The organism is Tabrizicola oligotrophica (assembly GCF_011008935.1).
GTDB lineage: Bacteria > Pseudomonadota > Alphaproteobacteria > Rhodobacterales > Rhodobacteraceae > Tabrizicola_A > Tabrizicola_A oligotrophica.
In genome coordinates, this window is the sequence record NZ_JAAIVJ010000001.1 from 111340 (window position 1) to 165672 (window position 54333).

Consider the following 54333-nt stretch of genomic DNA (forward strand, 5'->3'; position numbering starts at 1 on the left):
AAAATGACCAAAATCCGCCGATCCGCGAAGAAAGAGGTTCTCAACCCCGCATTCGCCCGATAGGCTTTCCGCACTGACAACGGCCCCGGTTCACGGGGCCATGAGCGGAGGAAAAGCTACTAATGGATCGTCGTTCCTTTCTGACCAAGGCCACCGTTGGCGGTGTCGCCGCTGCCGGCGCAGCAGCGCTTGCGGCCCCGGCCATCGCCCAGGCCGCGCCCAAGATCACCTGGCGCGTGACCTCGTCCTTCCCCAAGGCCCTGGACACCATCTTCGGCGCCGCCGAGACCATGTCGAAACATGTCTCGGAAGCCACCGACGGCAATTTCACCCTGCAGGTCTTCCCGGCGGGCGAACTGGTTCCCGGCCTTGAAGCCGCCGATGCGGTTTCGGCCGGCACGGTCGAGGCCTGCCATACCGCTTCTTACTATTTCTGGGGCAAAGACCCGACCTATGCCTTGGGTTGCGCCACGCCCTTTGGCCTGAACGTGCGCCAGATGAACGCCTGGCTGTATTACGGCGGCGGCATCGACCTGCTGAACGAATTCTTCCACACCCAGAACCTGCATTACCTGCCCTGCGGCAATACCGGGGTGCAGATGGGCGGCTGGTATCGCAAGGAGATCAACTCTCTGGCTGACCTGCAGGGCCTGAAGATGCGCATCGGCGGCTTTGCCGGCAAGGTGGCCGAAAAGATCGGCATCGTGCCGCAGCAGATCGCGGGCGGCGACATCTATCCCAGCCTGGAAAAAGGCACCATCGACGCCGCCGAATGGGTCGGTCCCTATGACGACGAGAAGCTCGGCTTCTACAAGGTCGCGCCCTATTACTATTACCCCGGCTGGTGGGAAGGTGGCCCGACGCTGGCCACGATGGTCAACCTTGACAAGTGGAACGAATTGCCGCCCGCCTATCAGGCCGTGATCCGCGCCGCGACCGAGGCCGCCAATGGCAACATGATGGCCTCTTATGACCAGAAGAACCCGACCGCGCTGAAAACGCTGGTGGCTGGTGGCGCGCAGCTGCGTCCCTTCCCGCAGGACGTGCTGTCGGCGGCGTTTGACGCGGCACAGGCGACCTATGCCGAGATTTCGGCCGCCAACCCGGCGTTCAAGAAGATCAAGGACAGCCAGGACGCCTTCAAGCGCGACGCCTATCTCTGGGCGCAGATTGCCGAATACAACTATGACACCTTCATGATGGTGCAACAGCAGGCTGCCAAGCTGTAAGGCTTTCAAGGTAAAAGGAAAAGGCTCCGGGGGAAACCTCGGGGCCTTTTGCGTTTGCCGGCTGGCGCGGGTTGCCCCCCACCCCCCGACCCCTCCCCACGAGGGGGAGGGGAGGTGTCGGCGCGTCCGGCGAGGTGACGCGCGCCATGCGGGGGGGGCGAAGCCTCGGGACTTTCTGGGTGCGGCGCGGGTTGGCCCCCACCCCCGACCCCTCCCCACGAGGGGGAGGGGAGGTGTCGGCGCGTCCGGCGAGGTGACGCGCGCCATGCGGGGGGGGGCGGGGAAGCCTGGGAGCTTTCGGGGGGCGGCGCGGGTAGCCCCCCACCCCCGGCCCCTCCCCACGAGGGGGAGGGGAGGCGCCGGCGCGTCCGGCGAGGTGACGCGCGCCATGCAAAAGGCCCCGGGGGGAACCTCGGGGCCTTTCGTGATTGCGAGCTTCCCTCCCCCCTGTGGCGGAGGGAGAGGGGGGGGCTTACGGGTTGACCTCCGGTGCCCCCAGTTGCGGCGCCCCCAGCTTGGGCGCCCCCGGAATTGCCGGGGCCCCCAGTTGCGGTGCCCCGAGTTGCGGTGCCCCCAGTTGCGGCACTCCCAATTGCGGTGCGCCAAGGATCGGGGCGCCGCCCGGGTTCAACGTGTTCAGCGTCGGCACGGTGATTTCCACTGCCGAAGCATCCACCACCGGTCCCTTGTAATGCATCACCAGCTGCGGGAAGGCGATCACCACGCCGATCATCACCACTTGAATGACGACAAAGGGAATGGCGCCATAGTAGATCTGCCCGGTCGTCACCCCGGCGATCTGCCTGCCCGTCACCTTGTCGGTATAGGCCCCTTTCGGCGCCACGGAGCGCAGGTAGAACAGCGAGAAGCCGAAGGGCGGGTGCATGAACGAGGTCTGCATGTTGACCCCAAGGATCACCCCGAACCAGATCAGGTCGATCCCCAGCGCCATCGCCGGCGCCACCAGCAAGGGCACGATGATGAAGGCCAGCTCGAAGAAGTCGAGGAAGAAGGCCAAGAGGAACACCAGGATCGAGACGAAGATCAGGAAGCCCGTCGCGCCCCCCGGCAGGCCCACCAGCAGGTGTTCCACCCAGACATGGCCGTTCACCCCGTAGAAGGTCAGCGAGAACACTCGCGCGCCGATCAGGATGAACATGACGAAGGCCGACAGCCGGGTGGTCGATTCCAGCGCCTGCCGGATCACGCCCAGATTGAGCCGCCCCTTCAGCCCTGCCAGCAGAAGCGAGCCGACCGCCCCCATCGCGCCGCCCTCGGTGGGCGTGGCGATGCCAAGGAAGATGGTGCCAAGCACCAGAAAGATCAGCGCCAGCGGCGGGATCAGCACCATGATGACCTGTTGCGCCAGACGGCTCATCAGGTTCATCCCGGTGGATTTGTCAACGATCGCATAGAGATAGATAGCGCTGATGCCCGCCGTCACCCCCATCATGTCGGCATTTTCACCGAAATGCGCAGTCAGGTAGGGGTGCAGCCCATAGGCGAGGGCGACCACGACCAGGATTGCCACCAGCAGCGACAAGACCCCATTGCCCAGCGTGCGCGCCTCCTTGGGCAGGGCCGGAACCCAGGACGGGCGGACTACCGAGACGATGAAGACATAGATCATGTAAAAGCCGGTCAGCACCAGACCGGGCAGCATCGCGCCCTTGTACATGTCGCCGACCGACCGGCCGAGCTGGTCGGCCAGCACGATCAGCACAAGGCTCGGCGGGATGATCTGCGCCAGTGTGCCAGAGGCCGCGATCACCCCCGTCGCCACCCGCCGGTCATAGCCATAGCGCAGCATGATCGGCAGCGAGATCAGCCCCATGGCGATGACCGAGGCTGCCACCACCCCCGTCGTCGCCGCCAGCAGTGCGCCGACGATGATGACGGCATAGGCCAGCCCGCCCCGGATCGGGCCGAACAGCTGGCCCACGGTGTCCAGCAGATCCTCGGCCATGCCCGAGCGTTCCAGCACGATCCCCATGAAGGTGAAGAAGGGAATGGCAAGAAGCGTCTCGTTCGACATCACCCCCCACAATCGCTGGGGCATGGTAAAGAGAAGCGGCCAGTCAAGCGTGATGGAGTTTTCCGAATAGGGCGCCAGCCAGACGCCGATGGCGAAGAACACCAGACCGTTGGCCGCCAGCGAAAAGGCGACCGGATATCCCAGCAGCAGAAACAGCACCAGGCTCGCGAACATGATCGGAGCCATGTTGATGGCGATGAACTCGATCATTTGCGCTCCTCCGCGCCGGTGTCTTCCTCGGCCAGTCGCGCCACTTCGGCTGCCAGCGCTGCGCCCTCCTGCTCGGCCGCCGCATGGGCCGAGACGAAGGGATGCGGGTCTTCGATCAGCCCGCGCATCACGGCGACTTTCTTGATGATCTCGGATATCGCCTGCGCCACCAGAAGGATGAAACCCGCCGCCAGCAGCGCGCGGGCCGGCCAGATGATGAGCCCGCCGGCATTGGTGGAAATCTGCCCGATCTGCCAGGCCTGCCAGGCATAGGGCACCAGCATCCAGGCCATCAGCACGGCAAAGGGCAACAGAAAGACCACATGGCCGAACAGGTCGATCCAGTGCTGCCTGCGGCGCGAGAACATGCCATAGACGATGTCGATGCGGATATGTTCGTTCTGCTTCAGCGTCATGGCCGAGGCCAGCAGGAAGGCTGCGCCGAAGAGATACCATTGCGCCTCAAGCCAGGCGTTCGACGAGGTGTTGAACAGTTTGCGCACCACGGCATTGATGGCGCTGATGATGATAGCCAGCAGAATGAGCCACATCACCGATTTGCCTATGGCTTCGCTCAGCCGGTCAATGGCGCGCGACAGCCCGAGGGCTCCTTGCATGCGTATCTCCTCCCCTGTGGTGTTCTTGTGTTCTTGATTTTGGCACTTTGTGGAAAGTGGTAAGAAAACTTATCCAATTATGGCGGAAAGGGCCGACCGGTCAATTGCTAAATTTTGCACCGCGCCAGCCCGGCGCAATGGCGGATCAGCGGTGCTGGATCAGGTCCCAGCGATTTCCCCACGGGTCGCGCCAGACGGCGACGCGGCCATAGGGCTCGTCGCGCGGTGGTTCTTCGAAGTGACCCCCGGCGGCGGTGATGCGCGCGGCATCGCGGGCGAAATCGTCGGTTGCGAGGAACAGCCAGACCCGGCCTGCGCCCTGCGCGCCGATGGCGGCGCGTTGGCCGGCCGCCTCGGCGCGGGCCAGCACCAGCCTTGCGCCAGAGCCGGCAGGGGCCACTGTGACCCAGCGTTTGTGACCCTGCGGGATGTCCTCGCACAGCGTCCAGCCAAGGCCGGTGCAGAAAAATCCGATGGCCTCGTCATAGTCGGGAACGATCAGCGACAGGGCGTAAAGGCCGCGTGGCTCAGTCACGGATCAGCCGCGCTTCGGGCAGGGCGATGCGGGCAACCTGCTCGGCGATCGGGTCGACGGAGAGCGGGTGCAGCTCGGCGCGATGATCGGCCGGATCGCGCATCGGCTGCCACTCGCCACCCTTGTAGATTTCCAGCGCGGCGAACCCGGCCTTGTAGCCCATCTTGCGGCTGCCCGGCACCCAGTAGCCAAGATAGACATAGGGCAGACCGGCCTCGCGGGCGATCTCGATATGGTCGAGGATGGCGAAGGTGCCAAGGCTGAGATCGGCAAGGTCGGGGTCGTAAAAGCTGTAGACCATGCTCAGCCCGTCGTCGAACACGTCGGTCAGCGAGACGGCGGCCAGCGGCCGGCCCTTTTCGCCGGGGCCGGCGGGACGGGTATATTCGATCACCCGGGTCTTGATCGGAGTTTCCTCGATCATGGCGGCAAACTCGAACACATCCATGTCGGCCATGCCACCGTCGGCATGGCGGGCATCGAGGTAGCGGCGAAACAGCGTGAACTGGTCCTCTGTCGCCCAGGGGCTGGTGGCATTGCGGCGCAGGTGGGCCGTGGCCTTCTGGACCCGGCGCTGGGTGCGGCTTGGCACGAAATCGGCCACCCGGATGCGGGCCGAAAGGCAGCCTGAACATTCTGCGCAGGTGGGGCGGTACAGCACGTTCTGGCTGCGGCGAAAGCCCTGTTTCGACAGCGCGTCATTCAGGCGCTGCGCCTGATCGCCCTGCAGGGCGGTAAACAGTTTCCTTTCCATCCGCCCCTCGAGGTAGGGGCAGGGCTGCGGAGCCGTCACATAGAACTGCGGCGCGATGGGAAGGGTATGACGCATGGGAGAAAGGCCTTGATCGGCCCAAAGGTTAGCAAGGCGCAGGCCCCACGCCAAGGGAAAGTTTCCAAAATGGAAAACCCCCGCCGGCAAGGGCGGGGGCGGGCCGTGCGGCGCGCTCAGTATTCGCCGGCGCGGGGCAGGTCGGCCTTCGGGGCCTCGGGCGCCGTTTCGTCGCGGGCGGCATCGGTGGCGCGGTTTTCCCGGGCGCGATCTTCCATGAAGGCGTCGAACTCCGATTTGTCCTTGGCGGCGCGCAGGCGCTGCAGGAAGGCCTCGAAGGCGGTCTGCTCCGTCTCCAGACGCTTCAGCATTTCCGACTTGTAGCTGTCGAAGGCCGAATTGCCCGAAGGCTGGGCCGCGCGGAAGGCGGCGTAGCGGTCATGGTGAGAGCCGTGGCGGTGGCGGCGGGCGGCACATCCGAACATGGTGTCAGAACTCCAGCGATTGGTTGCGGTGATGTAGATGACGAAGGCAAGGCCCAGCGGCCAGAACAAGACAAAGCTCACCACCATGGCGGCGATCCAGGCCTTGCGGCCCTTGCTGTCAAGCCAGGCCTCGGCACGGCGCAGGATATTGGGCCGTCCGCCAAACGCGGCGGCAGGGGCGGCGGAAGGGGAAGCGGAGGTCATGGGCAGGGGCCTTTTCGGGTTCGGGTTGCATGTGAAGGCGCTTCACATCGCCAAGATGGACCTGGAGGCGCCCGCAATCAAGAGGGTATGTTAATGTTTTTTACATAATCCTCGCGTCGCACCCGCAAGACGCTGAAAAGACGCAAGAGATTGCAGTGTGTCAGGCGGTGAAATCGGCGGTTCCGGCCCCGGACAGCCGCTGCAGCGCCTCGGGCGTGATGGCAAAGATATGGCGGGGGGTGCCGGCGGCGGCCCAGATCTGCGCGAACTCCAGAAGCTTGGGGTCCATCCAGACCGGCAAGGGCGTCAGATGGCCGACGGGCGCCACGCCGCCTATGGCAAAGCCGGTGATCTCGCGCACGGTGCGGCCATCGGCGCGGCCAAGGGTCTCGCCTGCCAGATCGCCGGCGCGGACCGGGTCCACCTGATTGCCGCCGGCGGTCAGGAACAGATACAGCCGCCCGCTCGCGCCCTGAAACAGGATCGACTTGACGATCTGATCCAGCGCGCAGCCCGCGGCGGCCGCCGCCTGCTCGGCGGTGCGGGTCTCGCCCGGCATTTCCAGCGGCACGGCATCAACGCCGCCCGCACGCAGGGCAAGCGTGACACGGGCAAGTGATTTCGACATGGGGCCTCGGCCTTCCGCGAGTTGGCTTTTGCGCGAGTGTGCCGATCGGCGGCCGGGGCGCAAGCCCGACGAGGCGCGGGCCCCGCGCCCGAGGAGGTTGACCCCGCCGCGCTTGCGGGCAAAATGACCGCATGCAGCCCTTCGCCTCGCGCCTGACCCGTCAGCCCCTTGCCTTCGATCCCGTCCCTGCGGGAGAGATTGCCGGACTGTTCGCCGACCTTGCCCCCGAGCTGCGCGGCCTGCTCGCGGCCAGCGCCGGTTGCAGCCCCTACCTGAAAGACCTGATGAGCCGCGAGGCCGACTGGCTGCGGCCCACCCTGCACGCGGCGCCCGAAACGGCCTTTGCCGCGCTGTTGGCGGGGCTGGACGCCATCCCGACCGACGATCTTGGCCGCGCCCTGCGCGAGGCCAAGCGCCGGGCGGCGCTTCTCACGGCGCTGGCTGATCTCGGCGGCGTCTGGAGCACGATGCAGGTGACGCAGGCGCTGACCGATCTGGCCGACCGGGCGGTGCAGCTCTGCCTGACGCGGCTGGTCGCCGAAGAAATCCGCCGCGGCAAGCTGCCCGGCGCCACGCCGGACGATGCGATGACCGCCGGTGGCATGTTCGCGCTGGCCATGGGCAAGATGGGGGCGGGCGAGCTGAACTATTCCTCCGACATCGACCTGATCTGCCTGTTCGATCAGGACCGCTACGGCGCGGACTGGCAAGACGCCCGCGCCGCCTTCATCCGCGTCACCCGCAAGATGACCGCGCTTCTCAGCGACACCATGGCCGGCGGCTATGTCTTTCGCACCGACCTGCGGCTGCGCCCCGATGCCTCGGTCACGCCGGTCTGCCTGTCGATGGCCGCCGCCTACGGCTATTACGAGGCCGAGGGCCGGACATGGGAGCGCGCCGCCTATATCAAGGCCCGGCCCTGCGGCGGCGATCTGGAGGCGGGCAACCGGTTCCTGAAATCGCTCACCCCCTTCGTCTGGCGCAAGCACCTTGATTTCGCGGCGATCCAGGACGCCCATGACATGCGCCTGCGCATTCGCGAACACCGCGGCCTGAACGGGCGGCTGATGGTCGAGGACCATAACATGAAGCTCGGTCAGGGCGGCATCCGCGAGATCGAATTCTTCACCCAGACCCGCCAGCTCATTGCCGGGGGCCGCGACCCTTCGTTGCGCGACCGCACTACGCTGGGCGGGCTTCAGGCGCTGGCGGCAAAGGACTGGGTGTCGCAATTGGCCGCCGACGAGTTGACGGCGCTGTACCTCGCCCACCGCGAGGTGGAGCATCGGCTGCAAATGGTGCGCGACGAGCAGACCCACACCATGCCGGCAACCGCCGAGGGCGTCGCCCGCATCGCCGCCTTCTGCGGCCAGCCTGAGGCCGAGTTCCGCCGCGATCTTCTCGACCGGCTCCTGGCCACCGACCGGCTGACCGAAGGCTTCTTCGCGCCCGCCGAGGTGGAGGACGGCCCCGACCTTTCCGACCATGCCCGCACCATCGTCGACGGCTGGTCGATCTATCCCTGCCTGCGCTCGGACCGGGCGCAGGCCATCTTCCGCCGCCTGCGCCCGGTGCTGCTGAAACGTCTGGCCCGTGCCGCCAATCCCGACGAGGCGCTGGTGGCGCTGGACGGCTTTCTGGCCGGCCTGCCCTCGGGGGTGCAGATCTTCTCGCTGTTCGAGGCCAATCCCTCGCTGGTCGATCTCATCATCGACATCGCCGCCACGGCCCCGGCGCTGGCGCGCTATCTGGCGCGCAACGCCCGGGTTCTGGACGGGGTGATCGGCGGGTCGTTCTTCGCCCCCTGGCCGGGACTGGCGAGCCTGACCGGCGATCTGGCCGCCAGGCTGGCCGAGACGCCGGATTACGAACGCAAGCTCGACGCCGCCCGCGCCTGGATGAAGGAATGGCATTTCCGGGTGGGCGTGCATCACCTGCGCGGGCTGATCGACGGCTTCGAGGCGGGGAAAAGCTATGCCGATCTGGCCGAAGCGGTGATTGCCGCGCTGTGGCCGGTGGTCGCGGCCGAATTCGCGGTGCGGCACGGGGCCATGCCCGGACGCGGCGCGGTGGTGCTGGGCATGGGCAGCCTCGGGGCGGGGCGGCTGAATTCCGGCTCCGACCTTGATCTCATCCTGATCTATGACGCCGCCGGGGTGGAAATGTCCGAGGGCGCCCGGCCACTCGCGGCCCGCGCCTATTATTCGCGGCTGACGCAGGCCATGGTGACGGCGCTGTCGGCGCAAACCGCCGAGGGCCGGCTTTACGAGGTGGACGTGCGGCTACGCCCCTCGGGGCGGCAGGGGCCGGTGGCGACCTCGATCGAAAGCTTTCACAGCTATCAGCAGACCGAGGCCTGGACCTGGGAACACCTGGCGCTGACCCGCGCCCGGGTGCTGGCCGGAGACAGCGGCCTTGCCGCCGAGGTGGACGATTTCCGTCGCGCAGTGCTGGCCGAGAAAGGGCAGGGGGCGCACGTGCTGGCCGATGTGGCCGACATGCGCCGCCGCCTGGCCGAGGCGAAACCGGGCAGCGGCGGCTGGGACGCCAAGTTCGGACCCGGCCGGCTGATGGACATCGAGCTTCTGGCCCAGACGCTCGCCCTGCAGGCCGCCGTACCGGCCCGTCAGGTCGAACGCCAGATCAGCCTTGGCGCGAAACGACCCAATATGTCGCAAGCGGACCAAGCGGCGCTGATGGATGCCTATAGGCTGTGCTGGCGGCTGCACTCGGCGGCACGGCTTCTGACCGACCGGACCGTCTCGCCCGATGCCTTGGGCGAAGGCGGTCGGGCCTTTGTCCTGCGCGAATGCGGGGCAGAGGGGGCAGAGGCGCTGACGGTGCGGCTGGAACAGGCGGCGGCCCGGGCCGAACGGGTCATCGCGGCCCATTTGCAGGGGTAAGGGAATGGGGAGGCGCGCGTTGGACCTGAAAGAGGCCGATCCGAAAGGGCTGGTGCGGGAAAGCTACCGGATCGACGGCATCACGCTTGGCGAATGCCGGTCGATCTTCATGGACTGGGCGCTGTCGGTGCCCTTGAGCATCGACACGCCGGATGCCCTGCGCAGCCTGATCGCGCATTACGGGCCGGAGAATGCAGGCCATCCGATGACCTCGGTGCTGACTGAAGCTCTGGTCGCGCCGCAGGCGCCGCGCCGCCGGGGCGGGCGCATCGGTCGGGTGGGGGTGTAGGCAAGGTGGGGTAGACCCCCGCCCTACGGGCGCAAACCTGCCGCTTCGCGGGCCAGCGCCTCGATGCCGGCCCAGTCGCCGGCCGCCATCTTGTCCTTGGGGCAGACCCAGGACCCGCCGACGCACAGGATGTTGGAAAGCCCGAGATAATCGCGGGCGTTCTTCAGGCTGATGCCGCCAGTCGGGCAGAATTTCACCTGCGGAATGGGCGAGCCGATGGATTTCAGATAGGCCGCACCGCCCGCCTGTTCGGCCGGAAAGAACTTCTGTACCGTATAGCCCTGTTCCAGAAGCGCCATGATCTCGCTTGCCGTTGCCGCCCCCGGCAGGAGCGGCAGGTCATGCTCGGCACAGGCGTCCAGCAGCCGCTCGGTCGCGCCGGGAGACACCCCGAACTTCGCGCCCGCCGCCTTGGCCGCCCGGACATCGGCTGGCGTCAGCAGCGTGCCGGCGCCGACCATGCCGCCCGGCACCTCGGCCATGGCCCGGATCGCCTCCAGCGCGCAGGGCGTGCGCAGCGTCACCTCCAGCGCCGGCAGCCCGCCCGCCACCAGCGCGCGGGCAAGCGGCGCGGCATGGGCCAGATCCTCTACCACGATCACGGGCACGACCGGGGCCATCCGGCAGATCTCGGCGGCTTTCAGCGATTGCTCGGCGGGGGTCATCGGCAGGCTCCTGTGTCTGCGCCCGGATCGCGGGCGGAATCGGTCGGAGCCTCCGGCGGGGATATTTGCGCCAGTATGAAAGGGCCAGTCGGGACACCCCTGCCTCGGGCCGGAACACCGGGGGAGGCAGGGGGCCTTTCACACTGGACGGTCATCGGCGTCCCCGCCTGTACCGTGAGGTGATCCTGACCGGAAAACCCTTTCATACTGGTTAAAATATCCCCGCCGGAGGCGAGAAAGGTTTCGGGCCGGGGCAGGGCGCGCGGCGGGGCATCAGACCACCACGGCCGCGCCGGTCTCGGCCGGGCCGACCGTGCGGCGGAAGGCTTCGAACAGCTCGCGCCCGATGCCATGGCCATTGGCCGACAGGTCGGGGCGGACGGTGGGGCGGGCGGCGAGGTCGGCCTTGACGGTCAGCGTGCCGGCCACGGCGTCAAGCCGGATCACGTCGCCATCCTGCACCCGGGCGAGCGGCCCGCCGCAGGCGGCCTCGGGCGAGACGTGGATGGCGGCGGGCACCTTGCCGCTTGCCCCCGACATCCGGCCATCGGTGACGAGCGCCACCTTCAGCCCGCGGTCCTGCAGCACCGTCAGCATCGGGGTCAGAGAATGCAGTTCCGGCATGCCATTGGCCTGCGGTCCCTGGAAGCGCAGCACGACCACTGTGTCAGAGGTGAACTCGCCTGCCTTGAACGCCGCCTTCACGGCGTCCTGATCGTGAAAGACCCGCGCCGGGGCCTCGATCACATGGCGCTCGGGCGCGACGGAGGAGACCTTGATGACGCCGCGGCCCAGGTTGCCTGAAAGCTGGCGCAGGCCGCCGGTGGGCTGGAACGGCTCTGCCGCCGGCCGCAGGATCTTGTTGTTCTGGCTTTGGCGCGGGCCATCGACCCAAGCCAGGCGACCGGCCTGCAGCCGGGGTTCCTGGCGATAGGCCTCCAGCCCGTCGCCCGCCACGGTCTTGGCGTCGGGGTGCAGAAGGCCGGCATCGAGCAGCTGGCCGATCAGGAACTGCATGCCGCCCGCGGCGTGGAAATGGTTCACGTCCGCCAGACCGTTCGGATAGACCTTGGCCATCAGCGGCACGACGCCCGACAGCTCGTCAAAGTCCTCGAGATCCAGCAGCACGCCGGCCGCCCGCGCCATGGCCGGCAGGTGCAGCACGAGGTTGGTCGAGCCGCCCGTGGCCATCAGCCCGACGATGCCGTTCACGAAGGCGCGTTCGTCGAGAATCTCGCCGGCCGGACGATAGTCATTGCCAAGGGCGGTGATCTCGGCGGCGCGGCGCAGCGCCTGCACGGTCAGCGCCTCGCGCAGCGGGGTGCCGGGGTTGATGAAGGAGGCGCCGGGCAGGTGCAGGCCCATGATCTCCATCAGCATCTGGTTGGTGTTGGCTGTGCCGTAGAAGGTGCAGGTGCCCGGGCCGTGGTAGCTGGCCATTTCCGCCGCCATCAGCTCGGCCCGCCCCACCTTGCCCTCGGCGTAAAGGTTGCGCACCCGGGCCTTTTCGTCGTTCGGAATGCCCGAGACCATCGGGCCGGCGGGAACGAACACCGCCGGGACATGGCCGAAGGTCGCGGCGGCCATGATGAGGCCGGGCACGATCTTGTCGCAGACGCCAAGGAACAGCGCGGCGTCGAAGGTGTTGTGGCAAAGCGCCACCCCCGCCGCCAGCGCGATGACATCGCGCGAGAACAGCGACAGCTCCATCCCCGGCTGGCCCTGCGTCACGCCATCGCACATGGCCGGAACGCCGCCCGCGACCTGCACCGTGGCGCCGGCCTCGGCGGCATGGGCGCGGATCAGGCGCGGGTAGTCCTCATAGGGCTGGTGGGCCGAGAGCATGTCATTGTAGGCGGTGACGATGCCGATGTTCGGCAGCCGCGCTTCGGCCAGCGCCGCCTTTTGCGCGCCCATGGCGGCATAGGCATGGGCCTGATTGCCGCAGGTCAGATGCCCGCGCGCAGGGCCGGCTTTGCCTGCCGCGGCGATGCGCGCCAGATAGGCGCTGCGCGTCGCCGCAGAGCGGGTGCGGATGCGGTCGGTGACGCGCGCGATGGTCGGATGCAACGGCATGGCCCCTCACTTCTTCGGGAGCGCCCGGATAACCTGGGCGGAACGGCCGATGGATAGCACATCATGTTAGCGCTAACAAGTGGAACTCTGCGACAGGGCAGTTCAAGACGCTGCGCTTTGCCAGGCAGCTCCTTCAAGCGGTGTCCTGCCTGCAGGATGCGTGGTCCGGGCCTTGGCGCGATTTTGCGGCCAGTGGCCCGCGGAAACAAGCCAAATCGCCGCAAGACGAGCCGCCAGCGCCGCGGGATCTCCCCGAAAATGCACAAGGATCGGCGCAAAGCAGCCACATTTACCCGGCATTAACCGATCAAAGCGCCCGGCCTGTCTTGCAGGCGGGGCTGAAGAAAGGGTGCGAAAAATGATCTCGTTCCGTCATCTGACCATGATGCTTGCCGCGCTCGGCCTGTCGGCCTGCGTTTCCGCCAATGACCCGGCCACGCGGGGGGCGCCGATTGCGTCGAACCTTGGCGCGGCCAATTCGCAGTCGGCCGGCAGCGTCGCGGACCCTTCGGCCATCTATCTCGCGGCGCAATATGAGGTGGCGGCGATCCGGGTGTCGGTGCCGCGCGCGCTGAAGGTTTCCGAGGCCAATACCTTCAAGCCGCGCGCCGACATCGTCTGGCGCGGCGAGGCGCTTGGCGACCGCTATGCGCAGGTGGCCGCGATCTTTCAGGACGCGATGACGACGGGCACGGCCTCGATGCATGCCGGCCGCCAGGTGGATCTGGAGGTGGAGGTGACGCGCTTCCACGCCCTGACCGAAAAGACCCGCTATACCATCGGCGGCGTGCATGAGATGCGCTTCGTGCTGACGGTGCGCGACAGCGCCTCTGGCGTGGTGCTGGACGGCCCGCGTGAGGTGGTGGCCGATGTCAAGGCCGCGGGCGGCTCGGCGGCGATCGAGGAAGAACGCATGGGCCGCACCCAGCGCGTGGTGACGGTGGAGCGGCTGGCGCAGGTGATCCGGCGCGAACTCTCGGCACCGGCAAGCCAGGAGATGATCGTGGCGCGGTTGCAGACCCCGGTGGCGGGTGTCACCGAGTAAGGCGCTTTCCGGTGACTTCGAAACAGGGTAAGGGGAGGTCATGATGACCTCCCCTTCCTCGTTTGACGCCCCCGCCCAGACCGAAATCCCGCCCGCCGGCGCCCCGCTCACGGGCCGCCCCGTGGTGCGCCTGAAACCCAAGGCCGAGGCGCGGGCGATCCGCCACGGCTTTCCCTGGGTCTATGCCGATGAGCTGGTCACCGACCGGCGCACGCAGGGGCTGGCGCCCGGTGCGCTGGCAGTGCTGGAGGACGGCGACCGCCGGCCGCTGGGTCTGGTGACGGTCAACACCCGGTCCAAGATCATCGCCCGGATGCTTGACCGCGATCCCGAGGCGGTGATTGACGCGGCCTGGTTCGCCACCCGCCTGAGCCGCGCACTGGCGCTGCGCGAGCGGCTGTTCGACGCGCCGTTCTACCGGCTGATCCATGCCGAGGCCGACGGCTTGCCGGGCATCGTCATCGACCGTTTCGGCGACACGGCCGTCGTGCAGCCCAACGCCGCCTGGGCCGAAGCCCATTTGCCTGCTTTGGTGGCGGCGCTGGTTGAGATCACGGGCGTTGCCCATGTCGTCAAGAACGGCACCGGACGGGCGCGCGGGCTGGAAGGGCTGGCCGAGGAAACCACGCTGCTGGCCGGCGCAGTCTCGGCCCCGATTGCCGTGCCGATGAACGGCGCGACCTATCTGGCCGATGTCATGGGCGGGCAAAAGACCGGTCTCTTTTACGACCAGCGCCCGAACCATGCCTTTGCCGCACGGCTGGCCAAGGGCGCGCGCGTGCTGGACCTGTTCAGCCATGTCGGCGGCTTTGCCCTTGCCGCGCTTGCCGGCGGTGCGGCCAGTGCGCTGTCTGTCGATGCCTCTGCCGCCGCGCTGGCGCTGGCCGGGCAGGGCGCCGAGGCCTCGGGCTTTGCGCCGCGCTTTGCCACCCGGCAGGGTGACGCCTTCGAGGTGCTTGAGGCGCTTGGCGCCGAGGGCGCACGCTTTGATCTGGTGATCTGCGACCCGCCGGCCTTTGCGCCGGCCAAACCGGCGCTTGAGGCGGGGCTGCGCGCCTATGAGCGGGTGGCCCGGCTGGCCGCGCCGCTGGTGGCGCCGGGGGGCTATCTGGTCTTGTGTTCCTGCTCGCACGCGGCTGACCTGTCGGCCTTCCGCAACGCCTGCGCCCGCGGCATCGGTCGCGGTGGGCGGCGGGGGCAGATCATCTACACCGGCTTTGCCGGCCCCGATCACCCGATCCTGCCGCAGCTGGCCGAAAGCGGCTATCTGAAGTCGCTGGTGTTCCATCTGGATGGCTGAGCCGCGCCGCCTCGTCCGACTGCCCCGGCGGGGCGTGATGTGCCGGAGGCCGGGGAGATGAAGGCGGTTCTCGACGCCTGCGTGCTGTTTCCCACCGTGCTGCGCGAGATTCTGCTGGGCGTCGCCGGGCGCGGGCTTTACCAGCCGCTCTGGTCCGAGCGCATCCTGCGCGAATGGGTGCGCGCCACCGCCAAGCTGGGCGAGGTCGCCGCGATGGAGGCCGAGGCGCAGGCCACGCTCGCGCGGCTGGCCTTGCCGCAGGCCATGTGCCGCGAACAGCCCGGCATCGAGGCGCGGCTCTTGCTGCCCGATCCCAATGACCTGCATGTGCTGGCCATTGCCATCGCCGCCCATGCCGATGCCATCGTCACCTTCAACGCGCAGGACTTCCCGCGTCACCTCCTTGCCGAGGAGGGGCTGGAGCGGCTTGACCCCGACCAGTTCCTCTGCGCGCTGCACGCCCGCCATCCGGCCGAAGTGGCGCAGGTGGTGGCCGACGTCCACGCCACGGCCGAGCGCATGCTGGGCGAGGCGATCCCCTTGAAGGCGCTGATGAAACGGGCGCAGCTGCGCCGGCTTGGCAAGGCGCTGGAGACGGCGGCGGGGTGAGGGCGGGGAAGGCGGGTTGAAAGCCCCCGCTGCGAGCGCCGGATGGGGGGCATGCCCCACCAATGGACGGAACCCCGCGCTACCGGACGGCGTTCCAGCGGGTTTCCATGGCCTCGATGGCGGCGATCCGTTCGGGCACCTTGGGGTGGCTGCGCAGCCAGACCGGGATTTCGGCACCCTGCGCGCCGGTCAGCGTCTCCAGCTTGTGAAACAGCGATTTCTGCGGGCCGGTGCCGATCCCGGCCTTGGTCAGCAGCGCCGAGGCATAGGCATCGGCCTCGAACTCGTCGCGGCGCGACAGCCTGGCCATCAGCGCGGTGGAAATGACATTGGCGATCCAGATGCCGATGAAGGGCAGGAAGCGGTTGAGGAACGCCGACAGCACGACGAACACCGCGTTCTGCCCGGTAAAGTCGATCATCCGCCGCCGGATATGGCCCAGCGCCACATGACCCAGCTCATGGGCGATGACGGCGGCCAGTTCCTCGCTCGTCACCTCGCCGCGCGCCCGCGCCGCCAGAAAGCCGCGCGTCAGGAAGATCCGGCCATCGGGCGCGGCCAGCCCGTTCACCGCGTCGATCTCGAAGATGTTCAGCCGGATTTCCGTCACCCCCAGCGCCGCAGCCATGCGCTCGGCCAGATCGTTCAACACATCGCCCTTCAGGGGGCGTGAATTGGCATCCAGCGTCCGCTTGGTCTGCCAGACCGAAAAGCGCAGCATCAAGAGCGCGTAGCCGATGGCCAGAAGAAAAGGGAGAAGCTTCAGCGTCATGCCCTGAATATGGCGCAGATCGCCGCGCCCGCAAGGCTCATGACGGCCGGTCGCGCTGCGCCAGATGCCACAGCAGCCCGCCAAGCCCCGCCGCCACCGCGCCGCTGGCCATGAGGCCAAGGATGGCGCCGAGGAAGTCCGAGGCCGCCGCAAGGTTGCCGGCAAAGCCGTATCCCGCCGCCAGATAGCCGCCGCACCAGAGCGCCTCGCCAAGGCTCGCCCAGAGGGTAAAGCCGGCAAGCGGCTGGCCTGTCGCCCCGGCGATCAGGTTGACGTAGGGGCCAAGCGGGCTGAACAGCCAGCGCGTCAGGAACACCGCGCCGGCGCCTTGCTGCCGCATCATCTGGCGGGCGCGGGCGATGACGGGCGCGCGCGCCGGGGCCGCTTCCAGCCGGGCGAGCAAGGCCGCCCCGCCGTGCCGCCCGGCGGCATAGCCGAGCTGGTCGCCCAGAACGGCACCCGCCAGCGCCGCAACCCCGAGCGAGGTCAGCCCAAGATCGCCCGCCGCCGCGAAACCTCCCGCTGCCAGCATCAGCACCGAGGACGGAATCGGCAGGGCAAGGCAGGACAGGAAGGTCGCCGCCGCGATGATCCACGCGCCATAGGCCGGCACCAGCGCCAGAAGCCAGTCGGTCACGGCGCGCCGCCCGCTTCGGCCCGCAGCGCGGCGATGGCGGCCTCGACCTGCGCGATGACCCCGGCCACCGGCACGCCGCGCGCGCGGGCAATCTCCTGCAAGGTCAGCGGATGGCCCTCCGGCGGCGGCAGGCCCGCGCGGCGGTCGATCTCGCGCGGGTCAAGCTGCCAGCTGTGCCCGATATAGCCGACCGTCATCCAGGGCTGCACCGCTTCCTCGCGGTGGCCGGCCCAGTAAAACGTGGCCCAGACCAGCCGCCCGGCAAAGAACATGGCAAGCCCCGCGGCCAGAGCGAAGGCCAGAAGCAATCGGGGATGAGCCTGCCAGAGCCGGATCATCGCAGCGCCTTGATGCCGCGCGCGATGCCTTCCAGCGTCATCGGCACCATCTGCCCGCCGAAGATGTCGCGGATCAGCCGGATCGACTGGGTGTGATGCCAGTGCTGCTCGGGGACCGGGTTGATCCACAGATGGCTGGGCCATTGGGTGCAGGCGCGGGTCAGCCAGACCTGCCCGGCCTCGGGGTTCCAATGCTCGTTGGCGCCGCCGGGATGCAGGATCTCATAGGGGCTCATCGAGGCATCGCCGACGAAGATGCACTTGTAGTCACCGCCATAGGTGCGCAGCACTTCGGCGGTCGGGGTCTGCGCGTTCCAGCGCCGGACATTGTCGCGCCAGACGCCTTCGTAAAGGCAGTTGTGAAAGTAGAACGGCACCAGATGCTTGAACTCGGCCCGGGCGGCCGAGAACAGCTCCTCCATCACCTTGACGTAAGGGTCCATGCTGCCGCCGACATCGAGAAACAAGAGCACCTTCACCGCATTGCGCCGCTCGGGGCGCACCTGCACATCCAGCCAGCCATGTTCGGCCGTGGCGCGGATGGTGCCGTCAAGGTCAAGCTCCTCGGCCGCCCCGTCGCGCGCCCATTTCCGCAGCCGCCGCAGCGCGACCTTGATGTTGCGCGTGCCAAGCTCCACCGTGTCGTCCAGATTGCGGAACTCGCGCTTGTCCCAGACCTTGACGGCGCGCTGGTGGCGGCTTTCGTCCTGCCCGATCCGCACGCCTTCGGGGTTGTAGCCGAAGGCGCCGAACGGGCTGGTGCCGGCGGTGCCGATCCATTTGTTGCCGCCCTGATGGCGGCCCTTCTGGTCGGCAAGCCGCGCCTTCAGGGTCTCCATCAGCTTGTCGAACCCGCCAAGCGCCTCGATCTGCGCCCGCTCCTCGGCGGTCAGGTATTTCTCGGCCAGCCTCGCCAGCCACTCGGCCGGCAGGTCGATGGCCTCCAGCACCTCGGCCCCCGAGATCGTCTCCAACCCCTTGAAGGTCTTGGCGAAGGCGCGGTCATAGCGGTCAAGGTGGCGCTCGTCCTTCACCATGGCCACCCGGCCAAGGTAATAGAACCCCTCGGGGTCATGGGTCACCAGACCCGCCTCCAGCCCTTCCAGAAAGGCGAGGTATTCGCGCAGCGAGACCGGCACCCCTTCGTCGCGCAAGGCAAGGAAGAAGGGCAGGAACATCGCGCTAGTGTCCGGAACGGTCGAGGAAGATCGTCACGAACAGCGCAAGGATCATCAGCGGGATGGCATGGGCGGCGGCGTATTGCAGCAGGTCCAAGAGCTTGCCCCCGCGGCGTTTCGCCCGCCAGACGCCGATAGCGGCCCCGATGACCAGCGCTGCCAGAACCAAGACTGGAATGTACACGATCCGACCCCTTCTTGCCGGGGCCGGACCTTGCCGCGCCCCTTATCCCTTGCGTCCGCGCGCGCCGAGTGCCGCCACTTCCGACATCCGCGCGCGCACCTGCGCGTCCGAGCCGAAGCCATAGCGCGCCCATCCCAGACTGTCGAGACGCAGCGCCTTCGCTTCGGCCACCAGGCCCTGGCTCTCATAGGCTTCGGCCTTGATGAGCATCAGCGTGGCAAGAAGGGCGGCGTTTTCGGCGCGTGTGACTACCGGAATGGCCCGGTCGGCGAACTGGATGGCCTGGGCGGGCTGACCGGTCGACAGCGCGATGGCCGCGAGCTGCATGTCGACATGGGCCGCATGCACCTGTCCGCCGGGCAGCGCGCGGTAAATGCGGCCCGCCTCGCCAAAGGCCCGCACCGCGGCCGCAGGATCAGAGGTGATCTGCGCCCGGCCAAGTGCATACCACGAAAACGCCAGCCGCCCGTCGCTCCAGCCCTGCGCCATGGCGATCGAAACCATCCGCTCCGCCGCCGCCCGGGCACTGCCGCCGCGCAGGCCGAAGGATTGCTCCACCGCCGCCACCCAAGACCGCGGCGCGATGGATTTCAGCGTGCCGCCGCGCCCCTCGCCACCGGGATTGAGCCGCGCCATCAGCGCCGGCAGGCGCTTGGCAGCCTCGGCCTCGTTCATGCCGGACTGCAACTCGGGCGCATAATAGGCGCGCAGGATCAGCATGTCGAAGCTGGTCAGCACGGTGTGGAAATTGTCATCGTTGAAGACGGAATCGGGCAGGTGGTAAAGGTCGTTGAGCGGCCCCATCGCCTGCGCCATTTCCTCGTGCAGGCAATCGCGCACTTCCTGCGCGCTGGTGTCGGAGGGAATGAAGATCGCCACATGGCTGCGCCGGGTCAGTTGGCCCCAGTCGACCGCCGCCGTGCCGCGCGCCGCCTTGTACTCGGCAAAGCTCTGCACGCCCGGCACCACGAAACAGGCCGCCGTCGGCACCACGCGGCGCATCTGGGCGCGCGGCAGGAACTGAATGGTGATCGAGGCGGCCTCGCCGCTGGTCGCCGGGCGCAGGTCAAGCCCGGCCTCCGACCGCAGCCGCCCCATCAGCCGCGCAAGGTCTGCCCCCGCCGTCGCCGGCACATCGCCTGTGAGTGCAAGGGTGATCGGGCCTTCGAACCGGCTCATCGCCGGGATGGCCCGCCCGCTTTCCATGCGGAAGGTGAGATCGAGGAAATCGCGGACAATCTCGACATTGCCGCGCCGGGTGGCGACCGGGCTGCCGGCGGGCAGGGCGGTCAAGGCGGGCAGGGCGGTCAGCGCCCCGGCGTCGGTGGCAGAGCTTTTGGTGACTTCTGCGCTGGGTGCTGCTGCACAGGCCGCAAGCAGGCAAAGGGCGAAAACGGAAAGACGGCGCATGGCTTGGCAGCTGAACCTATGTAGGTGGGGTTTCCCCCGGATTGACAGGCAAGGTGCCGCCTCCGCCCCGTGCCCGCCCGAGGTTCAGCGCCCTTGGGGCGCGAGGTGCCCCCGCACCTGACCCCAAGGGCTTTGCTGATCCGGGCAAGACCCGTTCCGTCGCCGCACCCCGAGACCCGCCGATGCCGCACCGCACCGGAACGCCTCTGGGACAAAAGGCCGGACGCAATCCCCACCGCGACCTGCCTTCAGGCGTGGCGGTCTGGCTTCGCTTCCGGTTCCCCGCGCGTCGAGCAGGCCGCGCCGAGGCCCCCCTTCTTCCCGATCGACCAGCCGCAGAAGGCCGGGACCGACGGCCCCCGGCCTGTCTGGAGGCCGGGGGCAGAGGGACAAAAACCGTCTTCGAAATCACACCGTCACTGAAGACAAGACAACATGGGGGCAGTGTCGTTAACGGGGCATGTTCATGTCAATCTTGCGGTTTCTGCAGCCAATGGCTGTATCTACCCATGGATATGTTCCGGGCCGGAAACGCCAGATCTGCGCAAGAGATATCACCAAACATTTCAATACATTTCAAAAATACGCAGTTCGTGAGGATAATGTGTCAACACTATGGCTAAATATCGGCAGAATCGCCCGATTCGAGAAAATTGGCTCAACAGTCGGCGTCAGGGGCACGGATTGTTGACCGGACAGCCTGCCCGGAAAAGGCGCCGCGCCCGCCCTGCCGCTGTCTGGTGCCGGGATGGAAACAATCGCCGATTCATCCGCTGATTGTATCAAATATCGAAACAGTTGGCGCAAGAGGCCATGGCTTCAGCTGCGCCCCACTCAACTGCGCCCCGCTCAATTGCGTCCGGTGCGGCTGAGGAAAGCGAGGCGCTCGAACAGCTGCACGTCCTGTTCGTTCTTCAACAGCGCCCCGTAGAGCCGCGGCAGGCTGTGCTTGCCCTCGCGCCGCAGATCCTCGGGACCGAGATCCTCGGCGAGGATCAGCTTCAGCCAGTCCAGCACCTCCGAGGTCGAGGGCTTCTTCTTCAGCCCCGGCACCTCGCGCAGGTCGAAGAACTGGGTCAGCGCGGTGGTCAGAAGCTGCTCCTTGATGCCGGGAAAATGCAGCCGCACGATGGCCGCCAGCGTCTCGGCGTCGGGAAAGCGGATGTAGTGGAAGAAACAGCGGCGCAGGAAGGCGTCGGGCAGCTCCTTTTCGTTGTTCGAGGTGATGATGACGACGGGGCGATGCACCGCCTGCACCGTCTCGCCGGTCTCGTAGACGTGGAACTCCATCCGGTCGAGTTCCTGCAGCAGGTCATTCGGGAACTCGATGTCGGCCTTGTCGATCTCGTCGATCAGGAGGACGACGCGGGAAGGCGCTTCGAAGGCCTGCCAGAGCTTGCCCTTGCGGATGTAATTCCTGACCTCATGCACCCGCGCCTCGCCCAGCTGGCTGTCGCGCAGGCGGCTCACGGCGTCGTATTCGTAAAGCCCCTGCTGCGCCTTGGTGGTGGATTTGACATGCCATTCGATCAGCTCCATGTCCAGCGAGGCCGCCACCTGCCGGGCCAGTTCGGTCTTGCCGGTCCCCGGCTCGCCCTTGACCAGAAGCGGGCGCTGCAACGTCACGGCGGCGTTGACCGCCACCGCCAGATCGTCGGCGGCGACATAAGAGGAGGTCGAGGCGAATTTCATAATCGGATCAAGGCCCTGAATTGTGTTCGCGAGAGACACTATCCGTCACCGGAATTTGTCGCAACCGCTAGTGACAATCCCTTTGCATTCCGGTATTGCACCGCCCATTCCGGCCCGTGTCAGGGTATGGCCCGCCCAGATGCGAGGTTCGCAAGATTGGAGAGTGTTGCCATGAAAGCCGAAGTGTTCCTGCCCGACGATTACCGTCCGGCCGAGGACGAGCCCTTCATGAATGAGCGGCAACTGGAGTATTTTCGCCGCAAGTTGCTGATCTGGAAGCAGGAGTTGCTGGACCAGTCGTCCGAGACCATCGAGAATCTGCAAGATTCCGCCCGCAACGTGCCCGATCTGGCCGACCGTGCCAGCGAGGAGACCGACCGCGCGCTGGAGCTGCGCACCCGTGACCGGCAGCGCAAGCTGGTGTCGAAGATCGACGCCGCGCTGCGCCGGATCGACGAGGGCGAATATGGCTACTGCGAGATGACCGGCGAGCCGATCAGCCTCAAGCGGCTGGACGCCCGTCCGATCGCCACCATGACGCTGGAAGCGCAGGAAAAGCACGAGCGCCGCGAGAAGGTGCACCGCGACGAATGACCGCCGGTGCCGGGGCTTGTGCGCCGGCACGGATGTCGTGAAGCTGAGGCCGGGCCGCTGCGCCCGGCTTTTTCATTCGGGGGTGCGCAGGACATGGCGCAAGAGGTCACGATTCTCGGGGCAGGTGTGGCGGGGCTGACGGCGGCGCTGGCGCTGGCGCAAAAAGGCTTTTCCGTCACCGTGCTGGAGCAGGCCGATGCCATCCGCGAGGTGGGGGCGGGCCTGCAGATCAGCCCGAACGCCGCAGTGGTGTTGCGAGCGCTTGGCCTTGGCGCGGCGCTGGAGGCGGCGCAGGGCCGGGCGCAGGCGGTGCGGCTCTGCGACGGGCTGACCGGCGAGACGGTCCTGAACATGGATCTGATGCGGCTGCGTCCCGATCAGGGCTACCACTTCCTGCATCGGGCCGACCTCATCGACATGCTGGCGGCGGCGGTGCGTGCCGCCGGGGTGCAGATCCGGCTCTTGCAGCGGATCGAGACGGTTGACCTGTCCGGCCCGCGTCCGCGCTTGGTGACCGGGCAGGGTGCCGAGGTGGAGACTGATCTGCTGATCGGCGCCGACGGGTTGCAGTCGAAAACCCGCACGGCGCTGAACGGGGTGGAGACGCCGTTCTTCACCCGGCAGGTCGCCTGGCGCGCGCTGGTGCCGGAACGGCCCGGTGCTGCGCCCGTGGCCGAGGTTCACATGGGGCCGGGGCGGCATCTGGTCAGCTATCCGCTGCGCGGCGGCCGGTTGCGCAACATCGTCGCGGTCGAGGAGCGCGCGCGCTGGGTCGAAGAGGGTTGGTCGCTGCGCGACGATCCGATGGAGATGCGGCTCGCCTTCGAACGGTTTTCCCCGCGGGTGCAGGGCTGGCTGGAGCAGGTGCAGGATGTCTACCTCTGGGGCCTGTTCCGCCATCCGGTGGCCGAGGTCTGGCACAAAGCGATGCCGCAGGGGGCGGTGGCCATCCTGGGCGATGCGGCGCATCCGACGCTGCCCTTCCTTGCCCAAGGGGCGGCCATGGCAATCGAGGACGCCTGGACGCTTGCCGCCCATCTGGCCAAGGCCCCCGCGGCCGAGGCCCTGCCGCATTGGCAGGCGGCGCGCCGCCCGCGCTGCGCGCGCATCGTGGCGGCGGCCAACGGCAATGCACGGGCCTATCATCTGGCAGGCCCGCTGCGCGGCGTGGCGCATCTGGGGTTGAAGATCGGCAGCGCGCTCAGCCCGGGCTTTGCGCTGTCACGCTATGACTGGCTTTATGGCCATGACGTGACGCGGGCCTGAGGCGGCCCCCCACCCCCGGCCCCATTTAGGGGGAGAGGAGGGGCCATCGGTGCAGATCGGCGGTCTTTGTCAGACCGATGCAGAGTCGGGGCGCGGTTCCCCTCTCCAAGGGGCGAGGGGAGGGGCTGGAGGGCGGCAACCGCCAAGACCTTCCCGGTCAGGCCGGATGTTGCGGCGAGCGGGTCAGGCCGCGACCGGAACCGCTGCGCAGGCCAGTTCCGTGCCGCCGGCAAAGATCACCTCGGGGCCGGCGAAGCGCAGGGCGACAAAGCGCGCCTCGGGCAGGATGTCGGCGCGGATGAATTCGCCGTCGCACAGGCTGGCGGCGGCAACCTGCGCCTCGGTGCGGCCGTAGAGCGCCTTGGCCCGCCAGTCGCGGATCAGGACGGCCTGCGCGGGCGCCACGAAGATCACTGCGTCCGGGCGGCCGACGCCAAGGCTGTCGGGCGAGATCGCCACCACGCGGGCGTTTTCCACTCGGGTCACCTCGACCTGCAGCACCTTGCGCATGCCGTTGCGGGTGATGACGCGGTCGCCGGGCATGAGGAATTCCACCGGCAATTCGCCGTCCAGTGTCAGCACCGGCGTGCCCTGCACCAGCCCGGTGCCGGCGAAGATCTCTTGCGCGCTGGTTTCCGCCGCGAAGGAAGCCTCAGCCAGTTGTGCCATCGCGAAGTCCCCCTGTGCTGTCCGCGCCCCTGCGCTGTGCCTTCTTTCCGCCTGATTGTGGCGAGATTGGGGTGGACCCGCGCTTTTTTCGCGGCCATGGCCCGGCGGGCAGCCGGGATCCCCGCAATCGACCCCGGCTGCTGCAGGCCCGTTTTTTCCTCTCGCATCCCGGTTCGGCCTTTGTTAGAAGGGCGCGGAATTCAAGGCGTGCGCGGTCCTGCCCTTGCGGCGGGTCGGGTGCGCCTTGGTGAATTTGCGGGTGTGGCGAAATTGGCAGACGCACTGGATTTAGGTTCCAGCGCCGCAAGGCGTGGGGGTTCAAGTCCCTCCACCCGCACCAGATTGGGATGAAAAGGACGACGACATGCAGGTCACCGAGACCCTGAAAGACGGCCTCAAGCGCGGCTACACCATCACGGTGTCGGCGGCGGAGCTTGACGCCGAAGTGCAGAAGAAACTGATCGAGGCGCAGCCCGAGGTCGAGATCAAGGGCTTCCGCAAGGGCAAGGTGCCGCTGGCGATCCTGAAAAAGCAGTTCGGCCAGCGCATTCTGGGCGATGCCATGCAGGACGCCATCGACGGCGCGATGAAAGCGCATTTCGACCAGACCGGCGACCGTCCGGCGCTGCAGCCCGAAGTCAAGATGGTTGACGGCGAGACCTGGAAAGAAGGTCAGGATGTCGTGGTCGAGATGACCTACGAATGCCTGCCGCCAATTCCGGAAGTGGACGCGGCCAAGATCACGCTCGACCGGCTGTCGGTGAAGGCCGACGACGCGGCGATCGACGAGGCGCTGAAGAACCTCGCCTCCTCGTCGCAAAGCTTTGAGGCCAAGAAGAAGGCCCAGAAGGCCAAGAAGGGCGATCAGGTCGTGATCGACTTCAAGGGTTCGGTTGACGGCGAATATTTCGAAGGCGGCGCCGGCGAGGATTACCCGCTGGTTCTCGGCTCCAACTCCTTCATCCCGGGCTTTGAAGACCAGCTGATCGGCGCCAAGACCGGCGACGAGGTCAAGGTCGAGGTCTCCTTCCCGGAAAACTACGGCGCTGCCCATCTGGCCGGCAAGGCCGCGGTGTTCGAGTGCACCGTCAAGGAAGTGCGCGAACCGAAGGAAGCCGAGATCGACGACGAGCTGGCCAAGAAGTTCGGTGCCGAGGATCTGGCGGCCCTGAAGGGCCAGATCGCCGAGCGTCTGGAAGCCGAATACAAGGGCGCCGCCCGGGCCGTGCTGAAGCGCGCGCTGCTCGACCAGCTTGACGCGCAGGTGAAGTTCGACCTGCCGTCGGCTCTGGTTGACGCCGAGGCGGCGCAGATCGCCCACCAGCTCTGGCACGAGGAAAACCCCGACGTGCATGACCACAACCACGGCGCCATGGAGCCGACCGACGAGCACAAGAAGCTGGCCGAGCGCCGCGTGCGCCTGGGTCTGGTGCTGGCCGAGGTTGGCCGCAAGGCCGAAGTCACCGTCACCGACGCCGAGATGACCCAGGCGGTTCTCTCCGCCGCCCGTCAGTATCCGGGCCAGGAGCGCGCCTTCTTCGAATTCGTGCAGAAGAACGCCCAGATGCAGCAGCAGCTGCGCGCGCCGGTGTTCGAGGACAAGGTTGTCGATCACATCGTGGCCGGGGCGAAAGTCACCGACAAGGACGTCTCGAAAGACGAGCTGCAGAAGCTGGTCGAAGCGCTGGACGAGATGTAATCCACCGCCAAAGGCAATTCCCGGGGGCCGTGGCGCAAGCTGCGGCCCTTTGGTTTTGCGTCCTCAGGTCCGGGCGGGGAAAGGCATCGCCTTTCCCCGCCCGGCTGCGATCACGGGTCCGCAAGAGACGGGTCCGCCTTCACGACCTAAGGCCAGCGCCCGACCTGGCGGGCGAGAAGCGCCCGCCGAGGGCGGGGCGGGCGCTGGCCGGGGCTTTGGGCCCCGGCGGTCAACCTGACCCTGCGCCGCATGGCCAAGGCGATGGCCTTGGCCAAACCTCCGCGGCCTCTCGCCCAATCCGCCTGCCTCTGATAGGGAAGCGCCATGACCAACATCCTTCCCCACCTTCCCGCCGACCGCATCCTTGCCGCGCTCTCGCGCAGCCCCGGCAATGAATTGCGCACCGGCAAGTTCGACAGCCCCGAATCCTCGGCCGCGCTGGTGGCCAATGGCTTTGGCGCCTTCCTGACCCGCCCGGCCGACCTGCCGCCCTTGCCGGGTGTGCCGATGGGGCCGGTCCTGTCGGTGGAGCTGGAGGCCGAGATGCGGTTCCCGTGGTCTGGCGGGCGCAATCCCTGGCTGGATGTCGGCCTGGCCACGGCGACGACACTGGTGGGGGTGGAGGCGCGGCGCTATGAACCGTTCCGCCCGGCCAAGGCCACCGGCTTTGCCGAGGTCTACGACCGCCCGGTCTGGGGCGCGCAGATGGGCCGCTACACCCGGCTGATGGCCGATCTGGTTGCCGGGCGGGTGGCGTTTCAGGCGCTTGATGCGGTGCAGCTGGTCAAGGATGCCCTCGCGCTGCGCACGCAGGCGGAAAAGCAGGCCAAGGGGGCGGTGCTGGCCTATCTTTACGCCGAGCCCAAGGTCTGGGCCAAATCCGGCAAGCCGGTGGACCCGGAGCGGGTGCGGCTGCACCGCCACGAGCTTGCGCAGTTCGCGGGACTGGTGAAGGGCGATCAGGTGGTGTTCGTGCCGCTTCGCTGGGCGGACTTGCTTGCCGATTGGGCCAAGCGCCCGGCGCTTGCCGCCCATGTCGCGGCACTGCGCGGCGCCTTTGGCGATCTGGGCTAGGCTTGCTTGACCGCGTCCGAGGGGCTGTCGGACACCCCCTCGGAGCGCAGCACGTAAACTCCCGCCGCGACGATGGTGGCAATGCCCAGCCACCCCAGCGCATCGGGCAGATCGCCCCAGATGAGCCAGCCCCAGAGGATGCCCCAGAAGGCGAAGCTGAATTCGAAGGGCGCCACGATTGAGGCTTGCGCGATGCGATAGGCCTGCGTCAAGAGCGTCAGCCCGACAGCGGCGATGACCCCGCAAGAGGCCATCAGGAACAGATCCCAGGTCGAAGGCCAGACCCAGCCGCGGGTCAAGAAGGCCAGCGAGGGATGCACCCCCTCGGCATTGCCGCCCCGACCATAGACCAGCGCCAGCGCGGCGGCGCAGGCGAGAAACGCCAGGTTGCCCCAGAAGGCCATGGCGGCGGCGCTGTCTCTGGTGCCCATGACGCGGGCAAGGATCATCGAGCCGGCATAGGCAACACCGCACAGCACCGGCAGCAGTGCCGCCCAGTCGAACAACTCGCCCCCCGGCCGCACCATCAGGAGCACGCCGGCAAACCCCGCCGCGACTGCCAGCCAGCGCGCGGCCGAGACCCGCTCGCTGAGGAGGAAGACCGACATGACCACGATCATCAGCGGCGCGGTGAAGTAAAGCGCCACAGTGGTCGCCATCGGCAGCGCCGCCAGCGCCAGATAGTAAAGCGTATAGGCAAGGAAGTTCAGCAGGCCCCGCAGCAGCATCGCCGGCCAGGTCGGGCTGACGAGCGTGCGCAGCGTGCCGTCGAAGGCCCATGTGATGGCCAGCAGGCAGGGAATGGCGGTCAGGCTACGGATCAGCATCGCCTGATGCAGGGGATAATCCCCGGAGATCAGCTTCAGAATCAGGTCCTGCACCGAGAAAATGGCGATGCCGGCAACAAGGGCGAGGATGCCCTTCAGGGCGGAATTCTGGGTCATGATGCCGGCCAAGCTAGCCGTTCGGCAAGGTCAGGCTAGGCTATCCGCGACAGAAAGTGTCAAAGCCCGGCAAGGGTGTGCGCCGTCTCGGGCAGGCGTTTCAGGCCGGCCGTTGCGAAGCACCCGATGCGGCGTTCCAATGCGCGCGGGGAGAGCGGGAAGGGGGCATGGCGTGCTCTACTCTGTGCAATTTTGTACGGCACAAGATTTTGCTCCACAAAACACCAGATTGCAGCGCAATGTCGGCCATGGCCCCGCCAAAAACAAAACCGCGCCCCGGTTGCCCGGGGCGCGGTTTGCCAACCTTTCTTGCGAAAGGATTATTCTTCGCTGGCCGCAGCGCCCATTTCGTCGAACAGCTCGGCGATCTCGAAATCGGCGGCCGCTTCGGCTTCGGCAGCCAGGTCCTGGATCGACTTGCCCGAAGCCTGGATTGCGGCTTCTTCGACCGAACGGGCCACGTTCAGCTGGATCTTCACCACGACTTCGGGGTGCAGCGTCACGGTGACGGCGTGCAGGCCGAGGTCCTTGATCGGACGGTCCAGCACGACCTGACCGCGGCCGACGGTGAATCCGCCATCGGTGGCCGCATCGGCGGCGTCGCGTGCGGTGACCGAGCCGTAAAGCGCGCCGGCGTCCGAGGCCGAGCGAATCACGACAAAGCTCTGACCGTCCAGCTTGGCGCCAACGGCTTCGGCTTCTTTCCGGGTCTCGAGGTTGGTGGCCTCAAGCTGGGCTTTCTTGGCCTCAAACGACTTGATGTTGGCTTCCGAGGCCCGCAGCGCCTTGCCCTGCGGCAAAAGGTAGTTGCGGCCGAAGCCGTCCTTGACGTTCACCACGTCGCCCATCTGGCCCAGCTTGGCCACACGCTGAAGAAGGATCACTTGCATGGCAGGTCTCCTTATTTCACGGCATAGGGCAGCAGGGCGAGGAAGCGGGCGCGCTTGATGGCTTGCGCCAGTTCACGCTGCTTCTTGGCCGAGACTGCGGTGATGCGGGACGGAACGATCTTGCCGCGCTCGGAAATGTAGCGCTGCAGCAGACGGGTGTCCTTGTAGTCGATCGCCGGAGCATTGTCGCCCGAGAAGGGGCACACTTTCCGGCGGCGGAAAAACGGTTTGTTCGCCATGGGTTATGGTCCTTTTCTCAGATCAGCGACGAAAGCCGCCGCGGTCACCACCGCGGTCGCCACGCTCGCCACGGTCGCCGCCGAAGGACGGACGCTCACGACGTTCACCGCCGCCGAAGCCACCTTCACGGTCGCCACGCTCGCGGTCGTCACGCTTCTGCATCTGCACCGACGGGCCATCGCCATGGACGTCGACCTTGATGGTCAGGACGCGCATCACGTCGTCATGCAGGCGCATCAGGCGTTCCATTTCCTGCACCGCCGAGGCCGGAGCGTCGGACTTGAGCAGGGCATAGTGGCCCTTGCGGTTCTTGTTGATCTTGTAGGCCATGGTCTTCACGCCCCAGTACTCGCTTTCGACGACTTTGCCGCCGTTGTCTGCGAGAACGGTCGAGAAGTGTTCCACAAGGCCTTCAGCTTGCGCGTTGGACAGGTCCTGACGCGAGATGAAAACATGCTCATAAAGCGGCATGTGCACTCCAGTTCGGTCTCAGGCGCACTTCATAGGCCGGGCATCTCTTTCCGCCGCCCGTCCACGAGAGGCTGCGCCGGTTCGGTGGATATTGCGGAAAGATGGGGCCTTATACAGAACCCGCCCGCAGATGCAACCGCAACTTGCCTTTCATACTGGCCCAAATATCCATCGCGGCCTGTCGCCGGCACTCCGGCCCGGCATCCGGGCCTGCCCGCCTCAGCGGGCCGAGGCGGGCAGGCCGAAGGCGTGGTCGAAGGCCCAGGTGAAAAGATAGGTGTAAACGACGAACAGCGCGATCAGCCCGGCCTCATAGGCCAGCGCCTTCCAGAGCCCGCCCCCCAGCCACCAGGCCGTGACCGGGGCGAGGATGACGACGAGCCCGCCCTCGAACAGCAGCGCATGGGCCGAGCGGCGGCCAAGCGAGCGGCCGCGGCGGGATTGCCGGGCCTCCCAGCGCTCGAAGAGGCTGTTGAAGACGAAACTCCAGCCCAGCGCGACACTGGCGGCAAGGATCGACAGGCTGACCGATTGCGCGGCGCTCGCCTCCGACATCGCCATCAGCCCGGCCGAGGCCACCGCCACGCCAAGGGTTTCGAAACTGACCGCATAAAGAATCTTGCGTAGGGCCGGGGACATGGCTCAGGCCAAGGCCGCATGGGCGATGAGGAGCCCGTGGCACAACAGCCCGCACAGGACCGCCAGCGAGCCGAGATCCTTGGCGTCGCGGGCAAACTCGGCCCAGTCGGTCGTCAGATGGTCGACAAGGCATTCCAGCGCGGTGTTCAGCGCCTCGAGCGCGACGACCAGCAGCGCCAGCCCGGCAAAGACCAGATAATGCAGCAGCGTCGCCTCCAGCGCCCAGAGCAGGACCGGCACCGCGACGAGGCCCAGCATCTCCTGCCGGAAGGCGGATTCGCGCCAGAGCCGGCGGATGCCGGCCGCGGAATAGCCCGCGGCGGCGAAGAAATGCGCCAGCCCGGTCTTGCGGGCCGGTTTTGCCGGTTCAGCCATGGCACCCTGTCGTCAGATCAAGGTCCGCATTGTGCAGGCTGGTCGTGACATCCGCAAGGCCCAGAAGTGTATGGAAAACCTCGTCATGGCTGGCCTTGCCCGCCAGACCGGCGGCCTTGCGTTTCATGCAGTCCTGATCCAGCCCCATCGCGCGGCGATAGGCCGGCGAGGTCCAGAGCACCATCGGCACCTGCGTCTGCACCTCGGGCGCCATGAAATAGGGCGCGGCGTGCAGGTAAAGCCCGTTCTCGCCCAGGCTTTCGCCATGGTCGGAGACATAGAGCATCGAGGCCGCCACCCGGTCCTGCGCCCCCATCCGGTCGATCAGCGTCGCCAGGAAGAGGTCGGTATAGGCGATGGTGTTGTCATAGGCGTTGGTGATCTGCTCGGGGCTGCAGGCGCCGAAATCGCCGCTGCGGCAGTCGTCGGGGAAGGGACGGAAGCTTTCGGGATAGCGCAGGTAATAGGCCGGGCCATGGCTGCCGATCTGGTGGTAGACGATCACCGTATCGCGGGTGATGCCGGCCAAGAGCCTGTCGAGCGTCGGCAGGAACACCATGTCGGTGCATTCGCCCAAGGCGCAGGCATTCGGCTCGTCCGCGGGTTTGAACCGGGTTTCGGGCAGGCGGGCGGCGATGCCAAGGCTTCCGGTATTGTTGTCGAACCATTGCACATCAAAATCGGTTTGTTTCAGCAGGTCCAACAGGTTCTGATGCGATCTTGCGGCAGTTTCGGAATGCTGCTCCATGCCGTAATGGGCAAACATGCAGGGCATCGACACTGCAGTCGAGGTGCCGCAGCTTGTCACCTTGTCGAGATAGACGATGTCGCGGCGCGCCAGTTCGGGATTCGTCGGCCGGTCATAGCTGCCAAGGCTCCAGTTCGCTGCGCGTGAGGTTTCTCCGACCACGATCAGCGTCAGTGTCGGCTTGCCGGCGGCAAGGATGCGCGGGCCTTTGTGCGCGTCCAGCCCGATTGGCGCGGCCACGAGGTTGGCGGTCACCAGCTTTTGCTTGGCAAACCGCACCCCGGCCACGATCGGCGTGACCGGGATCACCGCCGAGGCGATTTCGCGCCGTTCGCGGAACATCGAGGAAAAACTGCGGTAATCGGCCATCATCGCGCCGAAGAACAGCGCCAGCGCCAGACCGATCGCCAGCGGGTAATGCAGCGCGCGGACCCACCAGCGCATCGGCTTGGCCCGCGTCCACAAGACCAGCGCCGCCGGAATCAGCCCGAACCCGGTCAGGTGCAGCAGGAAATCGGCGGTCATCAGGTGCCGCGATTCATTGCCGGTGGTGTTCAGCGCGTTCTGCAGCATGTCGCGGTCGATCACCACGCCCAGCCGTTCCTGGAAATGCGAGGCGACCGCGCCCAGCACCAGCGCAACGGCCAGCACCGGGCGCACAAGGCCGGGCAGGGCAAAGACCGAGATGCAGAACAGGATGGCCCCATAGGCCAGTACGCCCGCCACGCCGATCAGCAGCGGCCGGCCCGCGAGATAGTCGGCGACCCGGGTGTAATAGGTGAAATTGGCGCTGGCCGCGAGGAAGGCCGCCACCAGAAGGTTCAGCGTCAGCGGCGACAGCGCCGGGCGGCCAGCGGGTACGATCCGGGCAAGGCGGCTTCGGGGCCGACCGGCAAGGTCGGCGTCGGGCAGGGTCATGGGCGGGGGCCGGAAGTTGTTGGAGAAGCCCAAGACCTGCGCCCCGCCTCGCGTGGGCGCAATCCTTAGGGTCGTAAGCAGGTGCTTAGGCCGGATTTACGCCATCTCTGCTTAGGCAATTTCGCGCCGGACCCCGGCCCACGCCCTTGTGATTGTGCGCAGGCGCGCAAAGGTTGTTTGGCGGCTGCGAATTGAGCCACGCGGTCCGGGCAGTCCATGACGGCGCCAAGCCGGGATGGTCCGGCGATGCCTTGCAGGAGTTTCCATGACCCGTTTCGCCCCCTTTGCGCTGGCCCCCGTCGCGCTGGCTGCCGCGCTGCTTGCCGCTCCGGCTTTTGCCGAAGCCGAGAAATACACGCTCGACCCCAGCCACAGCCAGATCGTGTTCAACTACAACCATCTGGGCTTCTCGACCTCTTACGGCATGTTCTCGGGCTTCAACGGCGAGATCCTGTTCGATCAGGCCGACCCGGCTGCCTCGTCGGTGACGGTGTCCTTCCCGGTCAAGACCATGCTGACCGGCTGGCAGGAGCGCTTTGACCACCTGATGACCAAGGACTTCTTCGACGCCACCGAGGACGAGATGGTGACTTTCACTTCGACCGGCATCGAAGTGACCGGCGAAAAGACCGCCAAGATCACCGGCGACCTGACGCTGAACGGCGTGACCAAATCGGTGGTGCTGGATGCGGTGCTGAATCAGGCGGGCGAGCATCCGATGGCCAAGACCCCCTGGGCGGGTTTTTCGGCGACCACCACGCTGATCCGCTCGGACTACAACCTTGGCCTGTTCGCGCCCTATGTCGCCGACGAGGTGCAGGTGCAGATCTCGGTCGAGGCGCAGAAGGCGGCCGAGTAAGCCTTTAGCCCGAAAGGAAAAGGCCGCGAGGGGTGCCCCTCGCGGCCTTTTTCATGCGCTCTTCGTCGGCCTGCGGCCGCTCATCGCACCCGGCCCGGTGTCACAGGCGGGGTGTCACAGGCGCGTTGCCGCCAGCGCGACCTTGACCTCGACGGCAAAGCCCACGGTTTCCTCGTCGCCATAGCCCGCGCCGATGCCGAAGTCGCGGCGGTCGAGGCTGGCGGTGCCGGTCATCGTCGCGCTGTCGCCGGCAATCTCCAGCGTGAAAGGCAGGGTGACGGGCACGCTTGCCCCGTGCAGATCAAGCGTCCCCTCGGCCACCAGCCCCTGCGGTCCGGCCTTCAGATCGGCGGTGAAGGTGGCGGCCGGGTGGGCGGCGATGTCGAAGAACTCCGGCCCCTTGGCCTGATCGGTGACCGAGCCGAGCGCGAGGCTGGCAAGATCGACCGTGACCACCACCTTGCCGGCGATGCCGTCCGTCACCGTCTCGTCATAGCTGATCTCGGCCGACCAGCCGGCAAAGTTGCCCGTCACCGGGGCGCCCATCTGCGCCACCGTGAAGTCGAGCGTGCCGGATTGCACCTGCCAGTTGCCGCCCGTCGCCGCAGTCAGCGGCGCGGCGCTGGCGGGCTGGGGACCGGGCGCCATGCTGAGCGCCAGCGCCGTTCCCGCACCGTAAAGCCCCAGCGCCAGCAGCAACGGCGCCAGCCGCTTGCCCTGCGGCAAGGGGGCCTCCGGCGCGGCGGTGCCAAAGGCCATGCGGGCCAGCGTCGCGTCGCGGTCGAAGAGATGATGCTTCAGCGCCCCGGCGATATGCAGCGCGACCGAGGCGATCAGAAGCTTGCTGAACACCCAATGCGCCCCGGCGGCCAGCCCCGCGACGGCTTCGGATTTCGGCACGAAGGGCAGGCCCTGACCAAGGGGCCAGAGGATCGGCGCAAAACCGTCAACGGCGGCGTGATGCACCCAGCCGGTCAGCGGCACCATGACCAGCGACAGATAGAGCAGCCAGTGCACCAGCTCGGCCAGCGTCAACTCGACGCGGCGGTGGGGGTGCAGCGGCACCGGGCGATGCTGGCCAAGCGCCCAGAGGATGCGCGACAGCCCAAGCAGAAACGCCGCAATCCCCAGGGTCTTGTGCAGCGAGAAAAGCTGCGCCTTGCGGGCGATGGTTTCGGGCGAGGGTTCGATCCCGTTCGCAATCAGGCCAAGGGGAATCGCGGTCAGGATCAGAAGGGCGGTCAGCCAATGGAAGGTGCGGGTAACAAGTCCGAAACTGGTCGGGGTATTCTGGGCAGGCATTCACAGGCTCCGGTTGTGCGGCAGGCCAGCCTAACAGGTCTGGGGCGGCAAGACAGCGCCCCGGGCCGCACATCGGCTGTGCAAAGCCCCCCTCAATGATTGCGCAGCGCCGCCGGCCGCGTTAATCGGAGGAAAGACCTAGGGAGGGCCGCCATGAGCCGCGCATTCGTTTTTCCGGGGCAGGGTGCCCAGACCATCGGCATGGGCCGGGCCTTGGCCGAGGCCTATCCGGCGGCGAAGGCGGTGTTCGACGAGGTGGACGACGCGCTGGACGAAAAGCTGTCGGCGCTGATCTGGAATGGCGAGATTGCCGAGCTGACCCTGACGCAGAACGCCCAGCCGGCGCTGATGGCGACCTCGATCGCCGCGCTGCGGGCGCTTGAGACCGAAGGGCTGGGGCTGGAGCATGCGGCCTTTGTCGCCGGGCATTCGCTGGGCGAATATTCCGCGCTTTGTGCGGCGGGGGCGCTGGATCTTTCCGACACCGCGCGGCTGCTCCGCACCCGAGGCCGGGCGATGCAGGAGGCGGTGCCGGTCGGCGTCGGCGCCATGGCAGCACTTCTGGGCATGGGGTTCGAGGCCGCGATGGAGGTGGCCGCCGAGGCCGCACAGGGCGAGGTCTGTCAGGCCGCCAATGACAATGACCCCGCACAGGTGGTGGTCTCGGGCCACAAGGCCGCCGTGGAACGCGCCGTGGAGATCGCCAAGGCACGCGGCGCCAAGCGGGCGATGCTGCTGCCGGTCTCTGCCCCGTTCCATTGCGCCCTGATGCAGCCCGCCGCTGCCGTGATGTCCGAGGCGCTGGCGGCCGTGGCCATCCATGCCCCGAAAGTGCCGGTGGTGGTCAATGTCCGCGCCGAGGCCGTGACCGAACCCGACCGCATCCGCGCGCTTCTGGTGGCGCAGGTGACCGGCTCGGTGCGCTGGCGCGAGAGCGTGATGTGGATGGAAGGCGCGGGCGTCACCGAATTCTGGGAAATCGGCGCCGGCAAGGCGCTGTCGGGGATGGTGAAGCGGATTGCCACCGGCGAAGTGACGACACGGGCCATCGGCACGCCCGAGGATGTCGCGGCGGCGAAAGGCTGAGGGTTCGACTGGGGCTGACCCCGGGGGCGCTTCGCCCCCCGGACCCCCCGAGGATATTTGGGAACAGATGAAAGGGGCCTGCGGGCTTCGGATGGATCGGGAGTTTTTCATGTTTGACTTGACCGGAAAGAATGCGCTGGTGACCGGAGCTTCGGGCGGGATCGGCGCGGCAGTGGCCAAGGCGCTGCATGGTGCGGGGGCGACCGTGGGCCTGTCGGGCACGCGGGTCGAGCCGTTGCAGGCGCTGGCGGCGGAACTGGGCGACCGGGCGCATGTGCTGCCTTGCGATCTCGGCAATGCGGCGGCGGTCGAGGAGTTGGTGAAACAGGCGGCCGAGGCGATGGGCTCGGTCGACATTCTGGTCAACAATGCCGGGATCACCCGCGATGCGCTGGCGATGCGGATGTCGGACGACGACTGGCTGTCGGTGATCGAGGTCAACCTGAACTCGACCTTCCGGCTGTGCCGGGCGGCGATCCGCGGCATGATGAAGGCGCGCTGGGGCCGGATCATCAACGTGACCTCGGTGGTGGCGCAGGCCGGCAACCCCGGTCAGGTGAACTATTCGGCCGCCAAGGCGGGCGTTGCCGGCATGAGCCGCTCGCTGGCGCAGGAAGTGGCGAGCCGGGGGATCACGGTCAATTGCGTGGCGCCGGGGCTGGTGGAGACCGCGATGACGGCCAAGCTCAATGACGAGCAGCGCGGCAAGATCCTGGCCGGCGTTCCGGCCGGGCGCATCGGCAAGCCCGAGGAGATTGCGGCCGGGGTGCTGTTCCTTGCCTCGGTCGAGGCGGCCTATGTCACTGGCGCGACGTTGGACATCAACGGCGGCGGGGATATGCTTTAACATCGAAGCGCCCACAGCAAAACCATTGCCACGCGGCTTGGCCCTTGCTATAGGCGCGCGGGACCACCCGGCGGAGACCCGGCGGGATTTTTTGACAGCCGGGAACAACCCCGCGAACCGTGAAAGAGGAAGTGACATGAGCGACATCGCCGATCGCGTGAAGAAGATCGTGGTGGAACATCTTGGCGTTGACGCCGAGAAGGTGACCGAGAACGCCTCGTTCATCGACGATCTGGGCGCTGACAGCCTCGACAACGTCGAGCTGGTCATGGCCTTCGAAGAAGAATTCGGCATCGAGATCCCGGATGACGCCGCTGAAACCATCCAGACCTTTGGCGATGCGGTGAAGTTCATCTCCTCGGCCGCCTGATCGTTCAGGACAGGTTAACGGAACGGGCACCCTGCGGGGTGCCTTTTTCGTTTTCAGGCCTTGCGGTTGCCGGCCCCTCAGCCATGATCGGGCAAAACCGGAGGGCGGAGATGGCGGGCAAGGGTGGCGCGTTGGGCGCGATGTTCGGGGCGGGCGAGGTGGCGGGCTTCATGGGCCTGCCCGAGGCGCGGCTGGACGCTCTGGACGGGGCGCAGGTGGTGGTTCTGGGCGCGCCCGGCTGCACGCCCTATCCGACGGTCGGCTTTTACTGTGCCGGCGGGCCGGCGGCGATCCGGGCCGGGGCGGCGGCCTATGCGGCCAACCTTGCCCACATGAATTTCGATCTTGGCGCTCCGGTGCTGCCCTATGGCGCCAAGGCGCTTGACGCCGGCGATCTGGCGATGGACGCGGCCGACGCGCCCGGCAACCGCGACCGGCTGCGGGCGGCGGTGGCGCAGGTGCTGGCGGCGGGCGCGGTGCCGGTGCTGATCGGCGGCGATGATTCCCTGCCGATCCCGATGCTGGAGGCGCTCGCGGGCCATGGACCGCTGACCATCCTGCAGATCGACGCCCATATCGACTGGCGCGACGAGGTGGCGGGCGAGCGTTGGGGCCTGTCGTCAACCATGCGGCGGGCCTCGGAAATGGGTCATGTCCGGCAGATCATCCAGGTCGGGAGCCGCGGCATCGGCTCGGCTCGACCGGGGGACCATCAGGCGGCGCTGGATGCGGGCGTGACCTTCGTGCCGGCGCGCGAGGTGGCGGAAAGCGGCATCGCCCGCGCCCTGTCGCTGATCCCGGAGGGCGCAAAGGTGGTGATCTGTCTGGATGTCGACGCGCTGGACCCGTCCGTAATGCCCGCCGTCATTGGCCGCACCGCCGGGGGGTTAAGCTATTGGCAGGTGTTCGAACTGATCGCCGGAGTGGCGAAGAAGGCGCGGATCGTCGCCTTCGACATGGTGGAATTCATGCCCGAACGCGATGTCGACGGGCAGGGCGCGCTGGTGGCGGCGCAGCTTCTGGCCGGCACCATCGGCATTCTGGCACGGCAGGAGATGGGGAAATGAGCGGATTCAATCAACCTCTGGGCGGCAATGAGATGGCGCGCTTCGGCGGGCCGGCGACGATGATGCGGCTGCCGGCGCAGGTCGGGGCAAAGGGGCTGGACGTGGCCTTCATCGGCATTCCGATGGACCATGGCACCTCGAACCGCTCGGGCACGCGGCTTGGACCGCGGCAGATCCGCGACGAGAGCCGGATGCTGCGCCCGTACAACATGGCCACCGGCGCGGCACCGTTCGACCACTTGCAGGTGGCCGATATCGGTGACGTGCCGATCAACACCTTCGATTTGAAGAAGACCGTTGATATCATTACCGATTACTATGACGGCGTGCTGGCCGAAGGCGCCATTCCGCTGACCCTTGGCGGCGATCACACGCTGACCTGGCCGATCCTGCGGGCGATGAAGAAGAAGCACGGGCCGGTCGCGCTGATCCATGTCGATGCCCATGCCGACATCAACGACACGATGTTCGGTGAGAAGGTGGCGCATGGCTGCCCGTTCCGCCGGGCCTGGGAAGATGGCTGTCTTATCAATGACAAGGTGTTCCAGATCGGGCTGCGCGGCACCGGCTATAGCCCCGAGGATTTCGACTGGGGGCGCAAGAACGGCTGGACGGTGGTGCAGGCCGAAGACTGCTGGCACAAGTCGCTGAAACCCTTGATGGACGAGGTGCGCGCGCAGATCGGCGATGCGCCCTGTTACCTCAGCTATGACATCGACAGTCTGGACCCGGCCTTTGCGCCCGGCACCGGCACGGTAGAGCCGGGCGGGCTGACGATCTGGCAGGGGCTGGAGATCGTGCGCGGCGCGGCGGGGCTGAACCTTGTCGGCGGCGATCTGGTGGAGGTCTCGCCGCCCTATGATCCTTCGGGCAATACTGCGCTGATCGGGGCGAACCTGCTTTACGAGATGCTCTGCGTACTGCCGGGCGTGCCGCAGGGGGTGCGGCGGTAGCGAATTCCGGCACGGAATTCGGGCCGGAATTTGGTGGAGATTCCGGGGGCCGCTTTCCGCCCCGGAAATCGCCCGCCAAGGCGTCGGGCCTCATCGGGGGAACCAGTGGCGAATTCCGCATGGAATTCGGGGTGGAAATCGTGCCGAATTCCGGGGGCCGATTCCCGCCCCGGAAATCGCCTGTCCGCGGCTCACTCCTCGTCGCGGACCAGCGCCAGCTCGCCGGCCGCTTCCAGCTGGCGCACGGCGGAGATCACCGCCGCCATCGCCTCCTCGGCGTCCTTTTCGCGGACTTTGCCGCGGCTGGCCATTTCCTCGCGCAGGCCCTGGGCCATGCGTTGCGACATGTTGACGAGCAGAAATTCGGCCGCGGCCGCCTGCTCGGCATTGCCCTGCGATCCGGTCAGCGCCGTGACCAGCACCGGCTGATCGACCAGCCGGATGATCTTTGGCACGTCGCGGGCCAGCACGCGGGCGGGCAGGTGGACGAAGGTGAAGATCGCCTTGCGGACTTCGGCGGCAAAGCCGGCATCTTCCGCCTCAAGCCCGGCCAGCACCTCGTCACGGGTCTGCGCGCCCGAGACGTTCAGGATCGCGCCCACCCGCTCCACCGGGCCGCTGTCGAAGGCGCGGGGCGGCTGGGCATCAAGCTGCGCCACCAGCGAGGCGCCGATCCGCCGCACGGTTTCGGGATCGACATTGCCGGTCAGCGACACCGCATAGGCGACGCGCCGGGCCTTGTCGCCGGGCAGCTTGCCCAGAAGCTCTGCCGATTTGGCGACCGGAAGTTTTGACAGCATGACGGCGGCAACCTCAATGCTTTCCTCGGCCAGCACCGGCACCAGCCGCTCGACCGGCAGCGAGGTCAGCCGGTCCCAGGGATCGGCCTTGGCGCTGGCCCCGGCGAGGCGGCGCAACCGGCTGGCGGCATTGGCCGAAATGTGGCCGTCCATTACCTGCAGGGCGCCCTCGATCCCGGCAGGAAAGGCAATGCCGACCTGCTCAAGTTCAGTCAGAAAATCCTCGACGACCTGCGCCAGTGTCGAGCGGTCTACCAGCCGCATCTGGCCGATCTGCTCGGTCAGCGCCGCCTGCATGTGTTCGGGCAGCTTGGCCAAGGGGAGCGCGGTGCCTTCCGACAACAGGAAGCGCACGATGACGGCGGCCTTTTCGCGCGGCGTGAGCGGGCGTACCGGGGTGGGTGGCGGCGGTGTCGCCGCCGCCCGGCCGGCCAAACGCCCCTCTGTCCGCGCCATGGCCAAAGCACCGCCTGCCATTCCCGTCTCCTGCGATTCCTGATGCTCCGCAGGGTGACACGGACCGGTTAACGGCGGGTTTCCGCGCGCGTCGGGTTCTTGGCTCAGGCCGCCGGCTTTGGCGCACAGTTATGGGTCTGGCTGTCCCAGACCGTGCCCTCGACGCAGGACACGTCCCTCTTTTCGCGGCATTCGGCCAGCGCCGCGGCGGCGAACACGCCTTGCGTCAGAATCACAAGGGTAGCAACAATCCATTTCGTCATGGTCTCCCCTCCGGTTCAAGGGCGGGCCGAAGTTCGGCCCGCCAGAGAAGGATACCATGAAAGCGGTCGGGTCCGGTGACTGAAATGTCAGGCGCCGAACACCCGCTTGAAGATCGTGTCGACATGCTTGGTGTGATAGCCAAGGTCGAATTTCTCCTCGATCTCGGCGGGCGTGAGCGCGGCGGTCACTTCCGCGTCGGCCAAGAGCTCGGTCTTGAAATCGGCGCCCTTTTCCCAGACCTTCATGGCATTGCGCTGCACCAGCCGATAGCTGTCCTCGCGCGAAACGCCGGCCTGGGTCAGCGCCAGCAGGACGCGCTGGCTCATCACCAGACCCTTGAACTTGTTCATGTTCTTCAGGCAGTTCTCGGGGTAGACCACCAGCTTTTCCACCAGCCCGGCCAGCCGGTGCAACGCGAAATCCAGCGTGATGGTGGTGTCGGGGCCGATGGCGCGCTCGACCGAGGAATGGCTGATGTCGCGTTCATGCCAAAGCGCCACGTTCTCCAGCGCCGGGACAACCGACATCCGCACGAGGCGGGCAAGCCCGGTGAGGTTTTCGCTCAGCACCGGGTTGCGCTTGTGCGGCATGGCGGACGAGCCCTTTTGCCCCGGCGAGAAGAACTCCTCGGCCTCCAGCACCTCGGTGCGCTGCATGTGGCGGATTTCGATGGCGATATTCTCGATCGACGAGGCAATCACGCCGAGGGTCGCAAAGAACATGGCATGGCGGTCGCGCGGAATGACCTGCGTGGAAATCGGCTCGGGGATCAGGCCAAGCGCGGCGCAGACATGGTCCTCGACGGCCGGGTCGATGTTGGCAAAGGTGCCGACGGCGCCGGAAATCGCGCCGGTGCGGATTTCCTCGCGTGCTGCGACCAGACGCTTCCGGCCGCGGTCCATCTCGGCATAAAAGCGCGCGAAGGTCAGGCCCATGGTGGTCGGCTCGGCATGGATGCCGTGGCTGCGGCCGATGCGGACGGTGTCCTTGTGTTCAAAGGCGCGGGTCTTGAGCGCGGCCAGAACCCGGTCCATGCCCGTGAGCAACAGGTCGCTGGCGCGCACCAGCTGGATGTTCAGCGTGGTGTCGAGAACGTCCGACGAAGTCATGCCCTGATGCACGAAACGGGCGTCGTCGCTGCCGACATGTTCGGCCAGATGGGTGAGGAAGGCGATAACGTCATGCTTGGTGACGGCCTCGATCTCGTCGATGCGCGCGACGTCGAAGGTGACATCCTTTGCCCGCCAGACCGCTTCGGCATTGGCCTTGGGAATGACCCCCAGAGCGGCCTGCGCGTCGCAGGCATGGGCCTCGATCTCGTACCAGATGCGGAACTTGGTCTGGGGGTCCCAGATGGCAACCATGTCGGGGCGGGAATAGCGCGGGATCATCGGAAACGGCCTTTCACGGGAGGGCAGGGGTTGGCCTGCCCTTATCGCCAAGGCCGCCGCCGCGCAACCCTGAGGGGCCGCTTATCGCCCGTGGCTGCGGTCATATCCGTTTTCAGCCGGGCTTTGCCAGCCGGCAGGCGGGGCGGGCGGGGCAAAGACCTCGACCAGCAGCGGATGGCAGGCGGCGGTGTCCGAGGAATGTTCCGCCGAACAATCGCCGCCGGGGCAGGCCGACAGCCCGCCGAGCAGGTCGATTTCGGCAAAGAATTCCAGATGGTCGCCGGGGCGAACCGGGCTGGCCTTCATGAAATACTGCCCGGTGTCGCGGGTGAAGCCGGTACACATGAACACGTTCAGCACGTCATGCACCAGCGCTTCGGCCGCGGGCAGGGCCAGCGCGCGGGCATCGGCAAGGGCGCGGGTCAGGTTGGAATGGCAGCAATGGTGATACTGCCCGCCATGCGACAGAAGGTTGTGGGTATAGGGATCGCAGCGCGTGCCGATCACGTCATGCACCGAGCCGCCAAAGGCATCGAACCCGTACCAGTCAAGCGTGTCGTCGGTGATGGTCGCCATCGGCCGCAGATAGGGGTGCGAGGACCAGAGCTGATCGCCGGTCGACAGATGCGTGCCGTGCAGCGCGCGGGTCTTGCCGGAATAGAAGCGTTCCGACAGGTTTGCCGCGTTCCACAGGTTCAGATCGCCGACCTGTGGCCCCTCGATGCTGCGGATGCGGAAGAAATGCCCGGCCGGCACTGTGAAGCAGCGCCCCTCGCGCGGCGGCACCAGCGTCTCGCCAGTCTTTTGCCAGCCCGCCCGCGCGGCGCGATAGGCCGCAAGGTCGGGGCGGGGCAGGGTTTCCACCGGGTAGCAGATCACCGGGGCAAGGCCCTTGCGGCCGGCGGCATCGGCGGGGGCGGCGTAGTCGGGGCGGGTCAGCTTCATCGGGGATCCTTGCGCAAAAGGGGCGGGGCGTCAGCCCATCAGTCGCGCGTCGAAGGGATAGCGCGTCAGGTTCTCGCAACCAGTCTCGGTGATCAGGATCTGGTTTTCCAGCTTGATCGAGAAATCGCCGCCTTCCGGGCTGACCAGCGCCTCGGCGCAAAGCACCATGCCGGGTTCCAGCACGGCATCGAAGGCGCCTTCCATCCAGCCGTCGGGGTAATGCACATAGGGCCATTCATCACACAGCCCGACCCCGTGCATCTTGCAGGAGTATTTCTGCGCCCAGTATTGCGCGTCAAGCTGGTGACCGCCGAACACCAGTTCGCGGATGCTGACCCCCGGCTTCAGCCGCGCCTGATGGTCGGCGATATGGTCGCGCGCATGGTGGAAAGCCGAGATCATGGCATTGGTCGGCCGCTGGTCGCCAATCCACCATGTTCTTGAGATGTCTATGCAAAAGCCATAGCAGCCGATCAGGTCGGTGTCGAAGGCGACGATTTCATTGTTCTGCACGATGCGCGGCCCGCATTCCTGAAACCACGGGTTCGTGCGCGGGCCGGAGGCCAGAAGCCGGGTCTCGATCCACTCGCCGCCGCGCTTGATGTTGGCCTTGTGGAGTTCCGACCAGATATCATCCTCGCTCATGCCGCCCTTCGGCACGCCGGCGCGCGTCGCCTGTTCCATCTCGGCAATCCCGGCCTCGCAGGCGTGATGGGCGCAGCGCATCGCCAAGATCTCGTCCGGCCCCTTGATGGCGCGCACCCGTTCGGTGACTTCCTCGCCTTCCTCGACGGTGAAGCCGATGGCCTCCAGCGCCCTGAGCCCGTGGACCATGATCTTGTCGACCGCCAGCCGACGGTTCGAGCCGGCATGCGCCCGCATGATCTCATCCACTTGCGCGGCAAAGCCGGCGGCGGCCTCGCGACCCTTGTCGCCGGTCGAGTTGTAAAAGAACGTCGCCCCCGAGCGCAGTTCCTTGACCAGCGGGTTGAACGTCACCAGAAACGGCGAGTTCTTGTATTCCCACATCACCATATGGCCGTCGGCGCACAAGAGGCAGGCGCGGAACGGGTTGTGGGTGTTCCACAGCTGCATGTTGGTGGTGTCGGTGGCGTAGCGGATGTTCAAGGGATCGAACATCAGAAGCCCGCCATAGCCGCGGTCCACCAGCCCCTGCGTGAGCCGATTCCAGCGATACTCGCGCATCCGCTCAAGGTTCGGCAGCGCCAGCCCCGCCGCCTGCCATTCGCGGAAAGCCAGTTGCGTCGGGCCGATCTCCACCCGGTCATTGTCATTCGGGCTGCCGTCGCCCAGCCGGTCGGCGCGGGTCGGGTCGATCTTGCGGCGGTCGCGGTGATAGTCGGTCATGGGGCACTCCCTTTGCCCCGCACAGTGGCGCGGGCCGATGGCGGTGCGCTGCACCATCTGCGACAACCGGCGTCGCTAATCTGGTTCACCCCCGGTGCGCGGGCTTGCTAGACAGGGCCATGACCCAACCGATCCTGCAATCCCGCCTGCCTTTCGCCTGTTGGATGGACCCCAAGACCGCGCGGCTTCCCGGCATCCTGCCACTGGAGGCCGATGACTGGCTGCGGATGGACGATGCCTTTGCCGGGCAGATGGCCGAGCGCGACCGGCTGATTGCGGCCAGGCCAGATCAGGTGCTGGGCATGCTCGACAGCGCCTGCCCCGCGGCGGAAGAGCTTTACGCCATGGTGCTGGCGCGTCTGGCGCGGACTGCCGGGTATCGCGTGGGCCAGACCGAGGTGCAGCGCCCGGATGGCGTCATCGTGCCGCTTGATCCGGTGCAGCCGCCGATGCGAACGCTTGGCCGGCTGGTCCAGGAAGACCTCTGCCTGCTGGAAAAGCAGGGCGATGAGCATGTGCTGACCGCCGCCGCGCTGTGCTTTCCGGCAAGCTGGTGGCTGGGCGAAAAGCTGGGTCGGCCGCTCTTGGGCATCCATGTGCCGGTGGCAAGCTATGATGCCGACGTGGCCCGGCGGGTGCAGCGGCTGTTCGATGCGATTCGCCCCGAACAGCCGCTGTGGCGGGCCAATGCGCTGATCTATGTCGACCCGACCCTGCACCAGCCAAGACGCGAAAACGCCCCCCGCACCGACCGGCGCGGCGGGTCTTATGTGCGGTCCGAACGGCAATGCCTTGTGCGCCTGCCCCAGACGCGGGCAGTGCTGTTTTCGATCCATACCTATGTGGTGCCGCTTGCAGCGCTCAGCCCGGAAGACCGCTCCGGGCTGGTGGCGGCCCAGTCATAGCGACGGCAGCATCGCCAGGAACTGCTGGCCGGTCGGGCTGTTCAGCACGGCACTGGCCATGCCGGTCAGCACCATCAGCTGGGCCGAACGGCGCATGTCCTCGCCGCGCATCACGCTATAGGCCATGGCCGCGACGCCCAGCGGGGTCCAGACCATGATGAGCGTGGCATTCATCGAATGCACCGCCAGCCGTATCGGAACGCTGTAGGTCGTGTCGCCACGCGGCTGTTCATGGGCAAAGACCATGCGCAGCTTGACCAGGTCGGAATCCTCGCGCAACAGCGAGACCACCTCGGAGCTGGTGCGCGCATCGGCCTGCTGCTTGCGCTTGCTTGTCAGGGGTGGCGGATCGGCATCCTGCGCGGGCGCATGGCGGAAGGTGTTGGTGTGTTCCAGCCCCGGCAGCGCCTCGACCAGAAGATCGACCCAGCCCGCATCCATGGCGCAGTCGATCTGCCGCCACAACACCTCGGTCGTGGTGATTCGTTCGCGCACCCGGGCGACCAGCTTGCGGCACAGCGCCTGTGGATCGGGCACCTTGCCGCGCGCCGGCATTTCCGGCGACGGGCCGACCGAAACCGTCAGCACGCCGGCAAGATTGCCGCCGGGATGTTCGGACCAGGCCAGAAGAATGCGCATGCCGGGCAGGTCAAAGGTGGCGACGTCATCGCAATCCCAGCTCAGTTTGCACGGCATGGGCTTCAGGCGTGAAACCGCCTCTTCCAGATCACCGACAAGGCGAGCGAAGTTGGCGGCGGGAGTGTCATGACACAACAACTGGGCAATGGTACTCAAACCGGCGTCTGGCATCGCAGTTCTCCGCTCTGGGTTGATCGGAGCATGCATAAAGATTGTGGAGCATTGGGGGACTGATTGTGTCTAATGCGTGAAAAAAACTACAGGTTGCAGTCTGTTTCTGCCCCAATTCAAATGCCCGGCATCTTCATGGATTTGTCAAGTTACAGAAACACTTGAAGCGCGCGGGGCCAGAATGCGAAAGGCCCCGCAAGCGGGGCCCGTTCAGCAAGGCGGGAAGCCGCCTCAAAGGCCGACCAATTGCCCCAGCGCCGGGTTGCCGGCAAAGATGGCCAGGGCAAGCCCGGTCAGGGTGGTCAGCCGCGCCGTGACGCGCATGTCTTCGCCCTTGAGCAGGTTGTAGGTCATCACCGCGGCGCCGATCGGCAGGGCGGTGGCCACCAGCGACAGGCTGATGGCATGGGTCGCCAGCCGCATCTGGGTCGAGGGCCGCTCTTCCACGATCTCCTCGACCTCGGGGTAGAGGCAGTCGCGCAGGCGGGCAAGCTCGCCCTCGTCCTGACCGCCGGCCAGCGGCCATTGCACCTGGGCGCGCTGCAGGTGCGAGCGCATCTGGCGGCGGCGCAGCGCCACGACACGGCTTCGCGCCAGCCGCGAACGCGGCGAGACGCGCAGGAAATTGGCGGGCGCCTCGGTTTCGTCTTCCGTGCCCGACAGGAAAAGATTGGCGTCCGTGACCTCGTCCCGGCTGTCGAAAGCGGCCAGTTCGGGCAACGGGCTCATCGAGATCGCACAATCCAGTTGTGCAATCGCCGCAGTCAGGGACGGCGTGCCGGTGGTCTCGGCGGGCGTCCCGACCGTGCGGGAGGATTTGAAGCAAACCGTGTCAAACTCTTTATCGAAGCGGGGCTGATACGACATGATGCTCTCCCGATCTCGAATGGATCCCGGCAACGAGACAGCCCTGCTGTGTCCAAAAATGGGAGAAATCAGGGTAATTGATTAAAGCTTTAAGGCGGCCTTTCATGGTCTGGCCATAATGCTGCGAAATCGCGCGGGAATTGTGTCTGAACCCGGAAAAACAATCGGGCCGCCCCGAAGGGGCGGCCCGCTGTCTTGTCTCATGCCGCGATCAGCAGGAGTAATACATCGCGTATTCCACCGGGTGCGGGGTGTGTTCGTAGGCGTAGACCTCTTCCCACTTCAGCGCCATGTAGGCCTCGAGCTGCTCGCGCGAGAACACGCCGCCGGCCAAGAGGAAGTCCATGTCTTTCTCAAGCGACTCAAGGGCTTCGCGCAAGGAACCGCACACGGTCGGGATTTCGGCCAGTTCCTCGGGCGGCAGGTCGTAGAGGTCCTTGTCTGAAGCCGGGCCCGGGTCGATCTTGTTCTTGATGCCGTCAAGGCCGGCCATCAGCAGCGCCGCGAAGGCCAGATAGGGGTTCGCCGACGGATCGGGGAAACGGGCCTCGACGCGCTTGGCCTTCGGCGATTCGGTCCACGGAATCCGGACCGCACCCGAGCGGTTGCGGGCCGAATAGGCCAGCAGCACCGGGGCTTCGAAGCCCGGGATCAGGCGCTTGTAGCTGTTGGTTCCGGGGTTGGTCAGCGCGTTCAGCGCCTTGGCATGCTTGATGACGCCGCCGATGAACCACAGGGCTTCCTGCGACAGATCAGCATATTTGTCGCCGGCGAACAGCGGCTTGCCGTCGCGCCAGATCGACATGTTGACGTGCATCCCCGAGCCGTTGTCGCCCTTCATCGGCTTCGGCATGAAGGTCACGGTCTTGCCGTAAGCATGGGCCACGTTGTGGATGACGTATTTGTATTTCTGGATGTTGTCGGCCTGTTCGACCAGACCACCGAAGATCATGCCCAACTCATGCTGGCAGGTGGCAACCTCGTGGTGGTGCTTGTCCACCTTGATGCCCATGCGCTTCATGGTCGACAGCATCTCGCCGCGCAGATCCTGCGCTTCGTCGATCGGGTTGACCGGGAAATAGCCGCCCTTGTGCGCCGCGCGGTGGCCCGAGTTGCCGCCTTCGAACACGGTGTCGGTGTTCCACGAGGCCGCCTCGGCGTCGATCTCATACGACACCTTGCGGGGCGAGACCGAATAGCGCACGTCGTCGAAGATGAAGAATTCGGCTTCGGGGCCGCAGTAGAACGCATCGCCAATGCCCGAGGACTTCATGTAGGCTTCGGCCTTCTTGGCGATCTGGCGCGGGCAGCGGTCATAGGCCTCACCGGTGTCCGGCTCGACCACGTCGCAATGCACGCAGAGGGTCTTTTCGGCATAGAAGGGGTCGATGTAGACCGAGGAGGCGTCGGGCATCAGCTTCATGTCCGACTGGTCGATCGACTTCCAGCCCGCGATGGACGAGCCGTCGAACATGAAGCCTTCCTCGAAGAAGTCCTCATCGACGAGGTCGACGATCAGCGTGACGTGCTGGAGTTTGCCTTTGGGATCGGTGAAGCGGATATCGACATATTCGATTTCCTCGTCCTTGATCAGTTTGAGAGCCTTCGCAACTGCGCTCATCATGCTGCCTTTCGGTTTCAGGTTTCGTTCCGGGCGAGTGCCCGTGTTCTTCAAGGTCTGGTGTTACACAGCATCATCACCGGTCTCGCCGGTGCGGATGCGGATGGCTTGTTCGACGGGGGAGACAAAGATCTTGCCGTCGCCGATCTTGTCGGTGCGCGCCGCCGAGATGATCGCCTCGATCGCCTGATCGACCATGTCGTCGGTCAGCACGACCTCGATCTTCACCTTGGGCAGGAAGTCGACAACATATTCGGCGCCGCGATAGAGTTCCGTGTGGCCCTTCTGGCGGCCAAAGCCCTTGACCTCGGTGACGCTGAGGCCCTGGATCCCGGCTTCCTGAAGCGCTTCCTTCACCTCATCCAGCTTGAAGGGCTTGATGATCGCCTCGATCTTCTTCACGGCCGACTCCCCCGGTTGGTTCTGCGGTCATTCACCACTTCCCGCGCGCAGGGACAATTGGCTAGGCTGGAGCAGGGGCAAAGCGCCGCAGGAATCTGGGGCGGCTGCACAAAATTTAGTCATATGGCCGTGAAAACAGGCGGATTGCGAACGGGGTGCCGCGAAAATGACCGAACTTCTGACGGCCGCCCAGATGCGCGCCATTGAACAGGCGGCGATTGCCAGCGGCGAAGTGACGGGCCTTGAGCTGATGGAACGCGCCGGACGCGGCGTGGTCGAGGCGGTTTTCGAGGAATGGCCAGAGCTGCGCGCCACCTCGCACCGCGCGGTAGTGCTCTGCGGCCCCGGCAACAATGGCGGCGACGGGTTCGTCGTGGCGCGGCTGTTGAAGGAGTGGGGCTGGGAGGTGGAAGTGTTTCTCTACGGCGACCCCGAAAAGCTGCCCCCGGACGCGCGGGTGAATTATGAGCGGTGGGTGGGGATGGGGGAGGTGACTGCGCTAGCCGTCCTAAATGCCGTGGTAGATGCGCGCGGCGGCAAAGTGGCAGACCTAATCGTCGATGCATTCTTCGGTATTGGCCTCGCTCGTTCCGTGCCTGAAGATGTTGGCTGTGCCCATTACAATCTCTTTATGGGCTATCTTTGCGGACCCGTCGTGGCGGTCGACCTGCCGTCGGGGCTGTGTTCGCAGAGTGGCCGCCCTCTGGAACCCGACGGCTATCGTACTGAAAAGCGGGCAGTCGCACCGTGGCCTGCGCTGGATGGCTATGTGGCAGAGGCTGGCCTGACCGTAACATTTCACGGCCTGAAACCCGGACATCTTCTTGAGGACGGTCCGCGCCATTGCGGAAAGGTGGTGGTGGTGGATATCGGCCTCAAAGGGAACGGTAACGCCCCGTTGAAATTGACCACCTGTCACACCGAACGTCTTGGAAAAAGGCGGGACACTCACAAATTCTCCCACGGCCATGCCCTGATCGTCTCTGGCACCCACGGGCGCTCTGGCGCAGCCCGCCTTGCCGCCCGGGGGGCGCTCAGGATTGGGGCAGGGCTGGTGACGCTGGCCTCGCCCCCCGGTGCCATGGCCGAGAACGCCGCACGGCTCGATGCCATCATGTTGCGCGAGGTGGCGAGGGGCGAGGCGCTGACTGAAATCTTGCAGGACGCCCGCATCAACGCCCTCTGCCTCGGGCCGGGGATGGGGACGGGGGAGCGGGAGGCGGAGATGTTGGCGGCGGCGCTAGGCCGCCCCCCACCAAGCCATATCCCCCCACCCCCCACCCCTCCCCACAAGGGGGAGGGGAGGCGTCTGGTTCTGGATGCCGATGCGCTGACGATCCTGTCGCAGCGCCCTGAGCTTTTCGCCGCCCTGCACGGGTCTTGCATCCTCACCCCGCATGCCGGCGAGTTCGCCCGCCTGTTCCCCGACATCGCCGAAAGACTGAACGCCCCCGCCACCACAGGCCCCGCCTATTCCAAACTCGACGCCACCCGCGAGGCCGCCGCCCGCGCGGGCTGTGTGGTGCTTTTCAAAGGCCCCGACACGGTGATCGCCGACCCCTCGGGCCGCGCTGCCATCAACGCCGCCGTCTATGACCGCGCCGCGCCCTGGCTCGCCACCGCCGGATCGGGCGATGTGCTGGCAGGCTTCCTCACCGGGCTTCTCGCCCGCGGCTTTGCGCCCTTCGACGCCGCCTGCACCGGCGCCTGGCTGCATGTCGAATGCGCGCGGTCCTTCGGGCCGGGGCTGATCGCCGAGGATCTGCCGGAAGAACTGCCCAAGGTCTTCCGCGCGCTCGGGCTTTGATCTTTCATACTGGGAAAAATATCCCCGCCGGAGGCTCCTGCCGCCGATGCCGGACGCTCCGCGGGGGATATTTGGGCCAGTCTGAAAGGCTCAGATGTCGAGGTTGACCCAGACCGGGACGTGATCCGAGGGCTTGTCGCCGGCCCGCACTTGCTTGTCGATCTGCGCCTCGGTCAGGAGATCGGCGGCCTGCGGGCTGAGCAGCAGGTGGTCGATGCGGATGCCGTTGTTGCGCTCCCAGGCGCCGGCCTGATAGTCCCAGAAGCTGTAGTGGCCGGGGGCGGGGTTGCGGGCGCGGAAGGCGTCGGTGAGGCCAAGCGCCATGAGCTGGCGGAAGGCGGCGCGCGAGGCGGGCAGCGCGAGGGCATCGGTGGTCCACAGCTCGGGCCGGGCCGCGTCGGCGTCTTGCGGGATGACGTTGTAATCGCCGCAGAACACGGTGGGCTCTTCCAGCGCCAGCAGCGCCCGGGCGCGCGCCTCCATCCGCGCCATCCAGCCGAGTTTGTAGTCGTATTTCGGTCCCGGTGCGGGGTTGCCGTTCGGCAGGTAAAGCCCGCAGACCCGGATCGGGCGGTGGGCCATGACGGTGGCTTCGATCCAGCGCGCCTGTTCGTCGGCCTCGTCACCGGGCAGGCCGCGGGTCACGTCCTCCAAGGGCAGTTTCGACAGGATCGCCACGCCGTTGAAGCTTTTCTGGCCATGGGTTTCTACCCGGTAACCCATCGTCTCGAAGATCTCGCGCGGGAAGGCTTGGTCGACGGATTTGATCTCCTGCAGGCAGACCACGTCGGGGCTGGCCGCGGCAAGCCAGGCCGGCAGGGCCTCGATCCGGGCCTTGATGCCGTTGATGTTGAAGGTGGCGAGTTTCATCGGGGCGGCTCCGCTGGTCACGCCGGCCAGAGTAGGGCGGTTGGCGGCCGGGGGAAAGCCGTTACTCGCCGCGGATCAGCGCGGCAATCTCGCCGTAGCCGCGCTCTTCGGCCAGCCTGAGCGGCGTCTTGCCGTCGCGGTCGGCGATCTCGCGGTTCGCCCCGGCAGCGACCAGCGCCTTGACCGTGGCCTGATGGTCCGGCCCGCCGTCGCCCAGCACCACCGCCTCGATCAGCGCGGTCCAGCCGAGGTTGTTGACATGGTCAAGCGGCGCTCCGGCCGCGATCAGCCGGCGCACCACTTCGGCGTGGCCGAGATGGGCGGCGGCAATCAGCGCGGTGCCATCCCAGCGGCTGGTCACCAGATCGGCGCGGTTGCCGAGGCGCAGCGCCTCGGAGAGGAACTCGGGGTCATTGGCGACGGCGGCGATGGTCACGGCGTCATAAGTCTCGCCGTCGAGCGCGTTCAGGTCGGCTCCAGCCCTGGCCAGGGCGGCGAGGGCGGTTTCGGAGGAGGCGAAGGCCGCGACATGCACCGCGCGGCGACCGGCGCTGTCCGCAGTTTCCAGATCGGCCCCGGCGGCGGCGAGGCTGCGGATCGTCTCGGCGTCGCCTTCGGCCGCGGCCTGCAGCAGGCCGTCATAGGCCGCAAGCTCGGCGGCGTTGGGGGCGGTCTGGGCCGAGGCGAGGCTGCCGAGCAAGAGAAAACCGCAGGCGAGGAAAGGGCGGCGCAGCATGGGGACAGTCCTGATCCGGTGATCCTGCCCCGCGTTCTGCGGCCCGCGCCGGCAAAGCGCAAATCACAAGCCGGAGACTGGCCGGGTTCAGATCGAAAACGAAGTGCCGCAGCCGCAGGAGGACGAGGCATTGGGGTTTTCCACGACAAAGCGCGCGCCGATCAGTTCCTCGGTGAAATCCACCACGGCATTCGCCAGGAAAGGCAGCGAGACCGGATCGACCAGCACCTTCGCGCCGGATTTCTCGATCACCAGATCGTCCGCCGCCGGATCGTCAAGCCGGATGTCATATTGAAACCCCGAGCAGCCGCCGCCCAGAACGCCGACACGCAAGGCCCGGGCCTCGCCGGTCAGGGCGGCGATCTCGGCAAGACGGGCGAAGGCGCGGTCGGTGACGCGGGGCGGCAGGTTCATCGGTGCATCCCTTTGCAGGTCCGGCCCTGTTCAAGGCCGCTGCATTGAATATAGGGTAGGGCAAAGACCTGAACAAGAACGGCGGAAGATGTCCCTTGCCCCCTTTGCCTGCCTGCCCGATGCCTCGCGCGGGCGGCTGTTTTCCGAAACGATGTCGTCGTTCCGCAGCCCCTTTCAGCGCGACCGCGACCGGATCATCCATTCTTCGGCCTTCCGCCGGCTGAAGCACAAGACGCAGGTGTTCGTGGAACACGAAGGCGATTACTACCGCACGCGGCTGACCCATTCGATCGAGGTGGCGCAGGTGGCGCGCACGATCTCGGGGGTCCTGGGGCTGAACACCGATCTTTCGGAATGCATCGCGCTGGCCCACGATCTGGGCCACACCCCCTTTGGCCACACTGGCGAGGATGCGCTGGCCCTGTTGATGGCGCCCTATGGCGGGTTCGACCACAATGCGCAGGCGCTGCGCATCGTCACCCGGCTGGAGCGGCACTATGCCGATTTCGACGGGCTGAACCTGACCTGGGAAAGCCTGGAAGGGATTGCCAAGCACAATGGCCCGGTCATCGGCCCCAACGCCGATGCAAAACATGCCGGTCCCTTGCCCTATGCGCTGGCCGAGGTGAATGCGCTCTGGGATCTGGAACTGCACACCCATGCCAGCGCCGAGGCGCAGGTGGCCGCGATTGCCGATGACGTGGCCTATTCGCACCATGACCTGCACGACGGGCTGCGCTCGGGCCTGTTCACGGAAGGCGACCTGATGGAGCTGCCGGTCACCGGCCCGGCCTTTGCCGAGGTCGACCGGCTTTATCCGGGGCTGGAAAAGATGCGGCGCCGGCACGAGGCGCTGCGCCGGGTCTTTGGCCGCATGGTCGAGGATGTGATTGCGGTGGCGCAGGGCCGGCTGGAGGCGGCGCAACCGAAATCGGTGGAGGAAATCCGGGCCATGGGCACCACCATCATCCGCTTTTCCAAGCCGCTTTATCAGGAGCTGAAGGCGATCCGGTCGTTCCTGTTCACCCGGATGTATCGCGCGCCTTCGGTGGTGGTGATGCGGACGCAGGTGACGCAGGTGGTGAACGGGCTTTTCCCGCTGTTCCTGTCGCGGCCCGAGCTGTTGCCGGAAGAATGGCGGCAGGACGTCGAGGCCGCGCAAGGCGAGACCGAACTGGCGCGGATCGTGGCCGATTACGTCTCGGGCATGACCGACCGCTTCGCGCTGCAAGAGGGGCAGAGACTGCTGGGGTAGTCCGGGTCCCCCCCCACGGAGGGGGGAGGGAGGCGCCATGCGGGCAAGGGTGGCGCCCCTGTCGCCTTGGCTCACCCGTCCCGCTTGCAGGGAGGGGCCGGCGGGCGCGGCTCTTGTCCCGCGACCCTGCGGGCCTTGGGCCCCGGTGTCTGGCCAGGGTGCGCGGCGGGTGGAACGTGGAACACCTCTCGGGCATGACCGACCGCTTCGCGCTGCAAGAGGGGCAGTGACTGCTGGGGTAACCCGCGTCCCCCCACCCCGACCCTCCCCCACGGAGGGGGGAGGGAGGCGCCATGCGGGCAAGGGTGGCGCCCCTGTCGCCTTGGCTCACCCGTCTCCCTTGTGGGGAGGGGCTGGTGGGCGCGGCTGGTGTCCCGCGACCCTGCGGGCCTTGGGTCCCGGCGTCCGGTCATGGGGCGCGGCGGGTGGAACGTGGAATACCTCTCGGGCGGGACCGACCGCTTTGATCTGCAAGAGGGGTTGAGACTGCTGGGGTAGCCCGCGTCCCCCCACCCCGACCCTCCCCCACGGAGTGGGGAGGGAGGCGCCATGCGGCCAAGGGCGGCGGCGCCCCGTGTCGCCTTGGCTCACCCGTCCCGCT

General features: G+C 66.8%; 55 protein-coding genes and 1 tRNA gene. 20 read left to right on the forward strand and 36 right to left on the reverse strand.

Going from position 1 to position 54333, the window contains the following annotated elements; all coding sequences use genetic code 11:
* Positions 1–122 precede the first annotated feature (122 nt).
* Complete coding sequence (locus G4Z14_RS00540; RefSeq protein ID WP_164622790.1) at positions 123–1229, forward strand: TRAP transporter substrate-binding protein; 1107 nt, start codon at positions 123–125, stop codon at positions 1227–1229.
* Between the two features lie 472 nt (positions 1230–1701).
* Here the strand turns inward: G4Z14_RS00540 and G4Z14_RS00545 are convergent, their stop codons facing one another.
* The 6 genes from G4Z14_RS00545 to G4Z14_RS00570 all read right to left on the reverse strand — a co-directional run bounded on the left by G4Z14_RS00545 (position 1702) and on the right by G4Z14_RS00570 (position 6712).
* Positions 1702–3474: a TRAP transporter large permease gene (locus G4Z14_RS00545; RefSeq protein ID WP_164622791.1), complete on the reverse strand. Its 1773-nt coding sequence runs from the start codon at positions 3472–3474 to the stop codon at positions 1702–1704.
* On the reverse strand, positions 3471–4091 hold the full coding sequence (locus G4Z14_RS00550) for a TRAP transporter small permease subunit (RefSeq protein WP_164622792.1): 621 nt from the start codon (positions 4089–4091) through the stop codon (positions 3471–3473). Before G4Z14_RS00550 ends, G4Z14_RS00545 begins: the two co-directional genes overlap by 4 nt.
* Positions 4092–4236: 145 nt before the next feature.
* The gene (locus G4Z14_RS00555; RefSeq protein ID WP_164622793.1) at positions 4237–4626 is read right to left on the reverse strand and encodes a VOC family protein; all 390 of its coding nucleotides are present in this window, start codon (positions 4624–4626) and stop codon (positions 4237–4239) included.
* Complete coding sequence (locus G4Z14_RS00560) at positions 4619–5455, reverse strand: arginyltransferase (protein ID WP_164622794.1); 837 nt, start codon at positions 5453–5455, stop codon at positions 4619–4621. The genes G4Z14_RS00555 and G4Z14_RS00560 overlap by 8 nt, the downstream gene beginning before the upstream one ends.
* A gap of 116 nt (positions 5456–5571) precedes the next feature.
* Positions 5572–6084, reverse strand: a complete 513-nt coding sequence (locus G4Z14_RS00565; protein ID WP_164622795.1) for a DUF2852 domain-containing protein — start codon at positions 6082–6084, stop codon at positions 5572–5574.
* Positions 6085–6244: 160 nt separating this feature from the next.
* Entirely contained in the window at positions 6245–6712 is a 468-nt protein-coding gene (locus G4Z14_RS00570; protein WP_164622796.1) for a YbaK/EbsC family protein, read from the reverse strand.
* Between the two features lie 131 nt (positions 6713–6843).
* Between G4Z14_RS00570 and G4Z14_RS00575 the strand changes: the two genes are divergently transcribed.
* Together G4Z14_RS00575 and G4Z14_RS00580 are read left to right on the forward strand one after the other, a co-directional pair.
* Entirely contained in the window at positions 6844–9615 is a 2772-nt protein-coding gene (locus tag G4Z14_RS00575) for a [protein-PII] uridylyltransferase family protein (RefSeq protein ID WP_164622797.1), read from the forward strand.
* A 19-nt stretch (positions 9616–9634) separates the two neighbouring features.
* A complete protein-coding gene (locus G4Z14_RS00580) occupies positions 9635–9904 on the forward strand; it encodes a hypothetical protein (RefSeq protein WP_164622798.1) in 270 nt (89 codons plus the stop codon).
* A 23-nt stretch (positions 9905–9927) separates the two neighbouring features.
* On the opposite strand, the gene eda is transcribed toward G4Z14_RS00580, so the two are convergent.
* Both eda and edd read right to left on the reverse strand, forming a co-directional pair.
* Entirely contained in the window at positions 9928–10569 is a 642-nt protein-coding gene (gene eda / locus G4Z14_RS00585; protein ID WP_164622799.1) for a bifunctional 4-hydroxy-2-oxoglutarate aldolase/2-dehydro-3-deoxy-phosphogluconate aldolase, read from the reverse strand.
* Between the two features lie 273 nt (positions 10570–10842).
* Positions 10843–12645 (reverse strand): phosphogluconate dehydratase, encoded by a 1803-nt coding sequence (gene edd / locus G4Z14_RS00590; RefSeq protein WP_164622800.1) that lies wholly within the window; start codon positions 12643–12645, stop codon positions 10843–10845.
* Positions 12646–13003: 358 nt separating this feature from the next.
* On the opposite strand from edd, the gene G4Z14_RS00595 reads away from it, so the two are divergent.
* From G4Z14_RS00595 to G4Z14_RS00605, 3 genes are read left to right on the forward strand one after another with little or no spacing between them, the layout of a single operon-like run.
* Complete coding sequence (locus G4Z14_RS00595) at positions 13004–13690, forward strand: DUF6778 family protein (RefSeq protein WP_164622801.1); 687 nt, start codon at positions 13004–13006, stop codon at positions 13688–13690.
* A 40-nt stretch (positions 13691–13730) separates the two neighbouring features.
* Entirely contained in the window at positions 13731–14990 is a 1260-nt protein-coding gene (locus G4Z14_RS00600; RefSeq protein ID WP_227751449.1) for an RSP_2647 family RNA methyltransferase, read from the forward strand.
* Between the two features lie 57 nt (positions 14991–15047).
* Complete coding sequence (locus tag G4Z14_RS00605) at positions 15048–15599, forward strand: RSP_2648 family PIN domain-containing protein (protein WP_164622802.1); 552 nt, start codon at positions 15048–15050, stop codon at positions 15597–15599.
* A gap of 79 nt (positions 15600–15678) precedes the next feature.
* On the opposite strand, the gene G4Z14_RS00610 is transcribed toward G4Z14_RS00605, so the two are convergent.
* The 7 genes from G4Z14_RS00610 to G4Z14_RS00640 form a co-directional block, all read right to left on the reverse strand.
* The gene (locus G4Z14_RS00610) at positions 15679–16371 is read right to left on the reverse strand and encodes a M48 family metallopeptidase (RefSeq protein ID WP_164622803.1); all 693 of its coding nucleotides are present in this window, start codon (positions 16369–16371) and stop codon (positions 15679–15681) included.
* Between the two features lie 37 nt (positions 16372–16408).
* A complete protein-coding gene (locus G4Z14_RS00615; protein WP_164622804.1) occupies positions 16409–17008 on the reverse strand; it encodes a DedA family protein in 600 nt (199 codons plus the stop codon).
* The gene (locus G4Z14_RS00620; RefSeq protein WP_164622805.1) at positions 17005–17346 is read right to left on the reverse strand and encodes a hypothetical protein; all 342 of its coding nucleotides are present in this window, start codon (positions 17344–17346) and stop codon (positions 17005–17007) included. Before G4Z14_RS00620 ends, G4Z14_RS00615 begins: the two co-directional genes overlap by 4 nt.
* Complete coding sequence (locus G4Z14_RS00625; protein WP_164622806.1) at positions 17343–18524, reverse strand: vWA domain-containing protein; 1182 nt, start codon at positions 18522–18524, stop codon at positions 17343–17345. The genes G4Z14_RS00620 and G4Z14_RS00625 overlap by 4 nt, the downstream gene beginning before the upstream one ends.
* A 4-nt stretch (positions 18525–18528) precedes the next feature.
* A complete protein-coding gene (locus tag G4Z14_RS00630) occupies positions 18529–18708 on the reverse strand; it encodes a hypothetical protein (protein WP_227751529.1) in 180 nt (59 codons plus the stop codon).
* A 42-nt stretch (positions 18709–18750) separates the two neighbouring features.
* Positions 18751–20118: a DUF2927 domain-containing protein gene (locus G4Z14_RS00635; RefSeq protein WP_164622807.1), complete on the reverse strand. Its 1368-nt coding sequence runs from the start codon at positions 20116–20118 to the stop codon at positions 18751–18753.
* A gap of 849 nt (positions 20119–20967) precedes the next feature.
* Entirely contained in the window at positions 20968–21810 is an 843-nt protein-coding gene (locus G4Z14_RS00640) for an AAA family ATPase (RefSeq protein WP_164622808.1), read from the reverse strand.
* A 171-nt stretch (positions 21811–21981) separates the two neighbouring features.
* Between G4Z14_RS00640 and dksA the strand changes: the two genes are divergently transcribed.
* Entirely contained in the window at positions 21982–22404 is a 423-nt protein-coding gene (dksA, locus tag G4Z14_RS00645) for an RNA polymerase-binding protein DksA (RefSeq protein ID WP_164622809.1), read from the forward strand.
* 93 nt (positions 22405–22497) lie between these two features.
* Positions 22498–23670: an FAD-dependent oxidoreductase gene (locus G4Z14_RS00650; protein ID WP_164622810.1), complete on the forward strand. Its 1173-nt coding sequence runs from the start codon at positions 22498–22500 to the stop codon at positions 23668–23670.
* A gap of 183 nt (positions 23671–23853) precedes the next feature.
* On the opposite strand, the gene G4Z14_RS00655 is transcribed toward G4Z14_RS00650, so the two are convergent.
* Entirely contained in the window at positions 23854–24339 is a 486-nt protein-coding gene (locus G4Z14_RS00655) for a Hint domain-containing protein (RefSeq protein ID WP_164622811.1), read from the reverse strand.
* Positions 24340–24594: 255 nt separating this feature from the next.
* Here G4Z14_RS00655 and G4Z14_RS00660 point away from each other — a divergent pair.
* The 3 genes from G4Z14_RS00660 to G4Z14_RS00670 all read left to right on the forward strand — a co-directional run bounded on the left by G4Z14_RS00660 (position 24595) and on the right by G4Z14_RS00670 (position 27112).
* A tRNA-Leu gene (locus tag G4Z14_RS00660) sits at positions 24595–24679 on the forward strand.
* A gap of 24 nt (positions 24680–24703) precedes the next feature.
* The gene (tig, locus tag G4Z14_RS00665) at positions 24704–26038 is read left to right on the forward strand and encodes a trigger factor (protein ID WP_164622812.1); all 1335 of its coding nucleotides are present in this window, start codon (positions 24704–24706) and stop codon (positions 26036–26038) included.
* A gap of 324 nt (positions 26039–26362) precedes the next feature.
* Complete coding sequence (locus G4Z14_RS00670) at positions 26363–27112, forward strand: hypothetical protein (RefSeq protein ID WP_164622813.1); 750 nt, start codon at positions 26363–26365, stop codon at positions 27110–27112.
* On the opposite strand, the gene G4Z14_RS00675 is transcribed toward G4Z14_RS00670, so the two are convergent.
* The 7 genes from G4Z14_RS00675 to G4Z14_RS00705 form a co-directional block, all read right to left on the reverse strand.
* Entirely contained in the window at positions 27109–28056 is a 948-nt protein-coding gene (locus tag G4Z14_RS00675) for a DMT family transporter (protein WP_164622814.1), read from the reverse strand. The two genes, G4Z14_RS00670 and G4Z14_RS00675, sit on opposite strands and share 4 nt — an antisense overlap.
* Positions 28057–28376: 320 nt before the next feature.
* Entirely contained in the window at positions 28377–28946 is a 570-nt protein-coding gene (gene rplI, locus G4Z14_RS00680; protein ID WP_164622815.1) for a 50S ribosomal protein L9, read from the reverse strand.
* Positions 28947–28957: 11 nt separating this feature from the next.
* A complete protein-coding gene (rpsR, locus tag G4Z14_RS00685; protein WP_103256213.1) occupies positions 28958–29185 on the reverse strand; it encodes a 30S ribosomal protein S18 in 228 nt (75 codons plus the stop codon).
* A 22-nt stretch (positions 29186–29207) separates the two neighbouring features.
* A complete protein-coding gene (gene rpsF / locus G4Z14_RS00690) occupies positions 29208–29657 on the reverse strand; it encodes a 30S ribosomal protein S6 (protein WP_164622816.1) in 450 nt (149 codons plus the stop codon).
* 219 nt (positions 29658–29876) lie between these two features.
* Positions 29877–30296 carry a PACE efflux transporter gene (locus G4Z14_RS00695; RefSeq protein WP_164622817.1) on the reverse strand — a complete coding sequence of 140 codons (420 nt, stop codon included), beginning with the start codon at positions 30294–30296 and terminating at the stop codon, positions 29877–29879.
* 3 nt (positions 30297–30299) lie between these two features.
* Positions 30300–30671, reverse strand: a complete 372-nt coding sequence (locus tag G4Z14_RS00700; protein ID WP_164622818.1) for a diacylglycerol kinase — start codon at positions 30669–30671, stop codon at positions 30300–30302.
* On the reverse strand, positions 30664–32337 hold the full coding sequence (locus G4Z14_RS00705; protein WP_164622819.1) for a phosphoethanolamine transferase: 1674 nt from the start codon (positions 32335–32337) through the stop codon (positions 30664–30666). Before G4Z14_RS00705 ends, G4Z14_RS00700 begins: the two co-directional genes overlap by 8 nt.
* 265 nt (positions 32338–32602) lie before the next feature.
* On the opposite strand from G4Z14_RS00705, the gene G4Z14_RS00710 reads away from it, so the two are divergent.
* A complete protein-coding gene (locus G4Z14_RS00710; protein ID WP_227751450.1) occupies positions 32603–33196 on the forward strand; it encodes a YceI family protein in 594 nt (197 codons plus the stop codon).
* A 114-nt stretch (positions 33197–33310) separates the two neighbouring features.
* On the opposite strand, the gene G4Z14_RS00715 is transcribed toward G4Z14_RS00710, so the two are convergent.
* Positions 33311–34498 (reverse strand): cytochrome b/b6 domain-containing protein, encoded by a 1188-nt coding sequence (locus G4Z14_RS00715; RefSeq protein WP_164622820.1) that lies wholly within the window; start codon positions 34496–34498, stop codon positions 33311–33313.
* Between the two features lie 153 nt (positions 34499–34651).
* Between G4Z14_RS00715 and fabD the strand changes: the two genes are divergently transcribed.
* From fabD to speB, 5 genes are all read left to right on the forward strand, one after another.
* Entirely contained in the window at positions 34652–35584 is a 933-nt protein-coding gene (gene fabD / locus G4Z14_RS00720) for an ACP S-malonyltransferase (RefSeq protein ID WP_164622821.1), read from the forward strand.
* Between the two features lie 109 nt (positions 35585–35693).
* Positions 35694–36431 carry a 3-oxoacyl-[acyl-carrier-protein] reductase gene (gene fabG / locus G4Z14_RS00725; RefSeq protein WP_164622822.1) on the forward strand — a complete coding sequence of 246 codons (738 nt, stop codon included), beginning with the start codon at positions 35694–35696 and terminating at the stop codon, positions 36429–36431.
* A 136-nt stretch (positions 36432–36567) separates the two neighbouring features.
* On the forward strand, positions 36568–36801 hold the full coding sequence (locus G4Z14_RS00730) for an acyl carrier protein (RefSeq protein ID WP_164622823.1): 234 nt from the start codon (positions 36568–36570) through the stop codon (positions 36799–36801).
* A gap of 110 nt (positions 36802–36911) precedes the next feature.
* Positions 36912–37868, forward strand: a complete 957-nt coding sequence (locus G4Z14_RS00735) for an arginase family protein (protein WP_164622825.1) — start codon at positions 36912–36914, stop codon at positions 37866–37868.
* On the forward strand, positions 37865–38821 hold the full coding sequence (gene speB, locus G4Z14_RS00740) for an agmatinase (protein WP_164622827.1): 957 nt from the start codon (positions 37865–37867) through the stop codon (positions 38819–38821). The genes G4Z14_RS00735 and speB overlap by 4 nt, the downstream gene beginning before the upstream one ends.
* Before the next feature lie 191 nt (positions 38822–39012).
* On the opposite strand, the gene G4Z14_RS00745 is transcribed toward speB, so the two are convergent.
* From G4Z14_RS00745 to dddP, 5 genes are all read right to left on the reverse strand, one after another.
* On the reverse strand, positions 39013–40098 hold the full coding sequence (locus G4Z14_RS00745) for a flagellar motor switch protein FliG (protein ID WP_227751451.1): 1086 nt from the start codon (positions 40096–40098) through the stop codon (positions 39013–39015).
* A gap of 83 nt (positions 40099–40181) precedes the next feature.
* On the reverse strand, positions 40182–40340 hold the full coding sequence (locus G4Z14_RS00750; RefSeq protein WP_164622829.1) for a hypothetical protein: 159 nt from the start codon (positions 40338–40340) through the stop codon (positions 40182–40184).
* Positions 40341–40427: 87 nt separating this feature from the next.
* Positions 40428–41732 carry an adenylosuccinate lyase gene (gene purB, locus G4Z14_RS00755; protein ID WP_164622830.1) on the reverse strand — a complete coding sequence of 435 codons (1305 nt, stop codon included), beginning with the start codon at positions 41730–41732 and terminating at the stop codon, positions 40428–40430.
* Between the two features lie 81 nt (positions 41733–41813).
* Complete coding sequence (locus G4Z14_RS00760; protein WP_164622831.1) at positions 41814–42677, reverse strand: urea carboxylase-associated family protein; 864 nt, start codon at positions 42675–42677, stop codon at positions 41814–41816.
* Positions 42678–42707: 30 nt separating this feature from the next.
* Positions 42708–44045, reverse strand: a complete 1338-nt coding sequence (dddP, locus tag G4Z14_RS00765) for a dimethylsulfonioproprionate lyase DddP (RefSeq protein WP_164622833.1) — start codon at positions 44043–44045, stop codon at positions 42708–42710.
* A 119-nt stretch (positions 44046–44164) separates the two neighbouring features.
* Between dddP and G4Z14_RS00770 the strand changes: the two genes are divergently transcribed.
* Positions 44165–44950 carry a heme-dependent oxidative N-demethylase family protein gene (locus tag G4Z14_RS00770; protein ID WP_164622835.1) on the forward strand — a complete coding sequence of 262 codons (786 nt, stop codon included), beginning with the start codon at positions 44165–44167 and terminating at the stop codon, positions 44948–44950.
* On the opposite strand, the gene G4Z14_RS00775 is transcribed toward G4Z14_RS00770, so the two are convergent.
* From G4Z14_RS00775 to G4Z14_RS00790, 4 genes are all read right to left on the reverse strand, one after another.
* On the reverse strand, positions 44945–45646 hold the full coding sequence (locus G4Z14_RS00775) for a hypothetical protein (protein WP_164622836.1): 702 nt from the start codon (positions 45644–45646) through the stop codon (positions 44945–44947). The genes G4Z14_RS00770 and G4Z14_RS00775 overlap by 6 nt on opposite strands.
* Before the next feature lie 345 nt (positions 45647–45991).
* Positions 45992–46627 carry a hypothetical protein gene (locus G4Z14_RS00780; RefSeq protein ID WP_164622838.1) on the reverse strand — a complete coding sequence of 212 codons (636 nt, stop codon included), beginning with the start codon at positions 46625–46627 and terminating at the stop codon, positions 45992–45994.
* 211 nt (positions 46628–46838) lie between these two features.
* The gene (glnA, locus tag G4Z14_RS00785; protein WP_164622840.1) at positions 46839–48248 is read right to left on the reverse strand and encodes a type I glutamate--ammonia ligase; all 1410 of its coding nucleotides are present in this window, start codon (positions 48246–48248) and stop codon (positions 46839–46841) included.
* Between the two features lie 63 nt (positions 48249–48311).
* Entirely contained in the window at positions 48312–48650 is a 339-nt protein-coding gene (locus tag G4Z14_RS00790; RefSeq protein WP_164622842.1) for a P-II family nitrogen regulator, read from the reverse strand.
* 166 nt (positions 48651–48816) lie between these two features.
* Between G4Z14_RS00790 and G4Z14_RS00795 the strand changes: the two genes are divergently transcribed.
* A complete protein-coding gene (locus tag G4Z14_RS00795; RefSeq protein ID WP_164622843.1) occupies positions 48817–50457 on the forward strand; it encodes an NAD(P)H-hydrate dehydratase in 1641 nt (546 codons plus the stop codon).
* Between the two features lie 90 nt (positions 50458–50547).
* On the opposite strand, the gene xth is transcribed toward G4Z14_RS00795, so the two are convergent.
* From xth to G4Z14_RS00810, 3 genes are all read right to left on the reverse strand, one after another.
* Positions 50548–51327 carry an exodeoxyribonuclease III gene (gene xth, locus G4Z14_RS00800; protein ID WP_164623479.1) on the reverse strand — a complete coding sequence of 260 codons (780 nt, stop codon included), beginning with the start codon at positions 51325–51327 and terminating at the stop codon, positions 50548–50550.
* Positions 51328–51388: 61 nt separating this feature from the next.
* Positions 51389–52063 carry an ankyrin repeat domain-containing protein gene (locus G4Z14_RS00805; protein WP_164622845.1) on the reverse strand — a complete coding sequence of 225 codons (675 nt, stop codon included), beginning with the start codon at positions 52061–52063 and terminating at the stop codon, positions 51389–51391.
* An 87-nt stretch (positions 52064–52150) separates the two neighbouring features.
* Positions 52151–52477: a HesB/IscA family protein gene (locus G4Z14_RS00810; RefSeq protein WP_164622846.1), complete on the reverse strand. Its 327-nt coding sequence runs from the start codon at positions 52475–52477 to the stop codon at positions 52151–52153.
* An 88-nt stretch (positions 52478–52565) separates the two neighbouring features.
* On the opposite strand from G4Z14_RS00810, the gene G4Z14_RS00815 reads away from it, so the two are divergent.
* Positions 52566–53732 carry a deoxyguanosinetriphosphate triphosphohydrolase gene (locus G4Z14_RS00815; protein WP_164622847.1) on the forward strand — a complete coding sequence of 389 codons (1167 nt, stop codon included), beginning with the start codon at positions 52566–52568 and terminating at the stop codon, positions 53730–53732.
* Positions 53733–54333: the final 601 nt, after the last annotated feature.

Bases quoted from the DNA above. Each gene is read 5' to 3' on its own strand.
- G4Z14_RS00605 (WP_164622802.1), top strand. From the start codon at position 15,048: ATGAAGGCGGTTCTCGACGCCTGCGTGCTGTTTCCCACCGTGCTGCGC.
- G4Z14_RS00750 (WP_164622829.1), bottom strand. From the start codon at position 40,340: ATGACGAAATGGATTGTTGCTACCCTTGTGATTCTGACGCAAGGCGTG.
- G4Z14_RS00560 (WP_164622794.1), bottom strand. From the start codon at position 5,455: ATGCGTCATACCCTTCCCATCGCGCCGCAGTTCTATGTGACGGCTCCG.
- purB (WP_164622830.1), bottom strand. From the start codon at position 41,732: ATGATCCCGCGCTATTCCCGCCCCGACATGGTTGCCATCTGGGACCCC.
- eda (WP_164622799.1), bottom strand. From the start codon at position 10,569: ATGACCCCCGCCGAGCAATCGCTGAAAGCCGCCGAGATCTGCCGGATG.
- rplI (WP_164622815.1), bottom strand. From the start codon at position 28,946: ATGCAAGTGATCCTTCTTCAGCGTGTGGCCAAGCTGGGCCAGATGGGC.
- G4Z14_RS00710 (WP_227751450.1), top strand. From the start codon at position 32,603: ATGACCCGTTTCGCCCCCTTTGCGCTGGCCCCCGTCGCGCTGGCTGCC.
- fabD (WP_164622821.1), top strand. From the start codon at position 34,652: ATGAGCCGCGCATTCGTTTTTCCGGGGCAGGGTGCCCAGACCATCGGC.
- G4Z14_RS00770 (WP_164622835.1), top strand. From the start codon at position 44,165: ATGACCCAACCGATCCTGCAATCCCGCCTGCCTTTCGCCTGTTGGATG.
- G4Z14_RS00775 (WP_164622836.1), bottom strand. From the start codon at position 45,646: ATGCCGTGCAAACTGAGCTGGGATTGCGATGACGTCGCCACCTTTGAC.
- G4Z14_RS00815 (WP_164622847.1), top strand. From the start codon at position 52,566: ATGTCCCTTGCCCCCTTTGCCTGCCTGCCCGATGCCTCGCGCGGGCGG.
- G4Z14_RS00760 (WP_164622831.1), bottom strand. From the start codon at position 42,677: ATGAAGCTGACCCGCCCCGACTACGCCGCCCCCGCCGATGCCGCCGGC.
- G4Z14_RS00550 (WP_164622792.1), bottom strand. From the start codon at position 4,091: ATGCAAGGAGCCCTCGGGCTGTCGCGCGCCATTGACCGGCTGAGCGAA.
- G4Z14_RS00620 (WP_164622805.1), bottom strand. From the start codon at position 17,346: ATGATCCGGCTCTGGCAGGCTCATCCCCGATTGCTTCTGGCCTTCGCT.
- G4Z14_RS00700 (WP_164622818.1), bottom strand. From the start codon at position 30,671: ATGGCTGAACCGGCAAAACCGGCCCGCAAGACCGGGCTGGCGCATTTC.
- G4Z14_RS00675 (WP_164622814.1), bottom strand. From the start codon at position 28,056: ATGACCCAGAATTCCGCCCTGAAGGGCATCCTCGCCCTTGTTGCCGGC.
- G4Z14_RS00575 (WP_164622797.1), top strand. From the start codon at position 6,844: ATGCAGCCCTTCGCCTCGCGCCTGACCCGTCAGCCCCTTGCCTTCGAT.
- G4Z14_RS00650 (WP_164622810.1), top strand. From the start codon at position 22,498: ATGGCGCAAGAGGTCACGATTCTCGGGGCAGGTGTGGCGGGGCTGACG.
- G4Z14_RS00705 (WP_164622819.1), bottom strand. From the start codon at position 32,337: ATGACCCTGCCCGACGCCGACCTTGCCGGTCGGCCCCGAAGCCGCCTT.
- G4Z14_RS00635 (WP_164622807.1), bottom strand. From the start codon at position 20,118: ATGCGCCGTCTTTCCGTTTTCGCCCTTTGCCTGCTTGCGGCCTGTGCA.
- G4Z14_RS00595 (WP_164622801.1), top strand. From the start codon at position 13,004: ATGATCTCGTTCCGTCATCTGACCATGATGCTTGCCGCGCTCGGCCTG.
- dksA (WP_164622809.1), top strand. From the start codon at position 21,982: ATGAAAGCCGAAGTGTTCCTGCCCGACGATTACCGTCCGGCCGAGGAC.
- G4Z14_RS00715 (WP_164622820.1), bottom strand. From the start codon at position 34,498: ATGCCTGCCCAGAATACCCCGACCAGTTTCGGACTTGTTACCCGCACC.
- G4Z14_RS00780 (WP_164622838.1), bottom strand. From the start codon at position 46,627: ATGTCGTATCAGCCCCGCTTCGATAAAGAGTTTGACACGGTTTGCTTC.
- G4Z14_RS00695 (WP_164622817.1), bottom strand. From the start codon at position 30,296: ATGTCCCCGGCCCTACGCAAGATTCTTTATGCGGTCAGTTTCGAAACC.
- G4Z14_RS00805 (WP_164622845.1), bottom strand. From the start codon at position 52,063: ATGCTGCGCCGCCCTTTCCTCGCCTGCGGTTTTCTCTTGCTCGGCAGC.
- G4Z14_RS00610 (WP_164622803.1), bottom strand. From the start codon at position 16,371: ATGACGCTGAAGCTTCTCCCTTTTCTTCTGGCCATCGGCTACGCGCTC.
- xth (WP_164623479.1), bottom strand. From the start codon at position 51,327: ATGAAACTCGCCACCTTCAACATCAACGGCATCAAGGCCCGGATCGAG.
- G4Z14_RS00730 (WP_164622823.1), top strand. From the start codon at position 36,568: ATGAGCGACATCGCCGATCGCGTGAAGAAGATCGTGGTGGAACATCTT.
- G4Z14_RS00810 (WP_164622846.1), bottom strand. From the start codon at position 52,477: ATGAACCTGCCGCCCCGCGTCACCGACCGCGCCTTCGCCCGTCTTGCC.
- rpsF (WP_164622816.1), bottom strand. From the start codon at position 29,657: ATGCCGCTTTATGAGCATGTTTTCATCTCGCGTCAGGACCTGTCCAAC.
- G4Z14_RS00795 (WP_164622843.1), top strand. From the start codon at position 48,817: ATGACCGAACTTCTGACGGCCGCCCAGATGCGCGCCATTGAACAGGCG.
- G4Z14_RS00625 (WP_164622806.1), bottom strand. From the start codon at position 18,524: ATGTTCCTGCCCTTCTTCCTTGCCTTGCGCGACGAAGGGGTGCCGGTC.
- G4Z14_RS00540 (WP_164622790.1), top strand. From the start codon at position 123: ATGGATCGTCGTTCCTTTCTGACCAAGGCCACCGTTGGCGGTGTCGCC.
- speB (WP_164622827.1), top strand. From the start codon at position 37,865: ATGAGCGGATTCAATCAACCTCTGGGCGGCAATGAGATGGCGCGCTTC.
- edd (WP_164622800.1), bottom strand. From the start codon at position 12,645: ATGCCGTTGCATCCGACCATCGCGCGCGTCACCGACCGCATCCGCACC.
- G4Z14_RS00545 (WP_164622791.1), bottom strand. From the start codon at position 3,474: ATGATCGAGTTCATCGCCATCAACATGGCTCCGATCATGTTCGCGAGC.
- G4Z14_RS00570 (WP_164622796.1), bottom strand. From the start codon at position 6,712: ATGTCGAAATCACTTGCCCGTGTCACGCTTGCCCTGCGTGCGGGCGGC.
- G4Z14_RS00670 (WP_164622813.1), top strand. From the start codon at position 26,363: ATGACCAACATCCTTCCCCACCTTCCCGCCGACCGCATCCTTGCCGCG.
- G4Z14_RS00640 (WP_164622808.1), bottom strand. From the start codon at position 21,810: ATGAAATTCGCCTCGACCTCCTCTTATGTCGCCGCCGACGATCTGGCG.
- G4Z14_RS00655 (WP_164622811.1), bottom strand. From the start codon at position 24,339: ATGGCACAACTGGCTGAGGCTTCCTTCGCGGCGGAAACCAGCGCGCAA.
- G4Z14_RS00745 (WP_227751451.1), bottom strand. From the start codon at position 40,098: ATGGCAGGCGGTGCTTTGGCCATGGCGCGGACAGAGGGGCGTTTGGCC.
- G4Z14_RS00735 (WP_164622825.1), top strand. From the start codon at position 36,912: ATGGCGGGCAAGGGTGGCGCGTTGGGCGCGATGTTCGGGGCGGGCGAG.
- rpsR (WP_103256213.1), bottom strand. From the start codon at position 29,185: ATGGCGAACAAACCGTTTTTCCGCCGCCGGAAAGTGTGCCCCTTCTCG.
- fabG (WP_164622822.1), top strand. From the start codon at position 35,694: ATGTTTGACTTGACCGGAAAGAATGCGCTGGTGACCGGAGCTTCGGGC.
- glnA (WP_164622840.1), bottom strand. From the start codon at position 48,248: ATGAGCGCAGTTGCGAAGGCTCTCAAACTGATCAAGGACGAGGAAATC.
- tig (WP_164622812.1), top strand. From the start codon at position 24,704: ATGCAGGTCACCGAGACCCTGAAAGACGGCCTCAAGCGCGGCTACACC.
- G4Z14_RS00600 (WP_227751449.1), top strand. From the start codon at position 13,731: ATGATGACCTCCCCTTCCTCGTTTGACGCCCCCGCCCAGACCGAAATC.
- dddP (WP_164622833.1), bottom strand. From the start codon at position 44,045: ATGACCGACTATCACCGCGACCGCCGCAAGATCGACCCGACCCGCGCC.
- G4Z14_RS00565 (WP_164622795.1), bottom strand. From the start codon at position 6,084: ATGACCTCCGCTTCCCCTTCCGCCGCCCCTGCCGCCGCGTTTGGCGGA.